The following is a 56436-nucleotide window of genomic DNA, read 5'->3' on the forward strand; positions in this document are numbered from 1 at the left end:
CTTGCGCAAATACGCGACGTCGCCGGCCAGCTCTTCGCTGGTCGCATCTTCCGCGATGGTGCGCACGATGTAGCCGCCTTTCTCGTCGGCGGGCAGCACGGCGGTCAGACGCGCGCGCACGGCTTCACGTTCGGCTTCGCTTTCGATCTTCTGCGAGATGCCGATGTGCGGCTCCTGCGGCAGATACACGAGCGTGCGCCCGGCAATGCTCACTTGCGTGGACAGGCGCGCACCCTTGGTGCCGATCGGATCCTTCACGACCTGCACCATCAGCGTCTGGCCTTCGAAGACGATTTTTTCGATTGGCTGATGCGGCGTCTGATGCTGCGGTTCGCCGGCAATGCGCGGATGCCAGATGTCGGCCACATGAAGGAACGCGGCGCGTTCGAGACCGATGTCGATGAACGCGGATTGCATGCCCGGCAACACGCGTACGACCTTGCCGAGATAGACGTTGCCGACGCGGCCACGCGACAGTGTTCGCTCGACGTGAAGTTCCTGGACGGCGCCTTGCTGGACCAGCGCGACGCGCGTTTCCTGCGGCGTGACATTGATCAGGATTTCTTCATTCATGGTGTTATTTTAGAAGTCGATGCGCGCTGCACGCAGGAGGGCAGCACATTCAAAAAGCGGCAAACCCATGATACCTGAATAGGACCCGTCGATATGCTCGATAAACTCCGCGGCGCGCCCCTGCACACCATACGCGCCCGCCTTGCCGAGAGGCTCGCCGCTCGCCGCATAGCGGCGGATGGCGTCTGCGTGCAGTGCAGCAAAACGCACCTTCGACACGGATAGCGCGGCCGGCAGCAACGCGCCCTCGGCATCGACCACGGCCACGGCCGTCAGCACTTCGTGGTCGCGGCCGGCGAGTCGCTCGAGCATTGCGACGGCGTCGTCGGCATCGACGGGCTTGCCGAGAATCGCGTCGTCGATCGTGACGGTTGTATCCGCAACCAGAATCGGCCGCGCGACGTGGCCGCCGGCGACGAGGCGCGCGCGTGCCGCATGCGCCTTGGCGACGCACACACGCTGCACATAGTCGTGCGCGCGCTCGCCGGGCAGCTCGGCTTCGAGCGCTTCGGCATCTTCATCAGGGCGCGGCAGCAGCAGCTCGAAACGCACGCCGAGCTGTTGCAGCAGTTCCTGGCGGCGCGGACTTTGCGAAGCGAGATAGACAAACGGATGCAGCGAAGCGGCAGACGTGGACATGTACAGGTCTCGATGAAGCGGATTGTATGAGGGTTCGGCGGGCGTCCCGGTCGAATGTCGATCAGTGCGGTTGGGGAAGCCTTGGACGTGAGCATCACAACGCGTACTACGCGCGTGCCGTTGTGCACGCCAACCTGCACGTCACACAGCGCCGGCAATGCGACCCAAAAAGCACGGCAACAGGGCGCGATTCAAGGCGCGACCACAAGGCGCAACATGAAGTCGCAACCGGCAACCGGCAACCGGCAACCGGCAACCGGCGCCGCAGTCGCGCTTCCAGCCACCGCCTCGCTCACTCACACGCGATGATAGGGATGATTTTGCGTGATGGTCCACGCGCGGTAAAGCTGTTCGGCAAGCAGCACGCGGACCATCGCGTGCGGCAAAGTGAGGCTGGAGACGCGCAGCAGCATATCGGCGCGCGCTTTCAGATCGGGGTCGAGCCCGTCGGCGCCGCCGATCAGGAATGCCACGTCGCGGCCGTCCTGCTGCCAGCCGGGCAGGGCGCCGGCGAGCTGCATGGTGGTCCAGTCCTTGCCGCGTTCATCGAGCGCGACAATGCGCGCGTTCTTCGGCAACGCGGCTTCAATTCTCAACCGCTCGGCGGCCATTACGCTTTCCGCCGGCCGTCCCGACGAACGCTGCTCGGGTTTGATTTCGCGCAACTCGATGCGCAGCTCGGGCGGCATGCGCTTCGCGTATTCGTCGAAGCCGATGGCGATCCAGTCCGGCATCTTGTGGCCGACGGCGAGAATATGCAGTTTCATGACGGATCGAATCGCGAATTTAATTGCGGACCAGGACAGTGTGCGTCGCCCAAAGGCCGCCTACTTACTTGCGACGTGCAGCCGTCTTGCGCGCGGGCTTCTTCACCACCGGCGCTGCTTCGTCTTCGTCCTCGTCTTCATCGGGTTCGCTCGAACGCGCGCCGCCGAACGGGTCCGGCGTGGACAGCTTGATGCGCACCGGCTTGTCGCCCCAGATTTCCTCGAGGTTGTAGTACTGGCGCAGGGCCGGTTGCAGGATGTGCACGATCGCGTCGCCGCAATCCACCAGCACCCATTCGCCGATGTCCTCGCCCTCGGTGCTGATGATGTCGCCGCCGGCTTCCTTGACGCTCTCGCGCACGCTCGAAGCGAGTGCCTTGGTCTGGCGGTTGGAGGTGCCGCTCGCGACGATCACGCGATCGAACAGCGCGGTCAGGTGGCTGGTGTTGAACACCTTGATGTCTTGCGCCTTGACGTCTTCGAGAGCGTCGACGATCACGCGTTGCAGTTTGCGAATATCCATGGATTTACCGGTGGTACAGATGATGTTGAAGAATATAGTCCCACACCGCAGTGGGGACATGGCTCGCCGCCTGGTCTTGCTGTTCACCGCCCGCGAGGGCGAGCCGCTGGCTCACCTGCTCGCGCAGATGCGCGCGAATGTCGGTGGCCGAAACGTTGAACGCAAGCGTCGTATCGATCAGCAAGTGGCCGCAGGGCGTGGCTTGCAGAACGTCGGCGCGGGCACGGCGCGCGTCGATTTCTTTTGCGACCACGGGAGGAATCGACGCGAGGTCGAAACCGGGCCGCGTGGCCGCGCAAATATGCGCAAAGTCGAACAGGCGCCGCCAGTCGCGCCATGTGTCGAGATGCACCAGTTGATCCGCGCCGATCAGGAGCGCAATCGAGGCGTCCTCACCTTCGCGTTCACGCCAGCGTTGCAGCGTGTCGATCGTGTAAGTCGGGCCGTCGTGATCGATTTCGTCGGTCGCGACGCGCACGGTCGCGCCCGGCAGCACCAGTTCGCTCGCCGCCGCGCGCGTCATGGCCAGGCGATGCACGGCCGGCGAGACGTCCGATTTCTGCCAAGGCTGGCCGGCCGGCAACAGCACGAGTTCGGTCAGTTGCAGCACGTGCGCGAAACGCCGCGCGAGCGCGAGGTGGCCGTCGTGGATCGGATCGAAAGTGCCGCCGAGCAGTCCGATCCGGCGAGGCAGGGCAACAGGATGAGCGTTCGGCTTCAGGTGAAGATCCTTTGTCGTGACGATGCGCGGCGCGGTGCGGGCCAGAGCCTCACACCCACTCGCGCGGCACGAGAAAATCGCTATAAAGACGCGCTTCCGGCGTGCCCGGCTCGGGCTGCCAGTTGTAGCGCCAGTTCACCACAGGCGGCATGGACATCAGGATCGATTCCGTGCGCCCGCCGCTCTGCAGCCCGAACAGTGTGCCACGGTCGAAGACCAGATTGAACTCGACGTAACGCCCGCGCCGGTACGCCTGGAAATCGCGCTCAGCTTGACCGTACGGAATGTTGCGGCGCTTTTCGATGATCGGCAGGTACGCTCTGAGGAACGCGTCGCCGACACTCCTGAGCATCGCGAACGATTGATCGAAGCCCGGCGCCGAGAAATCGTCGAAGAAAATCCCGCCGATGCCGCGCGCTTCGTTGCGGTGCTTGAGGAAGAAATACTCGTCGCACCAGCGCTTGAAACTCGGGTAGAGGTCCGCCCCATAAGGTTGCAGCGCGTCGCGGCAAGTGCGATGGAAATGCTGCGCGTCTTCCTCGTAACCGTAGTACGGCGTGAGATCCATGCCGCCGCCGAACCAGAACACCGGCTCTTCGCCGGCCTTGGTCGCGATCAGTAGACGCACGTTCATATGCACGGTCGGGCAATGCGGATTGTGCGGGTGCAGCACGAGCGACAGGCCCATCGCTTCGAAACCACGGCCGGCCAGTTGCGGACGCGCGGCACTCGCCGAACCCGGTAAAGCGTCGCCCGCGACGTCCGAGAAACCAATGCCGGCCCGTTCGAAAAAGTTGCCACCTTCGAGAATTCGCGTGCAGCCGCCACCGCGCAGCTTCTCGCCCGGCGCGCGCTGCCATGCGTCGGTGGCGAACGGCGTGCCGTCGAACGCGCCGAGCGTGTCCGCGATATGCGTTTGCAGGCCTTGCAGCCAGCTGCGCACGGCCTGTGCGTCGTAGCTCGAATCGGTCATGAATGCAGATGCTGAGGGCGGCACGCTCGTCGTGCCGCGGGTTCTTCGTGAAGGGCGATGGCCGGGCCCGCGTCAGGGCGGAACCTGCGAAGGCGCGGTCGTACAGTTTTTCGCGGCGGGGCGGGTACTGCCGCTCCGGTCAGGCCACGTCGGGCCTGCATCGGCCCACATGTGGCGGTGGGCGTGGTGACCGAGGTGAAACCGGCCGCGAAAACCCGCAGTGTAGCGCCGTTGACGCCGCACGCGGGCGAGTGGGGGTTATGGCTTAGTGCTTGCCTTCGGTCTTGGCGTCGTGCTTGCGGTTCAATGCACGGTAGCCGATGTCGCGGCGATACTGCATGCCGTCGAACGAGATCTGGTTGATCGTTTCGTACGCGACCGACTGCGCGCTGCGCACCGAATCCGCCAGGCCGACCACGCACAGCACGCGGCCACCCGAGGTGGTCAGCTTGCCGTCCGCCAACGTGGTGCCGGCGTGGAAAGTGACCGAATCCGCGGTTTCAGCCGGAATGTCGTTGATGCGGTCACCCTTGCGCGGCGTGTCCGGATAGTTGTAGGCGGCGAGCACGACGCCTAGCGCGGTGCGGCGATCCCACTCCAGTTCCACCGTATCGAGCGTGCCGGCGATGGCCTGCTCGACCACCTTCGAATAGTCGCCCTTCAGACGCGCCATGATCGGCTGCGTTTCGGGGTCGCCCATGCGGCAGTTGAATTCGAGCGTTTTCGGGTTGCCTTGCGCGTCGATCATCAGACCCGCGTACAGGAAACCGGTGTAGCGGATGCCTTCTTTCTCCATGCCGCGCACCGTCGGCAGGATGATTTCGCGCATCACGCGGGCATGCAGTTGCGGCGTGACGATCGGCGCGGGCGAGTAGGCGCCCATGCCGCCCGTGTTCGGGCCCTGGTCGCTGTCGAGCAGGCGCTTGTGGTCCTGGCTCGAAGCGAGCGGCAGCACATGCTTGCCGTCGACCATCACGATGAAGCTCGCTTCCTCGCCGGCGAGGAACTCCTCGATCACGACACGCGCGCCGGCATCGCCGAGCTTGTTGTCGGACAGCATCATATCGACCGCGGCGTGCGCTTCTTCCAGCGTTTGCGCGACCACCACGCCCTTGCCCGCGGCGAGGCCGTCGGCCTTGATGACGATCGGCGCGCCCTTGGCGTCGAGGTACGCGTGCGCGGCGGCGACGTCGGCGAAGGTTTCATATTCGGCCGTCGGGATCGCGTGGCGCTTCATGAACGCCTTGGCGAAGTCCTTCGAGCTTTCGAGCTGGGCGGCTTCCTTGGTCGGCCCGAAAATCTTCAGACCGCGCGAGCGGAACAGATTGACGATGCCGGCCGCGAGCGGCGCTTCCGGCCCGACCAGCGTGAAGGCGATCTGTTCTTTTTCGACGAAATCGGCGAGCGCAGCCGGCTCGGTGATGTCGACGTTGCGCAGACGCTCGTCCTGGGCGGTGCCGCCGTTGCCTGGAGCCACGTAGACGAGCTGAACCCGCGGCGATTGCGCGAGCTTCCATGCGAGCGCATGTTCGCGACCGCCGGAACCGACGACGAGTAACTTCATTTGAATCCCCGAGACTTAAAAACCATAAACGGCTGACGCAGCACGCTCAGCCGTGGAATGACAACAAGGTCTGCATTGAGCCCGCAGCAGCCGTTGGCGGCGCGCAGGGCACAGTGCGAACCCGGGTCGAAGCGCGGTGCGGAACCACACTCACGCCCGCTCAGCAGCAACGCGAGGGCCAACCGGCGGCGCGGGCGTGGTTCGATGCAAATGCACGCGCCACGCGCTGCCGGGGCACGCTCATTCGTCGGCGATCGCGGCGTTTGTATAGACTTCCTGCACGTCGTCCAGATTCTCCAGCGCGTCCAGCAGCTTCTGCATTTTGACCGCGTCGTCGCCGGTGAACTCGACTTCCGTCTGAGGTTTCATCGTCACCTCGGCCAGTTCGGCCTTGAAGCCCGCAGCTTCCAGCGCGGACTTCACCTTCGGAAAATCGTTCGGCGGGCACAGCACTTCGATACTGCCGTCTTCATTCGTGACGACGTCGTCGGCGCCGGCTTCGAGCGCGGCTTCCATCAGCTTGTCTTCCGGCGTGCCGGGCGCGAACAGGAACTGGCCGACGTGATCGAACATGAACGACACCGAGCCGTCCGTGCCCATGTTGCCGCCGTTCTTCGAGAACGCGTGACGCACTTCCGCCACCGTGCGCGTGCGGTTGTCGGTCATGGTGTCGACGATCACCGCCGCGCCGCCGATGCCGTAGCCTTCGTAGCGGATTTCTTCGTAGCTTGCGCCGTCCACGCCACCCACGCCACGCTGGATCGCGCGGTTGACGTTATCTTTCGGCATGTTGGCGTCGTACGCCTTTTCGACGGCGAGCCGCAGGCGCGGGTTCGAGTCGATGTCGCCGCCGCCCATGCGCGCCGCGACCTGAATTTCCTTGATGAGCCGCGTCCAGACCTTGCCGCGCTTGGCGTCGGCCGCTGCTTTCTTATGCTTGATGTTGGCCCATTTCGAATGACCCGCCATACCTTTCTCCATCGCGCGCGCCAGTGGGGCGCACGCATTGTGCAATTGTCGTTGCGATGCCGGGCGCTTGCGCGTGTTTGCGCGTGTTTGCGCGCGTTTGCGTATTGTGCGCCTCGATGTCAAACCGTCCGCTGCCTGACTGTCCAGCTCAACTGCTCGTGGCTACCGCCTGTGACCAACCGTCCGGAACCAGGCGTTTCGAGTCCGATCACGCCCAGCCGGGCCCGGCTAGCGGGACCGCGGATCGGCAGCGCGATTGGGACGGGGCGGTGCGGCTGGCACGCGGCAAATGCCGCGCCGGCCTGCCAGGCCCCGCGAAAGGCGCGGTGCGCCAGGCGGTGGTGCGAGTTGAGCCGCTCTTTGAGCGGATTCGAATTTTATCACGCCGCAGGGGTGCGGCAGAGGACGAGATAGCGGCAAACGCTGCGAAAAGTGCGCAACGGCGGCGTCTGATGCACGCCGTCACGCAGTTTTCAGGCCGCTTTCAGTTTTTCGTGCCGAACAGGCGGTCGCCGGCGTCGCCGAGACCCGGCACGATGTAGGCGTGCTCATTCAGATGCGAATCGAGCGAGGCGACATACAGCTTGACGTCCGGATGGGCGTCCTGGAACACCTGCACGCCTTCGGGCGCGGCGACCAGCGCGAGGAACATGATGTTCTCGCCGGCCACGTTGCGGCGCTTGAGCACGTCGACCGCGTGCACGGCGGAGTAGCCGGTCGCGACCATCGGATCGCACAGAATGAACACGCGGTCTTCGAGGTCGGGCAGGCGCACCAGATATTCGACCGGCCGGTGGTCCTCGGCGCGATACACGCCGATGTGGCCCACCCGCGCCGACGGCACCAGTTCCAGCAGGCCGTCCGACATGCCGATGCCGGCCCGCAGCACCGGCACGATCGCCAGCTTCTTGCCGGCGATCACCGGCGCGTCGATCTCGACGAGCGGCGTGGTGAGGCGGCGCGTGGTCATGGGCAGATTGCGGGTGATTTCGTAGCCCATCAGCAGCGTGATTTCACGCAGCAGTTCGCGGAACGTGCGAGTCGAGGTATCCCGGTCGCGCATATGCGACAGCTTGTGCTGGATCAGCGGGTGATCGAGGATGAAGAGATTGGGAAAACGGCTGTCCTGGGTCATGGCGGGTGCGCACGGGGCGGCTAGAGGGATCGGTTCGGCGCGCCGCGCGGCCGGTGAGCCGGCTGGCTGGCGGACGCGCCACGGCGCAAGTTTACCGAAAGAGTGCCGCCCGAAGATACCGGAGATTGCAGCGGGCCGGCGCAGTCCGGCACCGATTCTTCTAGAATCGGAGAAACTTTGCCGCGAGAGGGCATCCAGAGCCGTCGCTTCGCGCCGGACGCCCAGACGAAGAGAACCTGGGGCGGCCAGGCGTTTTCTCACGAGGCACACTTTCACGAGGAGAACACTGATGGACATGGGAATCGCAGGACGCACCGCGCTGGTCTGCGCGGCCAGCAAGGGATTGGGGCGCGGCTGCGCGGAAGCGCTTGCCGCCGAAGGCGTCAACCTGACGATCGTCGCGCGCACCGCCGAGGCGCTGGAGGCGACCGCGGCGGAGATTCGCAAGCAAAGCGGCGTCGAAGTGAAGACGGTGGCCTGCGACATCACCACGCCGGAAGGCCGAGCCGCGGCGCTCGCCGCCTGTCCGCAGCCGGACATTCTGGTCAACAACGCGGGCGGCCCGCCGCCGGGCGACTTCCGCGACTTCACGCATGAAGACTGGATCCGCGCGCTCGAAAGCAACATGCTCACGCCGATCGAGCTGATTCGCGCGACCATCGACTCGATGAGCGCGAACGGTTATGGGCGCATCGTCAACATCACGAGTTCGGCGGTGAAGGCGCCGATCGACGTGCTCGGGTTGTCCAACGGCGCGCGCTCGGGGCTGACCGGCTTCGTCGCGGGACTCGCGCGCAAGGTCGCGCCCACCGGTGTGACCATCAACAATCTGCTGCCGGGACTGTTCGACACCGACCGCATCGGCGTCACCTTCGCGGCGCAAGCCAAGGCGCAAAACATTTCCGTCGACGAAGCCCGCAAGCAGCGCACGAAGTCGATCCCCGCCGGCCGTTTCGGCACCCGCGAGGAATTCGGCGCTGCCTGCGCGTTCCTGTGCAGCGTGCACGCCGGCTATATCACCGGACAGAACTTGCTGATCGACGGCGGCACGTATCCCGGCACGTTCTGAACGGCACGTCCTAAAGCATCACCACAACAACGACAATCACAACGGTTTCAGGAGTCTTACGTCATGACCACCCGCATCGCGCTGATCGCGCACGATCATAAAAAGGACGATATCGTCAAACTGGCGGGCGAATACGTCGACACGCTCAGGCGCTGCGACATCGTGGCGACCGGCACGACCGGCGGCCGGATCGCCGACGCGCACGGCCTCACGGTCGAGCGGATGTTGTCCGGCCCGCACGGCGGCGACCTGCAGATCGGCGCGCAACTCGCGGAAGGGCGCGTGGACATGGTGATCTTTCTGCGCGACCCGATGACGCCGCAGCCGCACGAGCCGGACATCAACGCGCTGGTCCGCGCGTGCGACGTGCACAACATCCCATGCGCGACCAACATTTCGACGGCGCGCATGGTGCTCGACTCGCTGACCTTGCGCCTCACGCAACAGATTTGAGCTCGCGCTCCCGACCCGATCAAGCGACACCCAACCTCAAGGAGACATGATGGTCAAAGCAATCCGATTCGATAAAACCGGCGGCCCCGAAGTGATGAAGTGGGTCGACGTCGAAGTCGGTGAGCCGGGCGCGGGCGAGATCCGTGTCAGGCAGACGGCGGTCGGGCTGAACTATATCGACGTGTACTTCCGCAAGGGTCTGTATCCGTTGCCGTTGCCGGGCGGTCTCGGCATGGAGGCGGCCGGCGAAGTGACGGCGCTCGGCTCGGGCGTGACCGGCCTCAAGGTGGGCGATCGCATCGCCTACGTGGGGCGCCCGCCTGGCGCGTACGCGCAGGAGCGCGTGCTGCCGGCCGCGCAGGTCGTGAAGGTGCCCGACGCCCTGAGCGACGAGCAGGCCGCCTCGGTGATGCTGCAAGGCCTGACCGCGCAATATCTGCTGCGCCGCACGTACCCCGTGAAAGCCGGCGACACGATCCTGATTCAGGCCGCCGCGGGCGGCGTGGGTCTGCTGGTGTGCCAGTGGGCGAAGGCGCTCGGCGCGACGGTGATCGGCACGGTCGGCTCGGATGAAAAAGCGGAGATTGCCACGGCGCACGGCTGCGATCACGCGATCGTCTACACGCGCGAGAACTTCACCAAGCGCGTGCGCGAGATCACCAACGGCGCGGGCGTGCCGGTGGTGTACGACTCGATCGGCAAAGACACGTTTACGGCCTCGCTCGATTGCCTGGCGCCGCTCGGCATGTTCGTGAGCTTCGGCAATGCGTCGGGGCCGTTGCCGCCGATCGATTCGTCGGAATTCGCCGGACGTGGTTCGCTGTACTTCACGCGCCCGACGCTCTTTACCTACATCGCCAAACGCAGCGACTACGAGGCGATGTCCACCGAATTGTTCGACGTGCTGGTGTCGGGCAAGGTCAAGACGAGCATTAATCAGCGTTATGCGCTGGCGGATGTCGGGAAAGCGCACGCGGACCTCGAAGGGCGGCGCACGACGGGCTCGACGGTGCTGCTGCCGTAACGCCCATGACATGAGCGCGACGGCAGCCGTCGTATAAAAACCGCGCTTGTTCGAGGCCGCGCCAAGGCCCTGGCCGAACCGGCGCGGCATGCCGCAAAACCACGCCCAGCAAGCACAAGGCCGTTCCATCGCAGGATGGAACGGCCTTGTCCGTTTACGCGATTTTTATATACGCCACCCCATCTTTGACCAGCCCTTTACACGGTTCGGCATAACGTTGCGGCTATCCAAAGTCCGTGAATGGAGACCAAAAATGGATGTGCTGTATGTCGGGGGGCTGGTGCTGTTTTCCGCGCTGACCTTCGCTTTGATTATCGGCTGCGAGAAGTTGATGCAGTTTCGCCGTGGGCAGGGAGCGCGCTCATGAACTGGATTCTCTGGTTGTCCGGCGCGGCGACCGCGCTGCTGTTTGTGTATCTGGTCTATGCGCTGTTGCGCGCGGAGGACATTGAATGAACTCGAACAATGTCCTGCAAGCGGGCCTCTTCATCGTCGTGCTGCTGGCAGCCGCGGTGCCGATGTCCCGCTATCTGAGCGCCGTGATGGACGGCAGCTCGCGCGTGGTCCGCTTCGGCGGTCCCGTCGAACGTTTTCTGTATCGCATCGCGGGCGTCGATTCGTCGACGGAAATGAGCTGGAAGCACTACGCGATCGCCACGATCGCGTTCAACGTGCTCGGCGTGGCGTTCCTTTACGTGTTGTTGCGCGTGCAAGGCTGGCTGCCGGCCAATCCGCAGCAGTTCGGCCCGATGACGGTCGACGGCGCGTTCAACACGGCCGTCAGTTTCGTGTCGAACACGAACTGGCAAGACTACTCGCCTGAGCAAACCGTCAGCTATCTGACGCAGATGCTCGGCTTCACCGTGCAGAACTTCCTTTCGGCGGCCACCGGCATCGTGGTGGTGATCGCGCTGATTCGCGGCTTCGCGCGTCACACCGCGCAAACCATCGGCAACTTCTGGGTCGATATCACGCGCGTGACGCTCTATGTCTTGCTGCCGATGTCGGTCATCGTCGCGGCTCTGTTGATGAGCCAGGGCGTGGTGCAGAACTTCAAGGCCTATGAGGATGTGCCGACGCTGCAAACCACCACGTACGCCGCGCCGAAGCTCGACGCGCAAGGCAATCCGGTGAAGGACGCCAAGGGCAACCCGGTCACGGTCGATACGCCGGTGAAAACGCAGACGCTCGCGATGGGCCCGGTTGCTTCGCAGGAAGCGATCAAGATGCTCGGCACCAATGGTGGCGGCTTCTTTAACGGCAACTCTGCGCATCCGTATGAAAACCCGACGCCGTTCTCGAACTTCCTGCAGTTGCTCTCGATCTTGATCATCCCCGCGGCGCTGGCGCTGGTGTTCGGCCGCATGATCGCCGACCGCAAGCAGGGCGTGGCCGTGCTCGCCACCATGACGATCGCGTTTGCGGTCTGCGTGTTCGGCGAGATCAGCTCGGAGCAGGGCGGCAATCCGGCCATCGCCGCATTGCATGTCGACCAGTCGGCCAATTCGCTGCAGTCGGGCGGCAATGCGGAAGGCAAGGAAACGCGCTTCGGCATCGCGCAGTCGGGCATCTTCACGGTTGCGACCACCGCGGCTTCGTGCGGCGCGGTCGCCAACACGCATGACTCGCTGACGCCGATCGGCGGGCTCTATCCGATGCTGCTGATGCAACTCGGCGAAGTGATCTTCGGCGGCGTGGGTTCCGGTATGTACGGGATGCTCGTGTTCGCGATGCTGGCCGTGTTCGTGGCGGGGCTGATGATTGGCCGCACGCCGGAATACGTCGGCAAGAAGATCGAAGCGTACGAGATGAAGATGGTGTCGATCGTCGTGCTGCTTACGCCGCTGCTGGTGCTGGTCGGCACGTCGATCGCGGTGTTGAGCGACGCGGGCAAGGCGGGCATCGCCAACCCCGGCGCGCATGGTTTCTCCGAAATCCTCTACGCGTTCAGTTCAGCCGCCAATAACAACGGCAGCGCGTTCGCGGGCCTCACCGTGAGCACGCCGTTCTACAACTGGCTCACGGCGATCGCGATGTGGTTCGGCCGCTTCGGCACGATCATTCCGGTGCTCGCGATTGCCGGTTCGCTGGCCGCGAAAAAGCGCATCGGCGTGACGGGCGGCACGCTGCCCACGCACGGACCGCTGTTCGTCGTGCTGTTGCTCGGCACGGTGCTGCTGGTCGGCGCGCTGACTTATGTGCCTGCGCTCGCGCTCGGTCCTGGTGTCGAACATCTGATCATGATGGGCGCCCATTAAGGCGGCCCTTGCGAACCCATGACTGAACAGGCGCAAACGGGAAATTCGAGGATTCAATGACTGAACATAATGCAACCCGGTCCATGTTCGACCCGGCGCTAGTGCGTCCGGCGATCGTGGACTCCTTCAAGAAGCTCACGCCGCGCACGCAGTTCCGCAATCCGGTGATGTTCTGCGTGTACGTGGGCAGCATTCTCACGACCATTCTCTGGATCGCCGCGCTCGGCGGCCAGGCCGAGGCGCCCGCGGGCTTCATTCTCGCGGTCACCTTGTGGCTGTGGTTCACGGTGCTGTTCGCCAACTTCGCGGAAGCGCTCGCCGAGGGCCGTTCGAAGGCCCAGGCGGCGTCGCTGCGCAGCGCGAAGAAAGACGTGATGGCCAAGAAGCTCAATGAGCCGCATCCGAAGTCGCCGATCCGCATTCTGACGGCTTCCGATCTGCGCAAGGGCGACGTGGTGCTGGTCGAAACCGGCGACGTAATCCCGGCCGACGGCGAAGTGATCGACGGTGTCGCGTCGGTCGACGAATCGGCGATCACGGGCGAATCCGCGCCGGTGATCCGCGAGTCGGGCGGCGACTTTTCGTCGGTGACGGGCGGCACGCGCGTGCTGTCGGACTGGATCGTGGTGCGCGTCACGGCGAATCCGGGCGAAGCGTTCCTCGACCGCATGATCGCGATGGTCGAAGGCGCGAAGCGTCAGAAGACACCGAATGAAATCGCGCTGACGATTCTGCTGGTCGCCTTGACGATTGTGATGCTGCTCGCCACCGCCACGCTGCTGCCGTTCTCGATGTTTTCAGTCGAAGCTGCGAAATCTGGGCACGTGGTGGCGATCACCGCGTTGGTCGCGCTGCTGGTGTGTCTGATTCCGACCACGATCGGCGGCCTGTTGTCGGCAATCGGCGTGGCGGGTATGAGCCGCATGATGCAGGCGAACGTGATCGCCACGTCGGGCCGTGCCGTGGAAGCCGCCGGCGACGTCGACGTGCTGTTGCTCGACAAGACCGGCACCATCACACTCGGCAATCGCCAGGCTTCGCAATTCGTGCCGGCGCCGGGCTTGACGGAAGAAGCGCTCGCGGATGCCGCGCAACTGTCGTCGCTTGCCGACGAAACGCCGGAAGGCCGCAGTATCGTCGTGCTGGCGAAGCAGCGCTTCAACATCCGTCAACGCGATATGGCCTCACTGCATGCGACGTTCCTCGCGTTCACCGCGCAAACGCGCATGAGCGGCGTCGATCTGCCGGGCCGTGAGATTCGCAAGGGCGCGGCCGATGCGGTCAAGAACTACGTCGAGGCCAACGGCGGCCGTTTCCCCAACGAAGTCAGCAACGCCGTCGCCGAAGTCGCCCGGCGCGGCAGCACGCCGCTGGTGGTCGCCGAGAAGGGCGAGCAGGGCGCGCGCGTGCTCGGCGTGATCGAGTTGAAGGACGTCGTGAAGGGCGGCATCAAGGAACGTTTCGCCGAACTGCGCAAGATGGGTATCAAGACCATCATGGTGACGGGCGACAACCGCCTGACCGCGGCGGCGATTGCCGCCGAAGCCGGCGTCGACGATTTCCTCGCCGAAGCCACGCCGGAAGCAAAGTTGGCCACGATCCGCGCGCACCAGGCCGAAGGGCGCCTCGTGGCGATGACCGGCGACGGCACCAACGACGCCCCGGCGCTCGCGCAGGCCGACGTCGCGGTGGCGATGAACACCGGCACGCAAGCCGCGAAGGAAGCGGGCAACATGGTCGACCTCGATTCGAATCCGACCAAGCTGATCGAGATCGTCGAGATCGGCAAGCAGATGCTGATGACGCGCGGTTCGCTCACCACGTTCTCGATTGCCAACGACGTCGCCAAATACTTCGCGATCATTCCGGCCGCGTTCGCCACGACCTATCCGGCACTGAACGCGCTGAACGTGATGCATCTGGCCACGCCGGCCTCGGCCATCATGTCGGCGGTGATTTTCAACGCGCTGATCATCGTTTTGCTGATTCCGCTGGCGCTCAAGGGCGTGCGTTATCGCGCGCTGGGCGCGGCGATCCTGCTGCGCCGCAATCTGCTGATCTACGGTTTGGGCGGGATCATCGTGCCGTTCATCGGCATCAAGCTGATCGATATGGTGCTGGCCGCATTCGGTTGGGTCTAAGCGCTAGTTCAAGAGGAATTATTCATCATGAAAAATCTGTTCCGTCCGTTGATCGTGATCTTCGCGGTGCTCACCGCCGTCACCGGACTTGCCTATCCCGCGGTGATGACCGCCGTCGGTCAGGCGGCCTTCAACGATCAGGCCAACGGCAGCATGCTCGAGCAGGACGGCAAGGTGGTCGGTTCTAAGCTGATCGGCCAGCAGTTCGATGCGCCGCAATACTTCTGGGGCCGCCTGTCGGCCACCAGCCCGATGCCGTACAACGCACAGGGTTCGAGCGGTTCGAATCTCGGCCCGACCAACCCGGCGTTGCTCGACGAAATCAAAGGCCGTATCGACGCGCTGAAGGCAGCCGGCACGGATATGTCGAAGCCGGTGCCGGTCGATCTGGTGACGTCGTCGGGCAGCGGTCTCGATCCCGAGATCAGCCCGGCGGCTGCGGCTTATCAGATCGAGCGCGTCGCCAAGGCACGCAAGCTCGCAGCGAACGACGTGCAGGCGCTGGTGGATCGCTATACGAGCGGCCGTCAGTTCGGCATTCTGGGTGAGCCGCGTGTGAACGTGCTGGAACTGAATCTGGCGCTGGACGAGATGAAGCACGGTTGATCGACGAAACGCGGCAGCGCTTCGCTTCGCAAAGGCGGCGTCCGCGCGACTCCGCCTTTGCCTTTTGACGGCGCGACGATAGGTGCAGCGAGCGCCATTTGCGGTGGCCGCCATTTGCGGTGGCCGCCATTTGCGGCCGGCCCGCCGCCGTGCCACCATGCATACACCGACGCTCGCCCAACGATGAAAACCATTGAGCATGAACCGCCCCGATCCCGATGAGTTGCTCGACAAGCTGCAACGCGACGAAGAAAAACGTCAGCGAGGCAGGCTGAAGATTTTTTTCGGCGCGTCGGCGGGCGTCGGCAAAACCTATGCGATGTTGCAGGCCGCGCGCCGGCGTCACGATGAAGGCGCGGACGTGGTGGTCGGCATCGCCGAAACGCATGGCCGCACTGAAACCGCGGCATTGCTCGACGGTCTCGACGTGCTGCCGCTCGCGCATATCGAGTATCGCGGCCGCAAGCTCGGCGAGTTCGATCTCGACGCCGCGCTCGCGCGCAAGCCGCAACTGATTCTCGTCGACGAACTCGCGCATTCGAACGTGCAGGGCGCGCGGCATCTGAAGCGCTGGCAGGACGTGTATGAGCTGCTCGACGCGGGCATCGACGTCTATACGACGGTCAACGTCCAGCACCTCGAAAGCCTGAACGACGTGGTCGGCCAGATCACCGGCATTCGCGTCTGGGAGACGGTGCCGGACCGTGTGTTCGACCGCGCCGACGAAGTCACGCTGGTCGATTTGCCCGCTGAGGAACTGCTCGACCGGATGCGCGACGGCAAGGTGTATATGCCGCAGCAAGCCGAGCGCGCGGTGCGCAACTTCTTTCGCAAAGGCAATCTGATCGCGCTGCGCGAGCTGGCGCTGCGCCGCACCGCGGATCGCGTCGATGCGCAGATGCGCGAGTATCGCGCCGACCGTTCGATCCAGCGCATCTGGCAGGCGCGCGAGCGCTTGCTGGTGTGCGTCGGCCCCGGCCCGGAAGCGCCGATGCTGGTGCGCGCGGCGGCGCGTCTCGCCGCCAGCCTGAAGGCCGACTGGATCGCCGTCTATGTGGAGACGCCGGCGCTGCAGCGTTTGCCGGATGAGCGCCGCGAACGCACGCTGAACGCGTTGAAGCTCGCCGCGGAACTCGGCGCCGAAACCGCCACGCTGGCGGCCACCGACGCGGCCGTCGCGTTGATCGGCTACGCGCAGGCGCGCAACGTGTCGAAGCTGGTGGCCGGCGCGTCGGCACGCACGGGCGTGAAGCGCTGGCTGCGCCGGCCGCTCGGCGAACGTATAGCCGAGAAGGCGGTCGATCTCGATCTCACGCTGATACGCGCTTCGTCCGAGCGCGATGGCGGCGAGCATCGCCATCTGTTGAACACTACCGCGAACGCATGGCGCGAGGCGCTGAGCGCGGCGCGCGAACGCCGCTCGCCGCCGCGCGCCTATGGCTTCGCGCTGTTGATCTGCGCGGCCATCACGCTGCTGGCGAGCCAGTTGATCGACCATATCGATCTGACCAATCTCGTCATGCTGTACCTGCTCGGCGTGATCTTCGCCGCGGTGAAGCTGGGACGCGGACCCGGCGTGGTGCTCTCGTTCATGAGTGTGGCCGCGTTCGATTTCTTCTTCGTGCCGCCGCGCATGTCGCTGTCGGTCTCCGATACGCAGTATCTGCTGACCTTCCTGGGCATGCTGCTGACCTCGCTCGTGATCAGCCATCTGACTTCGAGCCTGCGGCGCGAGGCGAGTGTCGCGCGGCGCCGCGAGCAGCGCACCGGCGCGATGTACGCGATGGCGCGCGAACTGGCGGCGGCGCTGACCACGGAACAGATTGTCGGCATCGGCAGCCGTCATGTGAGCGAGGTGTTTGGCGCGCGCGTCGCGATTCTGTTGCCGGACAGCGTCGATCAGGTGAAGCAGAAGATCGAGGATCCCGACGCGGCGATCACGCTCGAAGGCGAGATGCTCGATAGCGACGTCGGCCAATGGGTTTACGATCAGCAGAAGCCGGCCGGCCACGGCACCGACACGCTGCCGGCCGCCGCGGCGCTCTACCTGCCGCTCAAGGCGCCGATGCGCACGCGCGGCGTGCTCGCGGTCGTGATGCGCGATGAGGGCGAGCTCGACGTGCCCGAGCAGCAGCGCATGCTCGACGCGTTCGCCGCGCAGATCGCGCTCGCGCTGGAGCGGGTGCATTACGTCGACATCGCGCGCGATGCGCTCGTCAATATGGAGTCGGAGCGCCTGCGCAACTCGTTGTTGTCGGCGATTTCGCACGATCTGCGCACACCGCTGACGACCATCGTCGGCTTCTCGTCGATGCTGGCGCAAGCGCCTGACGCGCAGCCCAACAGCGAACTGGTCGAAGCGATTCACGAGGAAGCGCTGCGCATGACCGGCATCGTGACGAATCTGCTCGACATGGCGCGTCTGCAGGCGGGCAGTCTGCAACTGAACCAGCAATGGACGCTGCTCGAAGAGACGGTAGGCGCCGCGCTGCGTGCGTGCAAACGCGTGCTGGCGAATCATCCGGTGCAGGTGAAACTGCCCGCCGATTTGCCGCTGCTGCACCTCGACGCCGTGCTGATGGAGCGCCTCTTCTCCAACCTGTTCGAGAACGCGGCCAAATACACCGCGCCGGCTACGCCTCTGACGATCGGCGCTCAGCGTCTCGACGCGGACGGCAAGTCGTTCGTGCGCGTGACCGTCGACGATAGCGGTCCGGGTCTGCCCGCCGGCATGGAAGCGCGTGTGTTCGAGAAATTCACGCGCGGCGAGAAGGAGTCGGCCAAGCCGGGCATCGGCCTCGGGCTGGCGATCTGCCGCGCGATCGTGGAAGCGCATGGCGGTACAATCGGCGCGCTCAATCGCGTGTCGCCGGACGGTCGTGTCGAAGGCGCGCGCTTCTGGTTCACGCTGCCGGTGGAGACGCCGCCCGACGCACCGGATGCGCTGGAAAACGAAGGCGCCGATTCCTTGACTCACGCCGACACCGGCAGCGATTCAACTCTTAACCCGCTTTCCAAGCCTAGCCATGAGTGACCCCAGCATCACCGTCGTCCTGATCGAAGACGAAAAGCAGATTCGCCGCTTTGTGCGAACGGCGCTGGAAGGCGAAGGCATCGTCGTGCACGACGCCGAAACCGGCAAGCAGGGTCTCGTCGAAGCCGCGACGCGCAAGCCCGATCTGGTGATCGTCGATCTCGGCCTGCCCGACACCGACGGTCTCGACGTCATCCGCGAACTGCGCGGCTGGAGCGAGCTGCCGGTGATCGTGCTGTCGGCGCGCACCCAGGAGAGCGAAAAAGTCGCCGCGCTCGATGCCGGCGCGGACGATTACCTCACCAAGCCGTTCGGCGTGTCCGAACTGCTGGCGCGGATTCGCGCGCATATGCGGCGGCGCAATCAAGGCGGCGCCAACGAATCGCCGCAGGTGCGCTTCGGCACGGTGACCGTCGATCTGGCCCTGCGGCAGGTGAGCCGCGACAGCGTCGTCGTCCATCTGACGCCGATCGAATACCGGCTGCTCGCGACGCTGGTGCGCCATGCCGGCCGCGTGCTGACGCACCGCCAGTTGCTGCGCGACGTGTGGGGGCCGTCGCATGTCGAGAGCCATCACTATTTGCGCATCTATATGGCGCATCTGCGCGGCAAGCTGGAGCGCGACCCGGCGCAGCCGGAGCACATCATCACGGAAACGGGTGTCGGATACCGGCTGGTGGGGGCGGTTTGATGCTGTGCGGTGCGTAAATCGCCATGGCGAGGGCGCGCTCGCTCGCAGCGGCCGCTACCGGCGGCGCCTGGGCGGTTTTGGTATAATTACAGTTCGTAAGGACGACCTTGCGGTTTCACAAACGGGGACGGCCCCATCTGACCATGGAGCTGTCTCATGTCCTGGATTCTTCTGTTGATTGCCGGTTTGCTCGAAGTCGCGTGGGCGGCCGGTCTCAAAACCTCCGACGGTTTTACCCGTCTCTGGCCGTCCGTGTTCACGGTCGTGACCGCGCTCGGCAGCTTTGTGCTGCTCGCCATGGCCATGCGCCAATTGCCGCTCGGCACCGCCTACGCGGTGTGGACGGGGATCGGCGCGGTCGGCGCGTTCATCTTCGGGATCGTGATGATGGGCGAGGCGTTGACCGTCGCGCGGGTCGCCAGCGCGGCGCTGATCGTGATCGGACTGATCGGATTGAAGCTGTCTTCCGGGCATTGAGCCCCGCATTTCAACCCGCTGCCGGGTCCATTCGCCGGGTCCGGCGATGCCCGGCGCGCGCCCCCATCGAACTCGCCATTTATTCTCCGCTCTGCGTTCTGCGAATTAACGTGGCTATAATGAGATCGAATCCAACCTGAAATTGTCCGCGGCCCATTTGGCGCGACCGGCTTGGCGCGGGTCTGACGACTTCGATGTGGCGCCCCCATTGGTGGCCCGTCGAAGCGCCCGGCACGCACAGCGCGCCTGGAGGCGGCCATGCTTGAATCACTTTCGCTCGCGGCGGGCCTCTCATGGGGCAGCGGCCTGCGCCTCTATCTGACAGTCCTGCTGGCCGGCGTGTTCGCCCGGCTCGGCTTCATCCATCTTCCCGATACGCTGTCCGCGTTGTCCTCGCCGTGGGTGATCGGCGTGGCCGGCGTGCTGACCGTCACCGAATTCCTCGCCGACAAGATCCCCGCGTTCGATTCGCTGTGGGACGCGGTCCATACCTTCATCCGCATTCCGGCGGGCGCCGTGCTGGCAGCCGGCGCGCTCGGCCATGCCGATCCGGCGCTGCTGACCGTGGCCGCGCTCGCGGGCGGCACGTTGGCTGGCACGGCGCACCTTGCTAAAGCGGGCACGCGCGCGCTGATCAATCTGTCGCCGGAACCGGTGTCGAATGTCGTGACCTCGACCGCTGAAGACGGACTCGTGTTCGGCGGCATGCTGCTCGCGCTGTTCGTGCCGCTCGTCTTTCTGGTGTCGATGGTGGGCTTCCTGATGCTGGCCGGCTGGGCGCTGCCGCGGCTCTGGCGTGGGGTGCAGGGCGGTTTTCGCGGCATGGCGACGCACATGGTGTCGCGCTTTGCCAGGAGCAGGCACGATTGAGCGATACGGTACGGGGTTCCACGGCGCGCACGGCCTTACCGACGACGTCGCGCCGGTTCGGCGGCATGGATCTGGTGCGCCAGGCCATTCGCATGACGTCGCGCGACTGGCGCGCGGGCGAGTTGACGATGCTGCTGCTGGCGCTGGTGCTGGCCGTGGCGGCTTTGTCGAGTGTCGGCTTTCTGGCTGACCGTCTGCACCAGGGGCTCGAACGCGACGCGCGGCGCATGATCGCCGCCGATTTCATCGTGCGGGCCGATCATCCGGTCGATCCGCAATTCGCCGGGCAAGCCAAAGCGCTCGGTCTGAATACCGCCAGCACGGCGATCTTTCCCAGCATGATCAATTCGACCGGCGCGCAGCCGGTCTCGCGGCTCGCCGCCATCAAGGCCGTGTCGCCCGGTTATCCGCTGCGCGGCGCGTTGCGCATCGCGTCGGCGCCGGGCGCGGCGGATCATCCCGCGCAGTCGATTCCGCCGCCGGGCACCGTCTGGGTCGATCAGGCGCTGCTCGACGCGTTGAAGGTCCGAGTTGGCGACGCGGTGAAAGTCGGCGGTCGCAACTTCACGATCGGCGCGGTGATCACGCGCGAGCTCGACCGCGGTTTCTCGTTCGTGAACTTCTCGCCGCGCCTGATGCTGCGCGCCGATGACGTGCCGTCCACCGGTCTCGTCACCTACGGCAGCCGCGTGACGTACCGCTTGCTGGTCGCGGGCACGGACGAGTCGGTGGCGCGCTTCGCGCAGTTCGCGCATGAACGGGTGGACGGCGGCAAGATGCGCGGCGTCGCGCTCGAATCGCTGCAGGACGGCCAGCCGCAAGTGCGCCAGACGCTCGACCGCGCGAGCCACTTCCTCACGCTCGTCTCGCTGCTCACCGCGTTACTGGCGGCCGTGGCGATTGCGATGGCCGCGCATCGGTATATGCGCCGTCATCTGGACGGCTGCGCGGCGATGCGTTGCCTCGGCGTCAGCCAGTCGACTTTGCGCGCGCTCTTCACGCTCGAATTCGTCGGGCTCGGTTTGATTGGCGGCGCGCTGGGCGTGGCGCTCGGTTATCTCGGGCATCTCGCGCTGCTCACGTGGCTCGGCAGTCTGATCGACGTCGCGCTGCCGTACCCGACGGCATGGCCGGCGCTCGAAGGCATCGCAGCCGGTCTCGTGCTGCTGCTGGGCTTCGCGTTGCCGCCGCTGTTGCCACTCACGCGCGTGCCGCCGGTGCGCGTGCTGCGCCGCGAATGGGGCGAAGCGGGGCGCACGGCGTGGGCGGCCTACGCGCTCGGCATCGCGCTGTTCGCCGCGCTGCTGATCATCGCGGCGGGCGAGTTGAAGCTCGGCGGAATCGTCGCGGGCGGCTTCGCGGGCGGGATGCTGGTGTTCGCGTGCATCGCGCGGCTGGCGCTGTGGGGCGCGGCGAGCGTCGTGCGCAGCGAGCGCGTGAATGCGAGCATCGGCTGGCGTTATGCGCTGGCGTCGCTCGAACGGCGCAGCAGCGCGAGCGCATTGCAGATCACCGCGCTCGGCATCGGCCTGATGTGTCTGTTGCTGATTGCGATGACGCGCAACGACCTCGTGGCCGGCTGGCGCAAATCGACGCCGCCCGATGCGCCGAACGAATTCATCATCGACATCCAGCCTGACCAGCGTGACGCCGTCACGCAATATCTGAGCACGCATGGCGTGCCGGGCACGGTGCTCGCGCCGATGGTGCGCGGACGGCTGACGGCGATCAACGGCAAGCCGGTCAATCCGGACGCTTTCAAGGGCGACGACGCCAAGCGTCTCGTGGATCGCGAATTCAATCTGTCTTACACGACCGAGCTGCCCGACGATAACCGCCTCGCCGCCGGCACGTGGTACGGCGACACGAAAACGCCGCAGATTTCGATCGAGCAAGGACTCGCCAAACTGATCAACGTGAAACCAGGCGACTTCCTGCGTTTCGACGTGACCGGCTTGCAGATCGACGCGCCGGTCACGAGCGTGCGCAAGCTCGACTGGGGTTCGTTCAAGGTCAACTTTTTCGTGCTGATGCCGCCTGCGGCATTGCAGGATTTCCCGGCGACGTTCATCACGAGCTTCCATTTGCCGCAGGAAAAACAGTCGACCATCGACGGCCTGATCTCCGCCTATCCGAACCTCACGGCCATCGACACCGGTCCGATTCTCGCGCAGGTGCAGCGTGTCTTGCAGCAGGTGATCGGCGCGGTGCAGTTCCTGTTTGCGTTCACGCTCGCGGCGGGCGTGCTCGTGCTGTACGCGGCGCTCGCCGGCACGCGCGATGAGCGTATGCGAGAGTCCGCGCTGCTGCGCGCGCTGGGCGCGTCGCATCGTCAGGTGCGGGCGGTGCAGATCGCCGAGTTCGTCGCGGTGGGCGCGCTGGCGGGCTTGATGGCGGCGGCCGGCGCGCAAGCCATTGGCTACGTGCTGGCGACGCGCGTGTTCGAGTTCTATCTGAGTTTCAATCCCTGGTTGTTGCCGGCGGGCATTGCCGCCGGCATCGCGTGTGCCGGCGTGGGCGGCTGGCTGAGCTTGCGGCATGTGCTGGCGCGGCCCGCGTTGCAATCGCTGCGGGACGCGTGATTTTTCTTATCGGTTAGTGAGCAGGTATGAGTGATTTGAACGACGAAGTGTCCGCGGCGCAGCCGACGGCCTTCGAACTGGTCGGCGGCGAAGCGCGTGTGCGCGAACTGGTCGACCGCTTTTACGACTTGATGGATCTCGAAGCAGATTTCGCCGGGATCCGCGCGTTGCATCCGGAATCGCTCGACGGTTCGCGCGACAAGTTCTTCTGGTTTTTGTGCGGCTGGATGGGCGGCCCTGATCACTACATCAGCCGCTTCGGGCATCCGCGTTTGCGCGCGCGGCATCTGCCGTTCGCGATCGCCTCGAGCGAGCGCGATCAGTGGCTCAGATGCATGGCGTGGGCCATGGAAGATGTCGGTCTTGATGAGCCGCTGAGGGAGCGTCTGCTCGGCTCGTTCTTCGAAACAGCTGACTGGATGCGCAACCGGAATGGCTAATGGGTTGGGGTTGGACCAGACATCCGGCGCGGCATCTGCGGACTATGCTGACTTGCCTCAGGAAGCACGCGAAGTGCTCGACTGCTGGTTCGGCGCACCAGGCGCGCCGGAGTTCGGCACGGAGCGCAAAGTCTGGTTTTCACGCAATGCGGCTTTCGACGCGATGCTGCGGGAACGCTTCGGTGCCCTGATCGACCCGGCCCGCACGTCCGCGCTCGATAGCTGGACGGACACACCGCTCGGCGCGCTGGCGCTCGTCGTCGTGCTGGATCAGTTCTCGCGCAATTGTCATCGCAATACAGCGCGCGCGTTCGCCGCCGATCAGAAGGCCTTGCTCACCGCGCAGCAGATGATCGCCAGTGGCGCGGACCGCCGGTTGCCTACCGTGCATCATCGCGCGTTCGCCTATCTGCCGTTCGAGCACGACGAAACGCTCGCCAGTCAGCGCGAGTCATTGCGTCTGTTCAAGCAGTTGGAAGCGGAGCGGGGCGGCAAGTCGTATCACCGGTCCGCGGTGCGGCACGCGGAAATCGTCGAGCGTTTCGGACGCTTTCCGCATCGAAATGTGCTGCTCGGGCGTCCCTCGACGGCTGCAGAAATCGCTTTCCTGCGTACACCCGGTTCATCGTTCTAGGCCGCCCGGGCACGCGCCGCCCGGCTGACGTGCATGCGGCGCGTAACGAGCAGGAAAGCGAGATCTAGCGCCCGCCGGACACATCGAGCAGCGCGCCCGTCACATACGAGGCAGCGTCGCTCAACAACCAGACGATGGTTTCCGCCACTTCGTCGGCCGTGCCGGGGCGGCCCAGCGGTGTGGTCGCGCCGAGTTGCGCGGCGCGCTCGGGCTTGCCGCCGCTCGCGTGGATTTCGGTGTCGATGAGGCCGGGGCGCACCGCGTTCACGCGCACACCTCGCGGGCCGAGTTCCTTGGCGAGGCCGAGCGTCATCGTATCGACGGCGCCTTTCGAGCCGGCGTAGTCGACGTATTCGTTCGGCGAACCAAGACGCGATGCCGCCGACGACACGTTGACGATCACGCCGCCCGCGCCGCCACGATCCGTCGACATGCGCCGCGCAGCTTCGCGCGCGCACAGATACGCGCCCAGCACGTTGACGTCGAACATGCGCTTCAGACGCGTGAGGTCCATGTCGGCGAGTTGGCTGGACGGCGCGACGATCCCGGCGTTATTGACGAGCGCATCGATCCGGCCGAACTTCTGCTGAAGCGCATCGAACATCGCGAGCACGTCGGCTTCATTCGCGACGTCGCCCGCAATCGTCAACGCGCGGCCGCCGGCGCGTTCGACTTCGGCGGCGGTGTCCTGCGCCGCGGCGAGATTGCGCGCGTAATTCACGCCGACGGACCAGCCCCGCGCACCCAGCAAACGTGCGGTCGCGCGGCCAATGCCGCGGCTGCCACCGGTGATCAGAACGGCTTTCGTCATCGCAACCTCATCGTTCGGGAAAAGTCAGACCGCGTCGCGCTTGATCGCCCACTTGTCGCTGATGGGCGGCTGATAACGTTGCAGCTTGCCGATCAGTGCGGCCGGATCGGCGTCGATCTGCAGGATGTCGAAATAGGTCTGGCGCATGAAGCCTTCGTCGACCGTGTGCTGAAGCATGTTGACCAACGGATCGTAGAAGCCGTCGATATTCAGCAGTGCCACCGCTTTCTGGTGGTAGCCGAGTTGCGCCCACGTGTAGACCTCGAACAGCTCTTCGAGCGTGCCCGCGCCGCCCGGCATCGCGACGAACGCGTCGGACAGGTCGGCCATCATCTTCTTGCGATGATGCATGTCGGGCACGACATGCAGTTCGGTCAGGCCGTTATGGCCGACTTCCTTATTGACCAGCAGCTCGGGAATCACGCCGATCGCGCGGCCGCCTTCGGCCATCACCGTGTCGGCGATCACGCCCATCAGGCCGACCTTGCCGCCGCCGTACACCAGCGCGAGATCGGCTTGCACCAGCGCGCGGCCGAAGGCGCGCGCCGCTTCCGCATACAACGGTTTGGCTCCGTTGGAAGAGCCGCAATACACACACACCGACTTCATGCTCAAACGTCCTTCGGTTCGTTGCGGGGCGCGGCGCCTTCCTTGGGCGGCAGGTAGTCGTAAAACTCGCGCTTGGGCAGCTTGCCCGACACGAGGTCGTCGAAAATCTGCCGTGAGCGGCCGCGCAGATAAGGCGCCATCAGCGACACGATCTGTACGCTCACCTGATGCAGCTCCGCGCGAATCGCTTCCTGCTCGTTGTATTTGCGCGGGTTCATCACGAACTGGTACGACAGCCAGTACGTGCCGATCACGCCGACGTTGGTGGCGATCACCTGCAGTTCTTCCGGCGTGACGACCATTTCGCCGTCGGCGACGAGCTGTTCGCAGAACTGGCTCGCAAAACGCACCTTGTGGCTGATGATCTGCTTGAAGTGCGTTTCGAGCGTGCGATTGCGCGCCAGCAGATCGTTCAGATCACGATACAGGAAACGATAACGCCACGTGAAATCGACCATGTACTGCAGATACGACCACATTTCGTCGATGGTCGCGCGATGGTCGTCGGGAAAACGCAGACGCTTTTCGATCTCCTGCTCGAACTGGCTGAAGATGCTGTTGATGATGTCGTCTTTGTTGCGGAAGTGGTAGTACAGGTTGCCTGGACTGATTTCCATTTCCTCGGCGATCGTCGTCGTCGTGACGTTCGGCTCGCCGATTTCGTTGAACAGCTTCAACGACAGCTCGAGAATCCGTTCGCGCGTGCGGCGGGGAGGTTTGGCTTCCATGTCGTCCGGCCCTGGTTACGCCGGGCTGGGGCACACGGCGGCGTGCCGCTCTTTGCGTGATCCACCCGGACGCGGTTGGTGTATCGGACGATTATAAACCGAGCGTTCTTATATCAAGCGGATAGCCAGGGTTTTCATTGCTCAAGGCGATTTCGCGCGCCGTTCGACGGCGGCTCGAGCGCGTTGAAACGCGGTGACACGTGACTTCACAGCCATGCCTTGGCCCAATGCACGACCAGTGGCCCGACGATCAGCAGCCATGTCATCAGGCACATGCCGAGCGCGACCATCACGGCCGCGCTACCGAGATCCTTCGCGCGACGCGAGAGTTCGTGGCGTTCGAGTGAAATCCGGTCGATGGCCGCTTCCACGCTCGAATTCAGCAACTCGACGATCAGCACGAGCAGCACTGAACCGAGCAGCAACACGCGCGACACCGGCTCGACCGGCACCAGCACGCCGCAGGGAATCAGGATCGCGGCGAGCGTGAGCTCCTGGCGAAACGCGCTTTCCTCGCGAATCGCCACGCGAAAGCCCGCGAGCGAATTTTTCATCGCGTGCCAGGCACGCGTGAGGCCACGATTGCCTTTGTAGGGATTGAAAGGCAGCGGCGCGAGCGGATCGTCGGGACTGAGGGGTTCGTTCTGCGCGTCGTGTTGCGTGCCGTTCTGTTGCGTGCCGTTCGCAGCGCTCGCGCCGGTCATGCCGTTCAAACCATGCGCGTGATCCGCATGATTCGGCGTGTCTGGCTCGCCTACGTCGTCGAACGGCTCGATGCTCGCGTTGTCGTTGTCGGCATCGACGGCACGCAGCGCGCCGTTCGGCGCGCGCCCCACGGTGGATGGTCTGGTTCGCATGGACAACTCGGCACGCCGCGTCACGCGGCGGCGCTTTCCTCGCGATACGAGGCGCGCGGCAACGGCTTCAGATGCGCGGCGAATTGCTCGGAGGCCGCCGCCCACGAGAAGCGTTCGGCCCACGCGCGCGCATGATTGCGATCGATCTTCAAGGCTTCGAGGCAGGCTTCGCGCAGGTCCTCGTGCATGGCGCCGGCGCCACCGTCGCCGAGCACGTCGATCGGACCGGTGACGGGATACGCCGCAACCGGCGTGCCGCAGGCGAGCGCTTCGAGCAGCACGAGCCCGAACGTGTCGGTGCGGCTCGGAAACACGAAGACGTCGGCCGCCGCATAGACCTTCGCCAGTTCGGCCTGCGTCAGCACGCCCAGGTAATTCGCTTGCGGATAGCGCGACTTCAGTTCGGCGAGTGCCGGGCCTTCACCGGCGACCCATTTCGAACCGGGCAGATCCAGCTTCAGAAATGCCTCGACGTTCTTCTCGACGGCCACACGTCCCACGTACAGAAAGATTGGCCGGGCGCTGTTGAGCACCTTCGAGTCCATCTGGTGAAAGATCTCCAGGTCGACGCCGCGCGTCCACAACACGACGTTGGTGAAGCCGAATTTCTCGAGGTCGCTCTTGACGACCGGCGTCGGCGCCATCACAGCCAGCGACGGCTTGTGAAACCAGTGCAGGAACTTGTAGGTCGCGGCGAGCGGAATGCCGAAGCGCGCCTGCACGTACTCCGGAAAACGCGTGTGATAAGCGGTCGTGAACGGCAGCTTGTGCTGGATCGCGTAGGCGCGCGCGGCCATGCCGAGCGGACCCTCGGTGGCGATGTGCAACGCGTCGGGCGAGAAGGCGTCGATACGCTCGCGCAGCTTGCGGCGCGGCAGCAGCGAGAGGCGGATCTCCGGATAAGTCGGGCAAGGGATCGTTTTGAATTCGAGCGGCGTCAGCAGATCGACGTGATGGCCGAGCGCACTGAGTTCGCGCGTGGTGTTTTTCAGCGTGCGCACGACGCCATTGACCTGCGGTTCCCATGCGTCGGTGACGATCATGATCTTCATCGGTTTTGGCCCAATAGAAGTTAAGAGGGACTACGCGGTCGCCCGGGCCTTTTGCACGCCCACTTCCGGAGAGCGCATCACGGTCCAGTAGATCACCTTCAGTTCGCCTTCATACGTCTCGACGAGTGCGGACAGGCTTTCGACCCAGTCGCCGTCGTTGCAATACAGGACGCCGTCGATATCGCGTATCTCGGCTTTATGGATGTGCCCGCAGACCACGCCGTCGCAGCCGCGTCGGCGTGCTTCGTCGGTCATCACGCGTTCGAACGAGGAGATGAAATTCACCGCGTTCTTCACCTGATGCTTCAGGTACTGCGACAGCGACCAGTACGGAAAACCGAGCCGGCTGCGGATCCGGTTGAACCAGCGGTTCAGGATCAGGATCATGGTGTAGAGCGTGTCGCCGAGATAGGCGAGCCACTTGGCGTGCTGGATCACGCCGTCGAACAGATCGCCGTGCACGATCCACAGACGCTTGCCGGCGAGCGTGGTGTGAAACGCCTCGCCGCGCACGTGGATGTCGCCGAACGCGAGGTCGCAGAACTGGCGCGCGGCTTCGTCGTGATTGCCGGGCACGTAGATCACCTGGGTGCCTTTGCGCGCCTTGCGCAGCACCTTCTGCACGACGTCGTTGTGCGCCTGCGGCCAGTACCAGCCTTTCCTCAACTGCCAGCCGTCGATGATGTCGCCCACGAGGTACAGGTACTCCGATTCGTTGTGGCGCAGGAAGTCGAGCAGATAGGGCGCCTGGCAGCCGCTCGAGCCGAGATGGATGTCGGACAGCCAGATGGTGCGGTAGCGGTGCGGCTCGGCGTGGTCGTCGTCGTGATGACTGGCGTTGGCGTCGAGCGGCACGGGCGCCACGGGCAGCGGCAAGCCGTGACTATGGTTGGGTTCCGGGCGGAACGCGACAGGGTCGACGCTCGGGCCGGTCTGGCGGAACAGGGAAGTCGCGGACGTTTTGGGGTCCATGGCTCACGCGTCGAGTTGCGGTGCCCGTATTGGGCCAACTGTGCGTGACTGTGCCGTGACAGTCATGAGAAGTTCTTATTACTGGGGAGCGCGGGGGGTTAGGTGGTGGGGTGTGAAGGGCGGCGTTCAGAAGGCTGATGGCCTGCGGCAGGCGTGGCTCGCGCGGGTGGTGGCGGACCGACGGTAGGGCGAAATGATTGAGAGGTCGGCACGGCCGCGGCCTGCGTGGGGCGCGTCGTGTGGTAGCGGCCCGACAGCAGCGCGAAATAATCGGGCGGTGAGTGCGGCAGCGTCTGGCGAGGCGCGCGCGGGGCGATAGCGACTCGACAGGACGGCGAAATAATCGACCGACTGACCCGCGACGGCTTAGCGCGAAACGCTGATAACCCGTGTACCGGCGAGGCGGTCGTGCAGGAATTGACGCTGCGGATCGAAACGGCCGGTGGCCGCCCACAGCACGAACCAGATGCCGGCGGTCAGCAGCGTCTGCGGCAGCTTGAGTCCGAGCAGAGGATGCAGCGCGAGCGGCGGCAGAAACCACAGCCACGCGAGCACATAACGAGCGACCGCGCGACCGGTAGAGAGGGGCGCGCCGTCCGCGGCGACCACGCGCAGACGCCAGGTTTTCATCGGCAGGGTCTGGCCGCTGTGGGTCCAGAACCAGACGAAATACACGCCGACCACGAGGCCGATCCAGGTCGCCAGCAGGTTGTGATGGGTCAGGCCGTTGCGTTGCTGCGTCAGCGTGCTGAACAGGTAGCCGGCGACGAACACCACGCCGAACAGGATCAGCGCTTCATAGAGCAGCGCCGCGAGGCGCCGCCGGACGGTGGGTGCGTTGCCGTTGTTGCTATCGGCAGCGATTGCCTGGGTCGCGAGCGGTTGGGACACGGCGGCGCCTGGGTCAGGAGCCGTTGAAAATTGACGGCGCTTCTGCCGGCGAAACCGGCAGCGGCGTGGCGGGCACGAAGCTCCCGGCGGCGGGAATCGGCGGCGCGGCAGCTGGGCTCGGCAACGAGGCGGCTGCGGCCGCGCTCACCGCTGCGGCGCCGCTGGCGCCGTGGTCGCGTGCATTCACCAGACGATCGAGCCCCTTGATTTCACTGCGACCCGACGGCGGGGCGCTAACCACGCTGGGCCGCCGCTTGCGCTCGCTGGCAGCGAGCCGTTCCTTCTGCTCTTCGGGCAGTTGCTGATACGCCTTCCACGCGTTCTGACGGGTTTCGCGCGGCAATTCCTTCGACACCTGGTAATTTTCACGTGCGACGCGCCGCTGGTCGGGCGTCATACGGGTCCATTCAGTCATGCGCTCATGCAGGCGTTTTTGCGCATCAGGCGACATCTTCGGGTAACGTGACGCGATCTTGAGCCATTTTCGCTTGCGCTCATCGCTGAAGGAATCCCATTGAGCTTCGAACGGCGCCAGCGCGGTATGCTCGGCCGACGTCAGACGCGACCACGCCGTCGGGCTGTTGCTGCCGGGCAGGCTGGGCAATTCGACGGCAAGCGCGGGTGCGGGCGCCTTGGCGGTCGCGTTGCCGCCCGCGACAGGCGCGCTGACGGGCGACGGGCTCGGATAAAAGCGCGGATAAGTGGCGGCAAACGACACCAGGGCCGCGATCGTGCATCCGAAAACAACGGCCAGGCCGCGCTTGTAACTCACCCGAAGAATCTCCCGCTCAGTGGGCGCGTGAAAGGTACGCGTTGAAACCGTGGTCGAGATAGGCATTGAGCGGCAGGTCGTCGCTTAGCATGGCGGCATCGATATCGGCGAGTTCGGCGGTGCGTTGCTGGTCTTCCCAGTAGGCAATGCCCACGAGGCTGATGACCAGCGCGGCGAGCGGCCACGCGAGCGCGAAGCGGCGCAGCGGCGAACGGCGGCGCTGCGGCAGTTCGACCGGCGGCATGCCCGAGGCCATGCCCGCGCCGGCGAAGGCCGGCACGAACACCGGCGCGCTCACGGTTTCGGGCTTCTTGCGGGCGAGCGCGGCACGGCGCGCCGCGGCGAGTCGATCGACGGTGGCGGACGGAATGCTGGCGGCGTTTTCGTCGAGCGCGCGACGCACCTGGCGGGCGAACTCGAGTTCTTTAGTTTCGAGGGAGCTCATAGCGTGATTCCTTTGGCCTTGAGCGCTTGCGCCAGCGTGTGGGTGGCCCGCGAGCAGTGCGTTTTCACACTGCCTTCGGAGCAGCCCATTGCGGCGGCAGTCTCGGCGACATCCATATCTTCCCAATAACGCATGAGAAACGCCTCCCGTTGACGTGCCGGTAACTTTTGGATCTCGTCGTCGATTAACTGCAGAACCTGTTCGCGTTCGAGTTTCTGTTCGTTGCTCTCGGAGCCCGCCGAACCTTGCTGGGCCTCGAAGGTTTCGAGGGGGTCGAAATCCTCGTCGTCGGCGTTGCCGAGCGACGAGAAGAGACTAACCCAAGTATTGCGCACTTTGGCACGACGGAAATAGTCGTGCATCGCATTCTGCAGAATACGCTGAAACAGCAGCGGAAGTTCGGCGGGCGGACGGTCGCCATATTTTTCGGCGAGCTTGATCATCGCGTCCTGCACGATATCCAGCGAGGCGTCGTCGTCCCGCACGGCGTAGACCGTCTGCTTGAATGCGCGCCTTTCGACGCCCGCCAGAAAATCGGCGAGTTCCTTGTCTGATGCCATCCGTTGGGGGTCGGCGCAGCGAGCGTGCGCGTAATCGGTCGAAAAATGTCGTAAAACTCGCGGATGCTAACAAACTTTTGCGCCGCTGGGGCGAAACGTGATTCACCTTGCATCTCTATAACAGGCTTTCGGTCAATTTCGAGATTTGGCTGATGGCGCCACGGCAATATTTGCTTGACCGCGCGGGCGTCTGCAGATATCGTCGCTGGTTCGCAACATAAGTGACTTGTCTCAATTGAGGTGTGGCCCAAGAAGCTCACCTGTCAACTGGACGCGCCGCTTGAACCCGAGCCACAAGCCCGGCAGAGAGCACCCGATCAAATTTTTGCCGAAATTTCGAAAGGTGAATCAATGAATATGCCCAGCGCGGAATTCTCCACGTCGGATACGACTCCCCATCCCGAAGCTGACTCTATCGGCGCCACCGTGCTCATGAAGGCACTGGCCGACGAAGACGTCGAGTTTGTGTGGGGCTATCCCGGCGGCTCGGTACTCTACATTTACGACGAGCTGTACAAGCAGGACAAGTTCCAGCATATCCTCGTGCGCCACGAGCAGGCCGCGGTCCACGCCGCCGACGCTTACTCGCGTTCCACGGGCAAGGTCGGTGTGTGCCTCGTGACCTCCGGCCCCGGCGTCACCAATGCGGTGACCGGCATCGCCACCGCGTACATGGATTCGATTCCGATGGTCGTGATCAGCGGCCAGGTGCCGACTGCCGCGATCGGCCAGGATGCGTTCCAGGAATGCGACACGGTCGGCATCACGCGTCCTTGCGTGAAGCACAACTTCCTAGTGAAGGACGTGCGCGACCTTGCCGCCACCGTCAAGAAAGCCTTCTATATCGCCCGTACCGGCCGTCCCGGCCCGGTGCTGATCGACATTCCGAAAGACGTGTCGAAGGCGCCTTGCCAGTACGAACCGCTCAAGACAGTTTCGCTGCGCTCGTACAACCCGGTCACGAAAGGTCACTCCGGTCAGATTCGCAAGGCCGTGGCCTTGTTGTTGTCGGCCAAGCGTCCGTATATCTATACCGGCGGCGGCATCATTCTCGCGGACGCCTCGCGTGAGCTGAACCAGTTCGCCGATCTGCTCGGCTATCCCGTCACCAACACGTTGATGGGTCTGGGCGGCTACCGCGCGAGCGACAAGAAATTCCTCGGCATGCTCGGCATGCACGGCACGTACGAAGCCAACATGGCGATGCAGCACTGCGACGTGCTGATCGCGATCGGCGCGCGTTTCGACGACCGTGTGATCGGCGACCCGGCGCACTTCTCGTCGCGTCCGCGCAAGATCATCCATATCGACATCGATCCTTCCTCCATCTCCAAGCGCGTCAAGGTCGACATTCCGATCGTCGGCGACGTGAAGGAAGTGCTGAAGGAGTTGATCGAACAGTTGCAAACGGCCGAGCATGGCCCGGACACCGCGGCGCTCGCCGACTGGTGGAAGGACATCGAAGCCTGGCGTGCGAAAGACTGCCTGAAGTTCGACCGCAAGAGCGAGATCATCAAGCCGCAGTACGTGGTGGAAAAGGCGTGGGAACTGACCGACGGCAATGCCTTCGTGTGTTCCGACGTCGGCCAGCACCAGATGTGGGCGGCGCAGTTCTATCGCTTCAACAAGCCGCGTCGCTGGATCAACTCCGGTGGTCTCGGCACGATGGGCTTCGGCCTGCCGGCGGCGATGGGCGTGAAGATGGCGCACCCGGACGACGACGTGCTGTGTATCACGGGCGAAGGCTCGATCCAGATGTGCATTCAGGAGCTCTCGACCTGCAAGCAGTACGAGACTCCGGTGAAGATCATTTCGCTGAACAACCGCTATCTGGGCATGGTGCGCCAGTGGCAGCAGATCGAATACAGCAAGCGCTATTCGCATTCGTACATGGATGCGCTGCCGGATTTCGTGAAGCTCGCCGAAGCGTACGGCCATGTCGGCATGCGTATCGAACGCACGGCCGATGTCGAGCCGGCGCTCAAGGAAGCGCTGCGCCTGAAAGATCGCACGGTGTTTCTCGATTTCCAGACCGATCCGACCGAAAACGTCTGGCCGATGGTTCAGGCCGGCAAGGGCATCACCGAGATGCTCATGGGTTCGGAAGATCTATAACGACGGAATTTGCGGCGGCTTCGTCATGCGCGCCTTCATGAAAGGCGAGGGCGGACGAAGCGGCGCGACTCCGCTCGCAGACATCGACAAAACATCTGGAAGAAGCGAATCATGAGACACATCATTTCCGTCCTGCTGGAAAACGAACCGGGCGCGTTATCACGCGTGGTTGGTCTCTTCTCGGCACGCGGCTACAACATTGAAACCTTGACGGTGGCTCCGACCGAAGACCGTTCGCTGTCGCGCATGACCATCGTCTCCATTGGCTCGGACGACGTGATCGAACAGATCACGAAGCATCTGAACCGCCTGATCGAGGTGGTGAAAGTGGTCGACCTTACCGAGGGCGCCCACATCGAACGCGAGCTGATGTTGATCAAGGTGAGGGCGGTCGGCAAGGAACGTGAGGAGATGAAACGGATGTCGGATATTTTCCGCGGCCGCATCATCGACGTCACCGAAAAGACCTACACGATCGAACTGACGGGCGCGAGCGACAAGCTCGACGCCTTTATCGAAGGGATCGACGCCACCGCGATTCTCGAAACGGTCCGCACGGGCAGCTCGGGAATTGGTCGCGGCGAGCGCATTCTGAAGGTGTGACGCGCAAGCATTCAGATCGTCTCGATCCGGGCCGGGCAGTGCATTTAAAAACCCGGTCAAGCAATACACAATTCGCAGCATTTGAATTTCACTGAATCATCGAATTTAGCCAAGGAACCGACATGAAAGTTTTCTACGACAAGGACGCTGACCTCTCCCTCATCAAGGGCAAGCAAGTCACCATCATCGGCTATGGCTCGCAAGGCCATGCGCACGCGCTGAACCTGAAGGAAAGCGGCGTGAACATCACGGTCGGTCTGCGCAAGGGCGGCGCATCGTGGAGCAAGGCTGAGAACGCCGGCCTGCAAGTCAAGGAAGTGGCGGAAGCCGTCAAGGGCGCGGACGTCGTCATGATGCTGCTGCCGGACGAGCAGATCGCCGAAGTCTATGCCAAGGAAGTGCACGCCAACGCCAAGCAAGGCGCGGCGCTCGCCTTCGCGCACGGCTTCAACGTGCACTACGGCCAGGTGATTCCGCGTGCCGACCTCGACGTGATCATGATCGCGCCGAAGGCGCCGGGCCACACGGTTCGCGGCACCTACTCGCAAGGTGGCGGCGTGCCGCACCTGATCGCTGTCGCGCAAGACAAGTCGGGCGCAGCACGTGACATCGCTTTGTCGTACGCTGCGGCGAACGGCGGCGGCCGTGCCGGCATCATCGAAACGAACTTCCGTGAAGAAACGGAAACCGACCTGTTCGGCGAACAAGCCGTGCTGTGCGGCGGTACGGTCGACCTGATCAAGGCTGGCTTCGAAACACTGGTGGAAGCGGGTTATGCGCCGGAAATGGCGTACTTCGAATGCCTGCACGAACTGAAGCTGATCGTCGACCTGATCTATGAAGGCGGCATCGCGAACATGAACTACTCGATCTCGAACAACGCCGAATACGGCGAGTACGTGACGGGTCCGCGTATCGTGACGGCTGAAACGAAGAAGGCGATGAAGGCCGTGCTGACCGACATTCAGACGGGCGAGTACGCAAAGAGCTTCATCATCGAAAACAAGGCCGGCGCACCGACGCTGCAATCGCGCCGCCGTCTGACGGCCGAGCACCAGATCGAAACGGTCGGTGCAAAGCTGCGTTCGATGATGCCGTGGATCGCTGCGAACAAGCTGGTCGACCAGTCGAAGAACTAAGCTGAATCCAGCTTATGTCCGGTGCGGCGTTATGCCGTAAGAGCCGGGCAAATCAAAAAGCCGTCCAAGGGTGCTGAACCCTGGGCGGCTTTTGCTATCCTACGGTTTTACAAAAACACAGAAGCCATTCATGAATTACCCTCATCCGATCATCGCGCGAGAAGGCTGGCCGTTCATCGCCATCGCGGCCGTCGTTGCACTCCTGGTTCACTTCATCGCGGGGTTCGGCTTTTCATGGCTGTTCTGGCTCCTCCTGATCTTCGTCGTGCAGTTCTTCCGCGATCCGGCGCGCCCGATCCCCACGCAGGCGAATGCCGTGCTGTGCCCGGCCGACGGCCGTATCGTCGCGGTCGAAACCGCGCATGACCCATATGCCAATCGTGAAGCGCTGAAGATCAGCGTGTTCATGAACGTCTTCAACGTCCACTCGCAACGTTCGCCGGTGGATGGCGCGATCTCCAAGGTCGAATATTTCCCGGGCGCGTATCTGAATGCCGCGGTGGACAAGGCTTCCACCGAAAACGAGCGCAATGCGGTGGTGATCGAAATGGCCGGCGGCCAGACGGTGACCTCGGTGCAGATCGCCGGCCTGATCGCGCGGCGCATTCTTTGCTACGTACGGGCAGGTGAGCCGCTCACCCGTGGTCAACGTTACGGTTTTATCCGCTTCGGTTCGCGCGTCGACGTGTATCTGCCGGTGGGCAGCCGTCCGCGTGTGTCGATCGGCGAGAAGGTTTCGGCGTCGTCCACGATCCTCGCTGAACTATAAAGCGGCACCAAGGAGGTTTTCCGAATGGCCGCATTCAAACCGCGTCGACCCCGTAACAGCGGACCGCTTCCGCGTCCGTTCCGCCGTAACAAGCCGATGGTGACGGAGGCGGCGGTCGACAGCCGGCGCGCCCAGCGTCAGCAGTTCCTGAGAAAGCGCGGCATTTATCTGCTGCCGAACGCCTTCACCACGGCGGCGCTGTTTTGCGGCTTCTTTGCCGTGGTGCAGGCCATGAATGTGCGCTTCGAGGTCGCGGCCATCGCGATCTTCGTGGCCATGGTGCTCGACGGTATGGACGGCCGCGTCGCCCGCATGACGCATACGCAAAGCGCATTCGGCGAGCAGTTCGACAGCCTGTCGGACATGGTGTCGTTCGGCGTGGCGCCGGCGCTCGTGATGTACGAGTGGATTCTGAAGGACCTCGGCCGCTGGGGCTGGCTCGCGGCGTTCGTCTACTGTTCGGGCGCGGCGTTGCGTCTCGCGCGGTTCAACACGAACATCGGCGTGGTCGACAAGCGTTTCTTCCAGGGCATGCCGAGCCCGGCCGCGGCGGCGCTGATCGCCGGTTTCGTGTGGCTCGCTACCGACAACCGCGTGCCGCTCAAGCTGGTCTGGCTGCCGTGGGTAGCTTTCGTGCTGACCATCTATGCCGGCGTGACGATGGTGTCGAACGCGCCGTTCTATAGCGGCAAGGCGCTCGACGTGCGGCATCGCGTGCCGTTCGGCGTGATTCTGCTGGTGGTGGTCGCGTTCGTGCTGGTGTCCTCCGACCCGCCGCTGATGCTGTTCGGCCTGTTCGTGCTGTACGGCCTGTCCGGTTATGTGTTCTGGGGTTATCAGGCGGTGCGGGGCAGGGCGAATCCGGCTCGGTCGGTGTCGGTAGACAGGTAGCGGTTCGTTTGCGTGCGCTGCCAGGCACGGCATGAAAAAACGGCGGCCTTCGGGCCGCCGTTTTTCGTTCGGCGAGCGCCTCCAGCGGCGCCCCGCGGCCCGTTGCAGGCAGGTCCGGCGCTAATTGCATGGCGGCGGGAATGTCGCTATAGTCAATGGATCAATGCGTTCACGTTCCTTGTCGAACCGCGCAACGAGCCTCGACAGGCGGCGCGCCGCTGAGCGTGCCCATGCTGAGCGTCCGCCGCGCTGATTGTCAGGCTTTGGGTCACGCTGCTCGTTTTTACCCTCCGTCCGCCTTCTCCGTGATCGAGTGTCGCCAGCGGTGGCGCAGACAGCCGAATTCCAATATCCCATCCCCACAATTGAACGACTCCGCAGGAGACTCGACATGTCCGACAAACTGATCATATTCGACACCACGTTGCGAGACGGCGAACAATCGCCCGGCGCGTCGATGACGAAAGAAGAGAAAATCCGTATCGCCAAGCAACTCGAGCGGATGAAAGTGGACGTGATCGAAGCAGGCTTCGCGGCAAGCTCGAACGGCGACTTCGATTCGATTCAGACAATCGCGGGCCTGATCAAGGACAGCACGGTCTGTTCGCTCGCCCGCGCCAACGACAAAGACATTCAGCGCGCGGCCGACGCGCTCAAACCCGCCGATCACTTCCGCATCCACACGTTCATTGCAACCTCGCCGTTGCACATGGAAAAGAAGCTGCGCATGACGCCTGACCAGGTGTTCGAGCAGGCGAAGCTGGCCGTGCGTTTCGCCCGCAAATTCACCGACGACGTCGAGTTCTCGCCGGAAGACGGCAGCCGCTCGGATATGGATTTTCTGTGCCGCGTGCTGGAAGCGGTGATCGCCGAAGGCGCGACCACCATCAACATCGCGGATACGGTCGGTTATGGCGTGCCGGAGTTGTACGGTCAGCTCGTCAAAACGCTGCGCGAGCGCATTCCGAACTCGCATAAAGCGGTGTTCTCGGTGCATTGCCATAACGACCTCGGCATGGCGGTGGCGAATTCGCTGGCCGGCGTGCAGATCGGCGGCGCGCGTCAGGTCGAGTGCACGATCAATGGTCTCGGCGAGCGCGCGGGTAACACGTCGCTCGAAGAAATCGTGATGGCGGTGAAGACTCGCAAGGATTACTTCGGCCTCGATATCGGTCTCGATACCACGCAGATCGTGCCGGCTTCGAAGCTGGTGTCGCAGATCACGGGTTTCGTCGTGCAGCCGAACAAGGCGGTGGTCGGCGCGAACGCGTTTGCGCATGCTTCCGGCATCCATCAGGACGGCGTACTGAAGGCGCGCGACACCTACGAAATCATGCGCGCGGAAGACGTGGGCTGGAGCGCCAACAAGATCGTGCTTGGCAAGCTGTCGGGCCGCAACGCGTTCAAGCAACGTTTGCAGGAACTGGGCATCGCGCTGGATAGTGAAGCCGAATTGAACACGGCGTTCGCGCGCTTCAAGGAACTGGCCGACCGCAAGTCGGAAATCTTCGACGAAGACATCATCGCGATCGTCACGGAAGAGTCGGCCGAGGCGCAGCAGAAGGAGCACTACAAGTTCCTGTCGCTGTCGCAACATTCGGAAACCGGCGAGCAGCCGCACGCGAAGATCGTGTTTTCGGTCGAGGGCAAGGAAGTGACCGGCGAGGCGCGCGGCAACGGCCCGGTCGACGCTACGCTGAACGCGATCGAAACGGAAGTGGGCAGCGGTTCGGAACTGCTGTTGTACTCGGTGAACGCGATCACCACCGGCACTCAGGCGCAAGGCGAAGTGACCGTGCGTCTGTCGAAAAGCGGACGTATCGTCAACGGCGTGGGCACCGATCCGGATATCGTCGCGGCTTCGGCGAAGGCGTATATCTCGGCGCTCAACAAGCTGTATTCGAACGCGGACAAGTTGAACCCGCAACGTTCGGAGTGAGTGACGCAGTAGCAGCGCGCTGACGGCGCGGCTGCGTGGCCACCGTTGTCGTATGAGTTAACAAAGCCCCATGCCTTGATTGGCACGGGGCTTTGTTCATTGCGAGCGGCGTTATTCCGTCGCCGCGCGTCGCATCGACCATCCGCGTGACGCGCGCGCCTGTGCCTGCACCTGGTGCCGTACTTCGACAGCGATGCCGCGGCGCGGCGCATCGGCCACGAACGTGTCAAGCAGTTCGCGCACGTCGTGGTCGACGAAATCGGCGCGCGTCGCATCGACGATCAAGGTGGCGCCGTCGGGAACCTGCTGCAGGTAGTGCTTGAGCGCCACTTTGCCGAGAAACGACACGTCCTTGCGAAACGACAGCAGATAGTGATCGCCGTGTTGCGCGAGCACGATCGGGCTGCGCAGATTCGCATACAGCGCGAGCAGCACGCTGCACAGAATGCCGAGCACGATGCCGATCAGCAGGTCGGTCGCGAGCACGCCGACGAGGGTGACGATAAACGGCGCGAACGGCGCAAAGCCCTGTTTCGCGACGGCGACGAACAGCGACGGCTTGGCGAGCTTCAGCCCCGTGAAGATCAGGATCGCCGCGAGACAGGCGAGCGGAATCAGGTTGATAACGCTAGTGAGCGCAAACACGCTGACGAGCAGCAGCACGCCGTGAATGATCGCCGAGAGCCGGCTTTGCGCGCCCGCATGCACATTGGCCGAACTGCGCACGATCACCGACGTGATCGGCAATCCGCCGATCGCGCCGGCAATCAGATTGCCGACGCCTTGCGCCTTCAGTTCGCGATCCGGTGGCGCGGCGCGCCGTTCGGGATCGATCTGCTCGACGGCTTCGAGACTCAGCAGCGTTTCCAGGCTCGCGACGATCGCCAGCGTGATGGCAACGCGCCAGACATCTGGATTGACGAGCTGTGCGAAGTGCGGACCGAAGTCGGCCCATTCCAGTGCGAGTTGCAATGCCGCGAACGATTCCAGCGGCGGCAGGGCGACCCGATGCTCGGCGGGCGGCGCAAGTGACGGCGCCAGCACGCTGAGCAGCAACGTCGCGCCGATCCCCAGCAGAACGACGGCGAGCGGCGCCGGTACACGGCGCACCATTGCAAAACGTCGAAATGCGCGCGTTTCCCAGCCGATCAGAATTGCTAGCGATAGCAAGGTGATCACGCAAGCCGCCAGCGAGATCGAACCGAACGGCGTGGCAATCGTGCCTGCTGTCTGCGCAGTGGCTCGCGCACCGGACGCCGCATCCACGCCGGATAACCCGAGCGCGAGCGGAAACTGTTTGACGATCAGCAGCACACCGATGGCCGCGAGCATGCCCTTGATCACCGGCGACGGCACATAGGCCGCAAAACGGCCGGCCTTGAGCATGCCAAAACCGAACTGGATCGCGCCAGACAACAGCACGGCCAGCAGGAACGCGGAGAAGCTGCCAAGCTGCGCGATCCCGTCGACGACGATCACGACGAGGCCCGCCGCCGGCCCGCTCACGCTCAAGCTTGAGCCGCTCAGCACGGCCACCACCAGTCCGCCGACAATGCCCGAGACGAGCCCGGCAAATGGCTCGACGCCCGAGGCATTGGCAATGCCCAGACAGAGCGGCAGGGCCACCAGAAAAACGACCGTGCCCGCAAGCAGGTCGCGCTGAAACGTGGAGAAGAAAGCTCGAAGGTTCATGGTGTCGGTGCAGTGAGGAGTGGGGCCTGGTATGCGGCGAAAGCTGAACCGGACCGGATTCGCATGAGGTGTCGCGTGGGTGTCGCGCTAGGCGGCGGCGCTGTGGGCGGCGGTCGTGCAGGTCATGGCGTCGTCGGCTTCGTAGCCGGACGTGAGGACCTTGATGCGCCCGTCTTCGAGCGCGAAGATCCAGCCGTGTACGAGCGGCGCCGGATCGGCGTCCCGCACGATGGGGTGCGCGCGCAACCCACGCACCTGTTCGAGCACGTTCAGTTCGGCCAGTCGGTCGATGCGCTCACGCTCGCTCGCGCGGCCATGCAGTTCTTCGTTGTGCGCTTTGGCGAGTGTGCAGAGCGGCGCGATCCGCCGATTCACATGCGGTAGGCTCGGCTCGGGTGGCAGCAGCGCGGCGCGCACGCCGCCGCATCCATAGTGGCCGCAGACGATCACATGCCCGACCTTCAGCACCTTCACCGCGTATTCGAGGACGCTCGCCGAATTGTCGTCGTCGGGCTGAAAGAGGTTGGCGATGTTGCGGTGGACGAACAGGTCGCCCGGCTCGCAATGCGTGATGGTCTCGGCGGGCACGCGGCTGTCCGAGCAGCCGATCCACAGCACGTGAGGATTCTGGCCGCGCACCAGATCGCGGAAAAACTCGGGGTTGCGCACGGCGGTTTCATGCGCCCAAGCGACGTTGGCAACGAGTAGGCGTTTGGGACGATTCATCGATAGTGGCTCCGTAAGTGGGGCGCATTCATTCGGCACGGAATTCACGGCTGCGCTCGTGCGGCCTCATGGGAGGCCTACGCCGAACCAATTCTTACGAAAGCCTTTCTATCAAAAAATAAATCTGCTGTGCGCGAAATAAAATTCGCCGCCATGCGTAATAAATAAAAAAAAGCCGCCCGGGAAGGCGGCTTCGTAGATCCATGTGGATCGGCTTGCGAGGCGCTCAGAACAGGCTGCGGCGATCCGGATCGTGCAACGGATCGGGCGTTTTCTGCGTAAGGCGCACGATGCCCTGTTCGTCGAAATAAAAGCTGTACATCATGTACCAGACGTTGTCTTCCAGATAGCGATAGGTCCAGACTTCGCGCTTCATCAACGGGAAGTACGACGTTTCGACCGGGCGGCCGAAATTCACCAGCACGTCGCTCTTGGTCCATTTGCCGATCTCGGCGCGATAGAACTCATTGGGCTGCAGCACCTGGCGTACGTTGACGATCTTGCCGGACGCGTCGATGTCGGCCGCGGTGGTGGTCTCGCCCATCGGCTGGGTCGGCCACATCAGCCGCTTGCCGCCGTTCGGCAGGTCGTAGCTTTCGCGCGGCGGGCCGAGGCGCGCGACGATGGTCGATTCGTCCGCGCCTTGGGTGTATTGCTGCCACGGCTGCACGCAGCCGGCGAGCGCCAGTGCGCTCAGACAGACGAGCGCCGCGCGGCGCAGGCGCCCTGCGGCCGGCGCTCCGATCGAGGCCGCCGTGCTGTGGTGGCGGTTGAACATGTATTCCTCCGATGGCGTTTGAGTAGCGGTTTTTATCATCGAGACGCATTATTTTGACACGCGCTGTGGCAAAAGATTTGCGCTTCGTGAAGAGCCGGCCGGGCAATACGATAACGCTTGCGCCGGCTTGCTTATTCCGTCCCGAACGACCTATGATCCGCGCTTTCACCAATCACGCGGGGCGATGACGATGGCGAAGTGGCAACGGACGGCGGCAGCGGCGCTGGCGGCGATGTCGATGACCTCGGTGGCGTATGCGGCGAGCGAGCCGGGCGCGACTGCGACTAACCCGGTGGCCGGCCCCGCAGCTAGCCCGGCGGCTAATCTGGCGGCTAACCTGGCGGCTAACCTGGTAGCTAACGCGGCGGCGAAGCCCGCGAGCAAACCCACCGGCGCGCCGATCCAGTTGGCGCTGATCGAAGGCATGTCCGGCCCGTTCGCCAACGCGGGCGCGGCGGTGGAGCGCAACCTGCGCTTCGGCGTCGAGCAGGTCAATGCGCACGGCGGCGTGAAGCTCGCCGACGGCGCGCATCCGTTCGAGCTGGTCGTGCTCGACAGCAAGGGCGGCACCGAAGAGGCGCTCACGCAATTGCGCGCGGCCGCCGACCGCCATATCGGCTACATCATGCAGGGCAACAGCTCGGCGGTCGCCGCCGCGCTGATCGGCGCGATCGACAAGCAGAACAGCCGCGAACCGGGCAATCGCGAACTGTTCCTCAACTATTCCGCCGATGACCCGGCCCTGACCAACGCCAACTGCAGCTTCTGGCACTTCCGCTTCGACGCGCATGCAGGTATGCGTATGGATGCGCTGGCCGACGTGATCCAGCGCGACAAGGCGGTGAACAAGGTCTATCTGCTGAACCAGGATTACAGCTTCGGCCACGACGTCAGCAGCCTCGCGCGTTCGACGCTGGCGACGAAGCGTCCGGATATCGCGGTGGTCGGCGACGAGTTTCACCCGATCGGCCGCGTGAAGGACTTCGCGCCGTACATCGCGAAGATCCGCGCGAGCGGGGCGGATGCCGTGATCACGGGCAATTGGGGCAACGACCTGACACTGCTCGTCAAGGCCGCGCGCGAGCAGGGGCTGGACACGAAGTTCTACACGTTCTACGGCAACAGCCTCGGCGCGCCAGCCGCCTTGGGCGACGCCGGCGTGGGCCACGTGATCGCGGTGGCAGACTGGCATCCGAACGCCGGCGGCGCGGCTTCCGACGCCTGGTACGCCGCTTTCCGGGCGCGCTTCCCGGCCGCGCAGGACGATTACCCGGTACTGCGTATGCCGCTCATGATCGAAACCCTGGCCGCCGCGATGACCCGCGCCGGCAGCGCCGACCCGACGGCCGTGGCGAAAGCCCTCGAAGGGATCAAGTTCGACAATGGCTTCCACGCCTCGTGGATGCGCGCCGACGATCATCAACTGATCCAGCCCCTTTACGTGATGCAGATGGACAAAGCCGGCACGCCGGGCGTGCATTTCGATAACGAAGGCTCCGGTTACGGGTTTCGCACGGTGCTGGCGTTGCCGCCCGAGCGCACCGTCTTGCCGACCGTCTGCAGAATGAAGCGGCCGTGACGCGGGCGAGGCGCGCTCCATCGCCCGGCACAGCAGGGTTCGCGGCCGGAATCGGCTGTGCTACAATACGCGTCCCGTTGTGAGGCAAGCCTTTATCCAAGGCCTGTCAAATACACGGGTAACCCACGGCACGGCCTTTCTTCCGTGACCGCCTGTCTAGTTCTTAAGGAAATCGACATGTCCGCAGTTGAAACAAGCAAGAAGTCCGAAGTCGTTGCGCAATTCGCACGCGCAGCTAACGACACCGGCTCCCCCGAAGTTCAGGTCGCGCTGCTCACGACCCGCATCAACGAACTGACCGTTCACTTCAAGGCACACACGAAAGATCACCACAGCCGCCGCGGTCTGCTGCGCATGGTGAGCCGCCGTCGTAAGCTGCTCGACTACCTGAAGGGTAAGGACGCGGATCGTTACCGCGCACTGATCGAGAAGCTGGGTCTGCGTAAGTAATCGGCCAGTCGTTCAGCAAGATGCCTGTGTCAGTTCCACTGATACAGGCATTTTGTTTTTGCACGGTGCGCTTCATGTGATGCGTGCCGGCTGTTCTCCGCAGTGGCGTGCCGGTTCATGCGGCGGGAGCAGGCAGCAGTAATCAAGCAGTAGAGCAAGCAGTAAAGAAGAGATTCATGGCCGGGCTTCAGGGGCGGAGCTTTGTGTCATTCCAGCGGTTCGCGCGCGTACTCGACGTAAGGCGTGGTTCTCTGGAATGGCATAACACTACTCTTCCCATGCGGCGCCGGTCCTGGCGTTGCCGCGCCGCTTCTGGTCCGCGCGGCATTACGAAGAGGAAAAGCAATGACTATGTTCAATAAGATCGTCAAAGAATTTCAGTGGGGACAGCATAAGGTTCGCCTCGAAACCGGCGAAGTCGCTCGCCAGGCGAGCGGTGCCGTGATCGTCGACGTCGAAGATACCGTGGTGCTGGCCACCGTGGTCGGCGCCAAGACGGCCAAGCCGGGTCAGGACTTCTTCCCGCTGACCGTCGACTACCTCGAAAAGACCTATGCCGCCGGCAAGATCCCGGGCGGCTTCTTCCGCCGCGAAGGCCGTCCGTCGGAAGGCGAAACGCTGACTTCGCGCCTGATCGACCGGCCGTTGCGTCCGCTGTTCCCGGAAGGCTTCTACAACGAAGTCCAGGTCGTGATCCACGTCCTGTCGCTGAACCCGGAAATTCCCGCTGACATCCCCGCGCTGATCGGCGCGTCGGCGGCGCTCGCTGTTTCCGGTCTGCCGTTCAACGGCCCGGTCGGCGCTGCACGTGTGGCCTACATCAACAACGAATACGTGTTGAACCCGACGCGTCCGCAAATGAAGGAATCGGCGCTCGACCTGATCGTCGCCGGTACGGAGCGCGCGGTGCTGATGGTGGAATCGGAAGCGCAGCAACTGAGCGAAGAAGTGATGCTCGGCGGCGTGGTGTTCGGCCATGAGCAAATGCAGATCGCGATCGACGCGATCCATGAACTGGTCCGCGAAGGCGGCAAGCCGGAATGGGACTGGAAACCGGCCGCGAAGAACGAGCCGCTGATCGCGCGCGTGACGGAACTGGCGCAAGCCGACCTGCTCGCCGCTTACCAACTGCGCGACAAGCAAGCCCGTTCGACCAAGCTGAAGGAAGTCTACGCAGCGACGTCGGCGAAACTGGAAGAAGACGCTGCAGCAGGCGGCACGGTGGCAGCCGACAAGGCAACCGTCGGCAACGTGCTGTTCGACATCGAAGCGAAGATCGTCCGTACGCAGATCCTGAACGGCGAACCGCGCATCGACGGCCGCGACACGCGCACCGTGCGCCCGATCGAAATCCGTACCGGCGTGCTGCCGCGTACTCACGGTTCGGCACTGTTCACGCGCGGCGAAACGCAAGCGCTGGTAGTGGCCACGCTGGGCACGAAGGGCGACGAGCAGAACATCGACGCGCTCGAAGGCGAGTACCGCGAACGCTTCATGCTTCACTACAACATGCCTCCGTTCGCGACCGGCGAAACGGGCCGCGTCGGTTCGCCGAAGCGCCGTGAAATCGGTCACGGCCGTCTGGCCAAGCGCGCGCTGGCTGCCTGCCTGCCGAGCGCCGACGAATTCGGCTACTCGATCCGCGTCGTGTCGGAAATCACGGAATCGAACGGCTCCTCGTCGATGGCTTCGGTGTGCGGCGGCTGCCTCGCGCTGATGGACGCCGGCGTGCCGATGAAGGCGCACGTCGCCGGCATCGCCATGGGCCTGATCCTGGAAGGCAACAAGTTTGCCGTGCTGACCGACATCCTCGGCGACGAAGATCACCTCGGCGACATGGACTTCAAGGTGGCGGGTACGGAACAAGGCGTGACCGCGCTGCAGATGGACATCAAGATCCAGGGCATCACCAAGGAAATCATGCAGGTCGCCCTCGCGCAAGCGAAGGAAGGCCGTCTGCATATCCTCGGCAAGATGACCTCGGCGGTGTCGGGCGCGAACACTGTGCTGTCGGACTACGCACCGCGCATGATCACCATCAAGATCAATCCGGAAAAGATCCGCGACGTGATCGGCAAGGGCGGCTCGGTGATCCGCGCGCTGACCGAAGAAACCGGCACGACGATCGATATTTCGGACGACGGCGTCGTCACCATCGCCAGCACGAGCAGCGAAGGGATGGCCGAAGCGAAGAAGCGTATCGAGAACATCACGCTGGAAGTCGAAGTGGGCCAGGTGTACGAAGGCACCGTGCTCAAGCTGCTCGATTTCGGCGCGATCGTGAACATCCTGCCGGGCAAGGACGGTCTGCTGCACATCTCCGAAATCGCCAACGAGCGTATCAAGGACATCAACGACTATCTGAAGGACGGCCAGCAGGTGAAGGTCAAGGTCATCCAGACGGACGAAAAGGGCCGCGTGCGTTTGTCGGCCAAGGCGTTGCTGAACGAAGGTGCAAACGGCGCGCCGCAAGGCGAACCGACGCCGCAGTAATGCGGTAGCAGGACAACGGCCGGCAGCGCGAATGCGCGCCGGCCGTTTTTTATGAAGGGCGCAGGGTGGATTGCGTTGCAGGTAATTAGAAACGGGTACTCTACTTGTTCATCCCGGCATGCAACGCAATCCAATCTTGGAGTTGACGCAGATGAAAGCGATCGAAATCACCGAATTCGGAGCGCCGGAAGTCCTGAAGCTGGCTGAGCGGCCGACGCCGCAGCCCAAGGCAGGCGAGGTGCTGATCAAGGTGGCCGCATCCGGCATCAACCGTCCGGACGTGTTCCAGCGCAAGGGCGGCTATGCGCCGCCGCCGGGCGCGTCGGATCTGCCGGGGCTGGAAGTGGCGGGTGAAATCGTCGAAGGGTCGATCGACGAGAAGAACAACCCGTTCGGTCTGAAGGTAGGCGATCGCGTGTGCGCGTTGCTGGCCGGCGGCGGCTACGCGGAATACGCGGTCGCGCCGCTGCTGCAATGCCTGCCGGTGCCGGCTGGTTTGTCGGATGTCGAAGCGGCTTCGCTGCCGGAAACGTTCTTCACGGTGTGGAGCAATGTGTTTGACCGTGCGCAACTCGGCAAAGGCGAAGGCGCGCCGAACGAAACGCTGCTGGTGCAGGGCGGTTCGAGCGGCATCGGCGTGACGGCGATCCAGATTGCGCATGCGCTCGGCTTTCGCGTGTTCGCGACGGCTGGCTCGGACGAGAAGTGCCGCGCGTGTGAAGCGCTCGGCGCCGAGCGGGCGATCAACTACAAGACTGAAGATTTCGTCGAAGTGATCAAGTCGCTGACCAACGATCGCGGCGTCGACGTGGTCCTCGACATGGTGGCGGGCAGTTACGTGTCGCGCGAGCTGACGGCGTTGGCAGATGGAGGCCGCATCGTGCTGATCGCATTGCTGGGCGGCGCGAAAGCGGAACTGAATCTGAATGAAGTGTTGCGCCGCCGTTTGACGGTGACGGGTTCGACGCTGCGTCCGCGGCCGATCGAATTCAAGGCGAAGATTGCCGCGCAGTTGAAGGAGCACGTGTGGCCGCATCTCGAAGATGGCCGCATCAAGCCCGTGGTGCATCGCGTGTTCCCGGCCGCACAAGCCGCCGACGCGCACACGCTGATGGAAAGCAGCACGCACGTCGGCAAGATCGTACTGTCTTGGGGTCAGGACGCTTGACACGGTCGGTTTGACCCGATCCACCCCACGCAGTAAAATTGCGCGTTTTGCGCACGCCGCATGAAACCGAAAGGCGGACTGTAAGCGCAAACGAAGTCCGCCGCCAAGACAAGACGAGACGATGTCGAAACAACGAGCCAAGCTGGTAGTCGGTAACTGGAAGATGCACGGGCGCCTCGCCGAGAATGCCGCGTTGTTGCAAGCGGTGGCACAAGGCGCGGGCGAATTGCCGGCCGACGTGCGCGTCGGGGTTTGCGTGCCGAGTCCGTATCTCGCGCAGTCTCAATCGTTGCTGGAAGGCAGCCGGGTCGTGTGGGGCGTGCAGGACGTGTCAGCGTTCACGCATGGCGCCTATACCGGCGAAGTGGCCGCGCCGATGGTGGTGGATTTCGGCGCCACGCTGGCGATCGTCGGGCACTCGGAGCGCCGTGCCTATCATCGCGAAAGCGCTGAACTGGTCGCCGTGAAAACCCAGCGCGCGCTGGAAGCGGGTTTGACGCCGATCGTCTGTGTCGGCGAAACGCTTGAAGAGCGCGAAGCCGGTTCGACCGAGCAGGTGGTCGGTACGCAACTGGACGAAGTGCTGGCGAAATTGTCGGTGCAAGAGGCGGCGCGGCTTGTCGTCGCGTATGAGCCGGTTTGGGCGATTGGCACCGGCAAGAGCGCGAGCTCGGAGCAGGCGCAGGCAGTTCATGCGTTCCTGCGGGCGCGTCTGGCGGCAAAGGGCGCGGCAGTGGCGGATGTGCCGCTGTTGTACGGCGGCAGTGTGAAACCGGAAAACGCGGAAGAATTGTTCCGCCAGCCGGATATCGACGGTGGCCTGATCGGCGGCGCGTCGTTGAAAGACCAGGATTTCCTGGCGATCTGCAAGGCGGCGGCCGCAACGAGCATCGCCGGTTAAGCAGGGCGCCTTGGCGAGGATGACCCCATCCCGCGCAACACGCAATGTGTGGCGCGGTTAAATAAAGACTCAGGTGAGTGTGATGCTGTATTTGAAAACATTGATTATCGTCGTTCAGCTGTTGTCGGCACTCGGGGTTATCGGCCTCGTCTTGCTGCAACACGGCAAAGGCGCCGATATGGGCGCGGCTTTTGGTAGCGGCGCGTCGGGCAGCCTGTTCGGCGCGACCGGTTCGGCGAACTTTTTGTCGCGTACAACGGCGGTGCTCGCAGCGGTGTTTTTTGTCACCACGTTGACGCTCACTTACCTCGGCGCGTATCGCGCGAAACCTTCCGCAGGCGTGCTGGGCGCGGCTGTGACTTCACCGGTCGCGGGTTCGGCTGCTTCGGCACCGGCAGGTGGCTCGGCTGTTTTGCCGGCATCGGCTGCGTCCGTCCCGGCGACCGACGTGCCGAAATAAATTTTCGTTCAAACGTGCTTTTGTGCGTTGAACAATCTGTTTAGACCAGTTACAATCTAAGTCTTGAAGCGATTCGCGGGTTTTATAAGTTGTTTTCCCGGATTGCATGCAGTGCCGACGTGGTGAAATTGGTAGACACGCTATCTTGAGGGGGTAGTGGCGAAAGCTGTGCGAGTTCGAGTCTCGCCGTCGGCACCAAAATGTTATCTAAATGCCAGCCGCTTGCTTCGCTTCGGCTGGCATTTTCACTTCTGGCGTGCGGCTTGCGTTGGACTTGCGGCATGTGCGTTTCGGAAGTGATTTCGCGTCAGGAGTGCTATGCTCCTGACGGCACTCAGAACCAACCGATTGAGGATAGTCTTGAACCTCGCAGCCTATTTCCCCGTCTTGTTGTTCCTCGTTGTGGGCACTGGTTTAGGCGTAGCACTGGTCAGTATCGGCAAGATCCTCGGTCCCAACAAGCCCGATACCGAGAAAAACGCACCGTACGAGTGCGGCTTCGAAGCATTCGAAGATGCGCGCATGAAGTTTGACGTGCGCTATTACCTCGTCGCCATTCTCTTCATCATTTTCGATCTTGAAACCGCGTTCCTGTTCCCGTGGGGTGTTGCCCTGCGCGACATCGGCTGGCCCGGCTTCATGGCAATGATGATTTTCCTGCTCGAATTCCTGCTGGGCTTCGCCTATATCTGGAAGAAGGGTGGCCTCGACTGGGAATGATGGATTAATCGCCGGTTTGCGTGGGTGGCCAAGGCTTGCCGCCCCGTCTGGAGTGGAAAGCAAATGAGTATCGAAGGGGTCTTGAAGGAAGGGTTTGTCACCACCACGGCTGACAAACTGATCAACTGGACGCGCACCGGCTCGCTGTGGCCGATGACGTTCGGTCTTGCGTGCTGCGCGGTCGAGATGATGCATGCGGGCGCTGCCCGTTATGACCTCGACCGTTTCGGCGTGGTGTTTCGTCCGAGTCCGCGTCAGTCGGACGTGATGATCGTCGCCGGCACGCTGTGCAACAAGATGGCGCCGGCTCTGCGCAAGGTCTACGACCAGATGGCCGAGCCGCGCTGGGTGATCTCGATGGGCTCGTGCGCGAACGGCGGCGGCTATTACCACTACTCGTATTCGGTGGTGCGTGGCTGTGACCGGATCGTGCCGGTCGACGTCTATGTGCCGGGTTGTCCGCCCACGGCGGAAGCGCTGGTGTACGGCGTGATCCAGTTACAGGCCAAGATTCGCCGCACCAACACAATCGCCCGTCAATAAGGCCAACGCCTCCCCCACAATATGGCAAGCAAACTCGAGACCCTGAAAGCGAACCTCGAGGCGGCCTTTGGCGGCCTCCTGCTGAACCTCAGCGAAGCAATCGGTGAGTTGACGATCGTCGTGAAGGCTGGCGACTACCTCAACGTGGCAACGCGTCTGCGCGACGACCGCTCGCTCGGTTTCGAGCAATGCGTGGATCTGTGCGGCGTCGACTATCAGACCTACGCCGAAGGCGCTTACGACGGTCCGCGCTTCGCGGCCGTTCTGCATTTGTTGTCGGTGCAGAACAACTGGCGTCTGCGCCTGCGCGTGTTCGCACCGGACGACGAAGTGCCGATCCTGCCGTCTGTCGTCGAAATCTGGAATTCGGTCAACTGGTACGAGCGCGAAGCATTCGACCTGTACGGCATCGTCTTCGAAGGCCATCCGGACCTGCGCCGCATCCTGACCGACTACGGTTTCATTGGTCACCCGTTCCGTAAAGATTTCCCTGTCTCCGGCTACGTCGAAATGCGTTACGACCCGGAAGAGAAGCGCGTCGTCTATCAGCCTGTGACGATCGAGCCGCGGGAAATCACGCCGCGCGTGATCCGCGAAGATCGCTATGGCGGTCTGAAACACTAAGAGAACGCCATGGCAGAGATCAAGAACTACACGCTCAACTTCGGCCCTCAGCATCCGGCAGCGCACGGTGTGCTGCGCCTCGTGCTCGAACTCGACGGCGAAGTCATCCAGCGCGCCGATCCGCACATCGGCCTGCTGCATCGCGCGACTGAAAAGCTCGCCGAAACCAAAACATTCATCCAGTCGGTGCCGTACATGGACCGTCTCGACTACGTGTCGATGATGGTCAACGAGCACGGCTATGTGATGGCGATCGAAAAGCTGCTCGGCATCGAGGTGCCGGTGCGCGCGCAATACATTCGCGTGATGTTCGACGAAGTCACGCGCGTGCTGAACCACCTGATGTGGATCGGTGCGCACGCGCTCGACGTCGGCGCGATGGCTGTGTTTCTGTATGCGTTCCGCGAACGCGAAGACCTGATGGACGTGTACGAAGCGGTGTCCGGCGCACGGATGCACGCGGCTTACTATCGTCCGGGCGGCGTCTATCGCGATCTGCCTGACGCAATGCCGCAATACAAGGCATCGAAAATTCGCAATGCGAAGGCATTGTCGAGGATGAACGAAAACCGCCAGGGTTCGCTGCTCGACTTCATCGACGATTTTTTCACGCGTTTTCCGAAGTGCGTCGACGAATACGAAACGCTGCTCACCGATAACCGGATCTGGAAGCAACGTCTGGTCGGTATCGGCGTGGTCAGCCCGGAACGCGCGCTGAACCTCGGTATGACCGGCGCGATGTTGCGCGGCTCGGGTATCGAATGGGACTTGCGTAAAAAGCAGCCGTACGAAGTCTACGACAAGCTCGATTTCGACATTCCGGTCGGCGTGAATGGCGATTGCTATGACCGCTATCTGGTGCGTGTCGAAGAAATGCGCCAGTCCACACGGATCGTGAAACAGTGCATTGAGTGGCTGCGCAAGAATCCCGGCCCCGTCATGGTCGACAATCACAAGGTTGCGCCGCCGTCGCGCGTGGGCATGAAGTCGAACATGGAAGAGCTGATTCACCACTTCAAGCTCTTCACGGAAGGCTTCCACGTGCCGGAAGGCGAGGCGTATGCCGCGGTCGAGCATCCGAAGGGCGAGTTCGGCATCTATCTGATCTCCGACGGCGCCAACAAGCCGTATCGCCTGAAGATCCGCGCACCGGGCTACGCACACCTGTCCACGCTCGATGAAATGGCGCGCGGTCACATGATCGCCGACGCCGTGACGATCATCGGCACGCAGGACATCGTGTTCGGCGAAGTGGATCGCTAGGACGTATTCATCAGAGCGCGCCTTCAGATTGCACGAAGCGCGCGTCAAGCAAAGGAACGCCGGGTCTGTCGCATCATGCAGCGCGCGACAGGTTTTCGTTCGGTAGGAATTGAAAGAGTCGTGTCTGAAAATGATCTCAGCTGAAGGCCTGAAAGAAATCGATCGCGCGATCGCGAAGTATCCCGCCGATCAGAAACAGTCCGCCGTGATGTCGGCGTTGGCCACTGCTCAGGAAGAGCATGGCTGGCTGACGCCCGAACTCATGCAGTTCGTCGCGGACTATCTCGGCATGCCGGCAGTCGCCGTGCAGGAGGTGGCTACCTTCTACACGATGTACGAGACCTCGCCGGTCGGCAAGTACAAGATCACGCTCTGCACCAACCTGCCGTGCCAGCTCGGCCCGGACGGCGGCTCGGACAGTGCTGCTGAATATCTGAAGCAGAAGCTCGGCATCGACTTCGGCGAAACCACGCCCGACGGCAAGTTCACCCTCAAAGAAGGTGAGTGCATGGGTTCGTGCGGCGACGCGCCGGTGATGCTGGTGAACAACCATCGCATGTGCAGCTTCATGAGCCGCGCGAAGATCGACCAGCTGCTCGAGGAACTTTCGAAATGACGTCTTTACACGATCGTCACATCAAACCGCTGATTCTCGCCGGCCTGAACGGCGACAACTGGCATCTCGAAGATTATGTGGCGCGCGGCGGTTACGCCCAGCTGCGCCGTATTCTGGAAGAGAAGATTCCGCCCGAGCAGGTGATCGCCGACGTCAAGGCGTCGGGTCTGCGTGGCCGCGGCGGTGCAGGCTTCCCGACCGGCCTGAAGTGGAGCTTCATGCCGCGTCAGTTCCCCGGCCAGAAGTACCTCGTCTGCAATTCGGACGAGGGCGAACCGGGCACGTTCAAAGACCGCGACATCCTGCGCTTCAATCCGCATTCGCTGATCGAAGGCATGGCCATCGGCGCATACGCGATGGGCATCACGGTCGGCTACAACTATATCCACGGCGAAATCTGGGAAGTCTACAAACGCTTTGAACAAGCGTTGGACGAAGCTCGCCGCGCCGGGTTCCTCGGCGAAAACATCATGGGTTCGGGCTTCTCGTTCGAACTGCATGCGCACCACGGTTACGGCGCCTATATCTGCGGCGAAGAAACCGCGCTGCTCGAATCGCTGGAAGGCAAGAAAGGCCAGCCGCGCTTCAAGCCGCCGTTCCCGGCGAGCTTCGGCGTGTACGGCAAGCCGACCACGATCAACAACACCGAGACGTTCGCTGCGGTGCCGTTCCTGCTCGCGATCGGTCCGCAGAATTACCTCGAGATCGGCAAGCCGAATAACGGCGGCACGAAGATTTTCTCCGTCGCAGGCGACGTCGAGCGTCCGGGCAATTATGAAGTTCCGCTCGGCACGCCATTCGCCACGTTGATGGACCTCGCCGGCGGCATGCGCGGCGGCAAGAAGATCAAGGCTGTGATTCCTGGCGGCTCGTCGGCACCGGTGATTCCGGGCGACATCATGATGCAGACCGACATGGACTACGACTCGATCGCCAAGGCCGGCTCGATGCTCGGTTCGGGCGCGGTCATCGTCATGGACGAGACGCGTTGCATGGTGCGCTCGTTGTTGCGTCTGTCGTATTTCTATTACGAAGAATCGTGTGGTCAATGCACGCCTTGCCGCGAAGGCACGGGCTGGCTGTACCGTGTCGTGCATCGTATCGAGCATGGGCTCGGCCGTCCGGAAGATCTGGATCTGCTGAATTCGGTCGCTGAAAACATCATGGGCCGCACGATTTGTGCGCTCGGCGATGCAGCGGCTATGCCGGTTCGCGGCATGCTCAAGCACTACTGGGACGAATTCGAATACCACGTCGCCCACAAGCATTGCCTCGTCGGCGGTCATGCCGGCGCAGCAGCGGCGTCGGAAACCGTAGCGGCTTGAGTCTGCGGATCAATAAGCAGATAAGCACGCAGAAGAACATGCCATCCGCGGGGTTCATCGCCTGAGACAGGCGCTGAACAGGCGAACGATTGAGCGGTAACAGGTTAAGGAAGATTGACCATCATGGTTGAACTTGAAATAGACGGCAAGAAAGTAGAGGTGCCTGAAGGCAGCATGGTGATCCAGGCTGCGCATAAGGTCGACACGTACATTCCTCACTTCTGCTATCACAAGAAGCTGTCGATCGCGGCCAACTGCCGGATGTGTCTGGTCGATGTCGAAAAGATGCCGAAGGCGGTGCCCGCATGCGCCACGCCGGTGTCGGCCGGCATGATCGTGCGCACCAAGTCGGACAAGGCGGTGAAGGGCCAGCAAGCCGTGATGGAATTCCTGCTGATCAACCACCCGCTGGATTGCCCGATCTGCGACCAGGGCGGCGAGTGCCAGTTGCAGGATCTAGCCGTGGGTTACGGCAAGTCGGCCTCGCGCTATAGCGAAGAAAAGCGCGTGGTGTTCCACAAGAACGTCGGCCCGCTGATCTCCATGGAAGAAATGTCGCGTTGCATCCACTGCACGCGTTGCGTCCGTTTCGGCCAGGAAGTGGCCGGCGTGATGGAACTCGGCATGCTGGGCCGCGGTGAACATTCGGAAATCACGTCGTTCGTCGGCAAGACGGTGGATTCGGAACTGTCGGGCAACATGATCGATCTGTGCCCGGTCGGCGCGCTGACCAGCAAGCCTTTCCGTTACAGCGCCCGTACGTGGGAACTGTCGCGCCGCAAGTCGGTGAGCCCGCACGATTCCGTCGGCGCGAACCTCGTGGTGCAAGTGAAGAACAATCGCGTGATGCGTGTTCTGCCGTTCGAAAACGAATCCATCAACGAATGCTGGATTTCGGACAAGGACCGTTTCTCGTACGAAGGCCTGAACAGCCCCGAGCGTCTGACTCAGCCGATGCTCAAGCAAGGCGGCAAGTGGGTCGAGACCGACTGGCAAACCGCGCTTGAATACGTGGTGAAGGGTTTGAAGGGCATCAAGGGCGACCACGGCGCGAACGCGCTGGCCGCACTCGGCAGCGCCCACAGCACGGTCGAAGAACTGTTCCTGTTGAAACAACTGGCGCAAGCGGTCGGCACGCCTAACGTCGACTTCCGTCTGCGTCAGTCGGATTTCTCCGCACCGGTCAACGGTGCGCCGTGGCTCGGCACGGCTATTGCCGATCTGTCGAACGTCGACGCCGCACTGGTGATCGGCTCGGATCTTCGCCGCGATCATCCGCTGTTCGCCGCGCGTCTGCGTCAAGCCGCGAAGGGCGGCGCGAAGCTCACGCTCGTGCAGTCCACCAACGACGACGCGCTGATTCCGCAAGCGGAGCGCGTGGTGGCAGCGCCGTCGGCATGGCTCGACGCACTCGCTGGTATCGCGGGCGCGGTGTCGGAAGCCAACGGTGTGGCACTGCCGGAAGTTTTCGCCGGCACGCAGCCTACGGATGCGAACAAGAAAGTCGCGAAGTCGCTCGCCACGGGCGAACGCCGCCTCGTGTTGCTGGGCAACAGCGCGGTTCGTCATCCGGACTTCGCGGTCATCCACGCCGCGGCGCAATGGATTGCAGACGCCACCGGCGCGACGCTGGGCTTCCTCTCGGAAGCGGCCAACACGGTCGGCGCGCATCTCGTGAACGCGTTGCCGGGCGAGGGCGGTCTGAACGCTCGCGAAGTGTTCGAGCAACCGCGCAAGGGTTATGTGCTGCTGAACGTCGAACCGGAGTTCGACACGGCCAATCCGGCGCAGGCTTTGGCCGC

56 protein-coding genes and 1 tRNA gene (2 of these 57 running past the window's edge) are annotated in these 56436 nt (G+C 63.5%); 35 read left to right on the plus strand and 22 right to left on the minus strand.

Going from position 1 to position 56436, the window contains the following annotated elements; all coding sequences use genetic code 11:
• From rng to upp, 9 genes are all read right to left on the minus strand, one after another.
• Nucleotides 1–573 carry the 5' portion of a ribonuclease G gene (gene rng, locus PQR32_RS21365; RefSeq protein ID WP_012432329.1) on the minus strand. It extends 897 nt beyond the left edge of the window, so only the first 573 of its 1470 coding nucleotides appear in the window; the start codon lies at nt 571–573; its stop codon lies beyond the left edge, outside the window.
• 9 nt (nt 574–582) lie between these two features.
• The gene (locus tag PQR32_RS21370) at nt 583–1212 is read right to left on the minus strand and encodes a Maf family protein (RefSeq protein WP_408231314.1); all 630 of its coding nucleotides are present in this window, start codon (nt 1210–1212) and stop codon (nt 583–585) included.
• 296 nt (nt 1213–1508) lie between these two features.
• Nucleotides 1509–1979 carry a 23S rRNA (pseudouridine(1915)-N(3))-methyltransferase RlmH gene (gene rlmH / locus PQR32_RS21375; RefSeq protein ID WP_408231317.1) on the minus strand — a complete coding sequence of 157 codons (471 nt, stop codon included), beginning with the start codon at nt 1977–1979 and terminating at the stop codon, nt 1509–1511.
• A 64-nt stretch (nt 1980–2043) separates the two neighbouring features.
• Nucleotides 2044–2502, minus strand: a complete 459-nt coding sequence (gene rsfS, locus PQR32_RS21380) for a ribosome silencing factor (protein ID WP_408231320.1) — start codon at nt 2500–2502, stop codon at nt 2044–2046.
• 4 nt (nt 2503–2506) lie between these two features.
• A complete protein-coding gene (locus PQR32_RS21385) occupies nt 2507–3223 on the minus strand; it encodes a nicotinate-nucleotide adenylyltransferase (protein WP_408231444.1) in 717 nt (238 codons plus the stop codon).
• Nucleotides 3224–3272: 49 nt separating this feature from the next.
• On the minus strand, nt 3273–4196 hold the full coding sequence (gene hemF / locus PQR32_RS21390; protein ID WP_408231323.1) for an oxygen-dependent coproporphyrinogen oxidase: 924 nt from the start codon (nt 4194–4196) through the stop codon (nt 3273–3275).
• 265 nt (nt 4197–4461) lie between these two features.
• Nucleotides 4462–5760, minus strand: a complete 1299-nt coding sequence (gene purD, locus PQR32_RS21395; RefSeq protein ID WP_408231326.1) for a phosphoribosylamine--glycine ligase — start codon at nt 5758–5760, stop codon at nt 4462–4464.
• 240 nt (nt 5761–6000) lie between these two features.
• Nucleotides 6001–6729 carry a YebC/PmpR family DNA-binding transcriptional regulator gene (locus tag PQR32_RS21400; RefSeq protein ID WP_408178029.1) on the minus strand — a complete coding sequence of 243 codons (729 nt, stop codon included), beginning with the start codon at nt 6727–6729 and terminating at the stop codon, nt 6001–6003.
• Between the two features lie 484 nt (nt 6730–7213).
• Nucleotides 7214–7864: a uracil phosphoribosyltransferase gene (gene upp, locus PQR32_RS21405; RefSeq protein ID WP_012432337.1), complete on the minus strand. Its 651-nt coding sequence runs from the start codon at nt 7862–7864 to the stop codon at nt 7214–7216.
• Nucleotides 7865–8153: 289 nt separating this feature from the next.
• Between upp and PQR32_RS21410 the strand changes: the two genes are divergently transcribed.
• From PQR32_RS21410 to PQR32_RS21480, 15 genes are all read left to right on the plus strand, one after another.
• The gene (locus PQR32_RS21410; RefSeq protein ID WP_408231329.1) at nt 8154–8933 is read left to right on the plus strand and encodes an SDR family oxidoreductase; all 780 of its coding nucleotides are present in this window, start codon (nt 8154–8156) and stop codon (nt 8931–8933) included.
• A 63-nt stretch (nt 8934–8996) separates the two neighbouring features.
• Complete coding sequence (locus tag PQR32_RS21415; RefSeq protein WP_408214467.1) at nt 8997–9386, plus strand: methylglyoxal synthase; 390 nt, start codon at nt 8997–8999, stop codon at nt 9384–9386.
• A 49-nt stretch (nt 9387–9435) separates the two neighbouring features.
• Nucleotides 9436–10410 (plus strand): quinone oxidoreductase family protein, encoded by a 975-nt coding sequence (locus tag PQR32_RS21420; RefSeq protein ID WP_408231332.1) that lies wholly within the window; start codon nt 9436–9438, stop codon nt 10408–10410.
• Nucleotides 10411–10663: 253 nt separating this feature from the next.
• A complete protein-coding gene (locus tag PQR32_RS21425) occupies nt 10664–10777 on the plus strand; it encodes a potassium ABC transporter ATPase (RefSeq protein ID WP_132375289.1) in 114 nt (37 codons plus the stop codon).
• Entirely contained in the window at nt 10774–10866 is a 93-nt protein-coding gene (kdpF, locus tag PQR32_RS21430) for a K(+)-transporting ATPase subunit F (RefSeq protein WP_011487462.1), read from the plus strand. Before PQR32_RS21425 ends, kdpF begins: the two co-directional genes overlap by 4 nt.
• On the plus strand, nt 10863–12668 hold the full coding sequence (gene kdpA, locus PQR32_RS21435; RefSeq protein WP_408231335.1) for a potassium-transporting ATPase subunit KdpA: 1806 nt from the start codon (nt 10863–10865) through the stop codon (nt 12666–12668). Before kdpF ends, kdpA begins: the two co-directional genes overlap by 4 nt.
• 56 nt (nt 12669–12724) lie before the next feature.
• Nucleotides 12725–14809: a potassium-transporting ATPase subunit KdpB gene (kdpB, locus tag PQR32_RS21440; protein ID WP_408231338.1), complete on the plus strand. Its 2085-nt coding sequence runs from the start codon at nt 12725–12727 to the stop codon at nt 14807–14809.
• Nucleotides 14810–14836: 27 nt separating this feature from the next.
• Nucleotides 14837–15415, plus strand: a complete 579-nt coding sequence (gene kdpC, locus PQR32_RS21445; RefSeq protein ID WP_408231341.1) for a potassium-transporting ATPase subunit KdpC — start codon at nt 14837–14839, stop codon at nt 15413–15415.
• A 199-nt stretch (nt 15416–15614) separates the two neighbouring features.
• The gene (locus tag PQR32_RS21450; RefSeq protein ID WP_408231344.1) at nt 15615–18449 is read left to right on the plus strand and encodes a DUF4118 domain-containing protein; all 2835 of its coding nucleotides are present in this window, start codon (nt 15615–15617) and stop codon (nt 18447–18449) included.
• Nucleotides 18442–19140, plus strand: a complete 699-nt coding sequence (gene kdpE, locus PQR32_RS21455; RefSeq protein WP_408231347.1) for a two-component system response regulator KdpE — start codon at nt 18442–18444, stop codon at nt 19138–19140. The genes PQR32_RS21450 and kdpE overlap by 8 nt, the downstream gene beginning before the upstream one ends.
• A gap of 156 nt (nt 19141–19296) precedes the next feature.
• Complete coding sequence (sugE, locus tag PQR32_RS21460) at nt 19297–19617, plus strand: quaternary ammonium compound efflux SMR transporter SugE (protein ID WP_408231350.1); 321 nt, start codon at nt 19297–19299, stop codon at nt 19615–19617.
• A gap of 258 nt (nt 19618–19875) precedes the next feature.
• Entirely contained in the window at nt 19876–20487 is a 612-nt protein-coding gene (locus PQR32_RS21465) for a DUF4126 domain-containing protein (RefSeq protein WP_408231353.1), read from the plus strand.
• A complete protein-coding gene (locus PQR32_RS21470) occupies nt 20484–23069 on the plus strand; it encodes an ABC transporter permease (protein WP_408231356.1) in 2586 nt (861 codons plus the stop codon). The genes PQR32_RS21465 and PQR32_RS21470 overlap by 4 nt, the downstream gene beginning before the upstream one ends.
• Before the next feature lie 26 nt (nt 23070–23095).
• The gene (locus tag PQR32_RS21475; RefSeq protein WP_012432350.1) at nt 23096–23509 is read left to right on the plus strand and encodes a group II truncated hemoglobin; all 414 of its coding nucleotides are present in this window, start codon (nt 23096–23098) and stop codon (nt 23507–23509) included.
• Nucleotides 23502–24143 (plus strand): DUF924 family protein, encoded by a 642-nt coding sequence (locus PQR32_RS21480; protein WP_408231359.1) that lies wholly within the window; start codon nt 23502–23504, stop codon nt 24141–24143. The genes PQR32_RS21475 and PQR32_RS21480 overlap by 8 nt, the downstream gene beginning before the upstream one ends.
• A 64-nt stretch (nt 24144–24207) precedes the next feature.
• Here PQR32_RS21480 and PQR32_RS21485 read toward each other — a convergent pair whose 3' ends face one another.
• The 10 genes from PQR32_RS21485 to PQR32_RS21530 all read right to left on the minus strand — a co-directional run bounded on the left by PQR32_RS21485 (nt 24208) and on the right by PQR32_RS21530 (nt 31840).
• A complete protein-coding gene (locus PQR32_RS21485; RefSeq protein WP_408231362.1) occupies nt 24208–24954 on the minus strand; it encodes an SDR family oxidoreductase in 747 nt (248 codons plus the stop codon).
• A 24-nt stretch (nt 24955–24978) separates the two neighbouring features.
• A complete protein-coding gene (locus PQR32_RS21490; protein ID WP_408231365.1) occupies nt 24979–25563 on the minus strand; it encodes an LOG family protein in 585 nt (194 codons plus the stop codon).
• 2 nt (nt 25564–25565) lie between these two features.
• Nucleotides 25566–26291, minus strand: a complete 726-nt coding sequence (locus tag PQR32_RS21495) for a TetR/AcrR family transcriptional regulator (RefSeq protein ID WP_408231368.1) — start codon at nt 26289–26291, stop codon at nt 25566–25568.
• A gap of 206 nt (nt 26292–26497) precedes the next feature.
• Nucleotides 26498–27148 (minus strand): diacylglycerol kinase, encoded by a 651-nt coding sequence (locus PQR32_RS21500; RefSeq protein ID WP_408231371.1) that lies wholly within the window; start codon nt 27146–27148, stop codon nt 26498–26500.
• Nucleotides 27149–27168: 20 nt separating this feature from the next.
• A complete protein-coding gene (locus PQR32_RS21505; RefSeq protein ID WP_408231374.1) occupies nt 27169–28200 on the minus strand; it encodes a glycosyltransferase family 4 protein in 1032 nt (343 codons plus the stop codon).
• 30 nt (nt 28201–28230) lie between these two features.
• Nucleotides 28231–29172, minus strand: coding sequence for a UDP-2,3-diacylglucosamine diphosphatase (locus tag PQR32_RS21510; RefSeq protein ID WP_408231377.1), 942 nt, complete (start codon nt 29170–29172; stop codon nt 28231–28233).
• A gap of 366 nt (nt 29173–29538) precedes the next feature.
• A complete protein-coding gene (locus tag PQR32_RS21515; protein WP_408231380.1) occupies nt 29539–30063 on the minus strand; it encodes an RDD family protein in 525 nt (174 codons plus the stop codon).
• Between the two features lie 13 nt (nt 30064–30076).
• A complete protein-coding gene (locus tag PQR32_RS21520; RefSeq protein WP_408231383.1) occupies nt 30077–30835 on the minus strand; it encodes a DUF3106 domain-containing protein in 759 nt (252 codons plus the stop codon).
• 16 nt (nt 30836–30851) lie between these two features.
• The gene (locus tag PQR32_RS21525; RefSeq protein WP_408231385.1) at nt 30852–31280 is read right to left on the minus strand and encodes a DUF3619 family protein; all 429 of its coding nucleotides are present in this window, start codon (nt 31278–31280) and stop codon (nt 30852–30854) included.
• On the minus strand, nt 31277–31840 hold the full coding sequence (locus PQR32_RS21530) for an RNA polymerase sigma factor (protein WP_168793144.1): 564 nt from the start codon (nt 31838–31840) through the stop codon (nt 31277–31279). The genes PQR32_RS21525 and PQR32_RS21530 overlap by 4 nt, the downstream gene beginning before the upstream one ends.
• A 351-nt stretch (nt 31841–32191) precedes the next feature.
• On the opposite strand from PQR32_RS21530, the gene PQR32_RS21535 reads away from it, so the two are divergent.
• The 6 genes from PQR32_RS21535 (at nt 32192) to PQR32_RS21560 (ending at nt 39296) form a co-directional block, all read left to right on the plus strand.
• Entirely contained in the window at nt 32192–33955 is a 1764-nt protein-coding gene (locus PQR32_RS21535) for an acetolactate synthase 3 catalytic subunit (RefSeq protein ID WP_408231388.1), read from the plus strand.
• Nucleotides 33956–34066: 111 nt separating this feature from the next.
• Entirely contained in the window at nt 34067–34558 is a 492-nt protein-coding gene (gene ilvN / locus PQR32_RS21540) for an acetolactate synthase small subunit (protein ID WP_011487482.1), read from the plus strand.
• Between the two features lie 122 nt (nt 34559–34680).
• Nucleotides 34681–35697 carry a ketol-acid reductoisomerase gene (ilvC, locus tag PQR32_RS21545; protein WP_074763518.1) on the plus strand — a complete coding sequence of 339 codons (1017 nt, stop codon included), beginning with the start codon at nt 34681–34683 and terminating at the stop codon, nt 35695–35697.
• A gap of 130 nt (nt 35698–35827) precedes the next feature.
• Nucleotides 35828–36466 carry a phosphatidylserine decarboxylase gene (locus PQR32_RS21550; RefSeq protein WP_012432365.1) on the plus strand — a complete coding sequence of 213 codons (639 nt, stop codon included), beginning with the start codon at nt 35828–35830 and terminating at the stop codon, nt 36464–36466.
• Nucleotides 36467–36490: 24 nt separating this feature from the next.
• The gene (gene pssA / locus PQR32_RS21555) at nt 36491–37357 is read left to right on the plus strand and encodes a CDP-diacylglycerol--serine O-phosphatidyltransferase (protein WP_012432366.1); all 867 of its coding nucleotides are present in this window, start codon (nt 36491–36493) and stop codon (nt 37355–37357) included.
• 391 nt (nt 37358–37748) lie between these two features.
• Nucleotides 37749–39296, plus strand: coding sequence for a 2-isopropylmalate synthase (locus tag PQR32_RS21560; RefSeq protein WP_408231393.1), 1548 nt, complete (start codon nt 37749–37751; stop codon nt 39294–39296).
• A gap of 111 nt (nt 39297–39407) precedes the next feature.
• Here the strand turns inward: PQR32_RS21560 and PQR32_RS21565 are convergent, their stop codons facing one another.
• The 3 genes from PQR32_RS21565 to PQR32_RS21575 form a co-directional block, all read right to left on the minus strand.
• Nucleotides 39408–40988, minus strand: a complete 1581-nt coding sequence (locus PQR32_RS21565) for a SulP family inorganic anion transporter (RefSeq protein WP_408231396.1) — start codon at nt 40986–40988, stop codon at nt 39408–39410.
• A gap of 87 nt (nt 40989–41075) precedes the next feature.
• Nucleotides 41076–41714: a carbonic anhydrase gene (locus PQR32_RS21570; protein WP_408231399.1), complete on the minus strand. Its 639-nt coding sequence runs from the start codon at nt 41712–41714 to the stop codon at nt 41076–41078.
• A 226-nt stretch (nt 41715–41940) separates the two neighbouring features.
• Entirely contained in the window at nt 41941–42492 is a 552-nt protein-coding gene (locus tag PQR32_RS21575) for a hypothetical protein (protein WP_408231401.1), read from the minus strand.
• A 184-nt stretch (nt 42493–42676) separates the two neighbouring features.
• On the opposite strand from PQR32_RS21575, the gene PQR32_RS21580 reads away from it, so the two are divergent.
• The 14 genes from PQR32_RS21580 to nuoG form a co-directional block, all read left to right on the plus strand.
• The gene (locus tag PQR32_RS21580; protein ID WP_408231404.1) at nt 42677–44071 is read left to right on the plus strand and encodes a branched-chain amino acid ABC transporter substrate-binding protein; all 1395 of its coding nucleotides are present in this window, start codon (nt 42677–42679) and stop codon (nt 44069–44071) included.
• A 177-nt stretch (nt 44072–44248) separates the two neighbouring features.
• Entirely contained in the window at nt 44249–44521 is a 273-nt protein-coding gene (gene rpsO, locus PQR32_RS21585) for a 30S ribosomal protein S15 (protein ID WP_011487489.1), read from the plus strand.
• 345 nt (nt 44522–44866) lie between these two features.
• A complete protein-coding gene (gene pnp / locus PQR32_RS21590) occupies nt 44867–47014 on the plus strand; it encodes a polyribonucleotide nucleotidyltransferase (protein WP_408231407.1) in 2148 nt (715 codons plus the stop codon).
• 151 nt (nt 47015–47165) lie between these two features.
• The gene (locus PQR32_RS21595) at nt 47166–48182 is read left to right on the plus strand and encodes an NAD(P)H-quinone oxidoreductase (protein WP_408231410.1); all 1017 of its coding nucleotides are present in this window, start codon (nt 47166–47168) and stop codon (nt 48180–48182) included.
• 121 nt (nt 48183–48303) lie between these two features.
• Complete coding sequence (gene tpiA / locus PQR32_RS21600; RefSeq protein WP_408231413.1) at nt 48304–49083, plus strand: triose-phosphate isomerase; 780 nt, start codon at nt 48304–48306, stop codon at nt 49081–49083.
• An 82-nt stretch (nt 49084–49165) separates the two neighbouring features.
• Nucleotides 49166–49543 (plus strand): preprotein translocase subunit SecG, encoded by a 378-nt coding sequence (gene secG / locus PQR32_RS21605; RefSeq protein WP_408231416.1) that lies wholly within the window; start codon nt 49166–49168, stop codon nt 49541–49543.
• 113 nt (nt 49544–49656) lie between these two features.
• A tRNA-Leu gene (locus PQR32_RS21610) sits at nt 49657–49741 on the plus strand.
• Nucleotides 49742–49903: 162 nt separating this feature from the next.
• Nucleotides 49904–50263 (plus strand): NADH-quinone oxidoreductase subunit A, encoded by a 360-nt coding sequence (locus PQR32_RS21615; RefSeq protein ID WP_013339872.1) that lies wholly within the window; start codon nt 49904–49906, stop codon nt 50261–50263.
• Between the two features lie 63 nt (nt 50264–50326).
• Nucleotides 50327–50806, plus strand: a complete 480-nt coding sequence (locus tag PQR32_RS21620) for a NuoB/complex I 20 kDa subunit family protein (RefSeq protein ID WP_006052903.1) — start codon at nt 50327–50329, stop codon at nt 50804–50806.
• Between the two features lie 21 nt (nt 50807–50827).
• The gene (locus PQR32_RS21625; protein WP_106280363.1) at nt 50828–51430 is read left to right on the plus strand and encodes an NADH-quinone oxidoreductase subunit C; all 603 of its coding nucleotides are present in this window, start codon (nt 50828–50830) and stop codon (nt 51428–51430) included.
• A gap of 9 nt (nt 51431–51439) precedes the next feature.
• Complete coding sequence (locus PQR32_RS21630; RefSeq protein WP_132375254.1) at nt 51440–52693, plus strand: NADH-quinone oxidoreductase subunit D; 1254 nt, start codon at nt 51440–51442, stop codon at nt 52691–52693.
• Between the two features lie 130 nt (nt 52694–52823).
• The gene (nuoE, locus tag PQR32_RS21635; RefSeq protein WP_106280364.1) at nt 52824–53309 is read left to right on the plus strand and encodes an NADH-quinone oxidoreductase subunit NuoE; all 486 of its coding nucleotides are present in this window, start codon (nt 52824–52826) and stop codon (nt 53307–53309) included.
• A complete protein-coding gene (nuoF, locus tag PQR32_RS21640; protein ID WP_408231419.1) occupies nt 53306–54634 on the plus strand; it encodes an NADH-quinone oxidoreductase subunit NuoF in 1329 nt (442 codons plus the stop codon). Before nuoE ends, nuoF begins: the two co-directional genes overlap by 4 nt.
• A 123-nt stretch (nt 54635–54757) precedes the next feature.
• Nucleotides 54758–56436, plus strand: the 5' portion of a protein-coding gene (nuoG, locus tag PQR32_RS21645; RefSeq protein ID WP_408231422.1) for an NADH-quinone oxidoreductase subunit NuoG. It continues 655 nt past the right edge of the window; the window shows 1679 of its 2334 coding nt (coding positions 1–1679); the start codon lies at nt 54758–54760; the stop codon falls past the right edge of the window.

The organism is Paraburkholderia dipogonis, assembly GCF_046027395.1.
In the GTDB taxonomy this organism is placed as follows: Bacteria; Pseudomonadota; Gammaproteobacteria; order Burkholderiales; family Burkholderiaceae; genus Paraburkholderia; species Paraburkholderia dipogonis_A.

Excerpts from the sequence above, each read along its gene's own strand:
- PQR32_RS21485 (WP_408231362.1), bottom strand. The coding sequence starts at position 24,954 with ATGACGAAAGCCGTTCTGATCACCGGTGGCAGCCGCGGCATTGGCCGC.
- PQR32_RS21595 (WP_408231410.1), top strand. The coding sequence starts at position 47,166 with ATGAAAGCGATCGAAATCACCGAATTCGGAGCGCCGGAAGTCCTGAAG.
- kdpC (WP_408231341.1), top strand. The coding sequence starts at position 14,837 with ATGAAAAATCTGTTCCGTCCGTTGATCGTGATCTTCGCGGTGCTCACC.
- sugE (WP_408231350.1), top strand. The coding sequence starts at position 19,297 with ATGTCCTGGATTCTTCTGTTGATTGCCGGTTTGCTCGAAGTCGCGTGG.
- PQR32_RS21475 (WP_012432350.1), top strand. The coding sequence starts at position 23,096 with ATGAGTGATTTGAACGACGAAGTGTCCGCGGCGCAGCCGACGGCCTTC.
- kdpF (WP_011487462.1), top strand. The coding sequence starts at position 10,774 with ATGAACTGGATTCTCTGGTTGTCCGGCGCGGCGACCGCGCTGCTGTTT.
- PQR32_RS21575 (WP_408231401.1), bottom strand. The coding sequence starts at position 42,492 with ATGTTCAACCGCCACCACAGCACGGCGGCCTCGATCGGAGCGCCGGCC.
- kdpE (WP_408231347.1), top strand. The coding sequence starts at position 18,442 with ATGAGTGACCCCAGCATCACCGTCGTCCTGATCGAAGACGAAAAGCAG.
- PQR32_RS21410 (WP_408231329.1), top strand. The coding sequence starts at position 8,154 with ATGGACATGGGAATCGCAGGACGCACCGCGCTGGTCTGCGCGGCCAGC.
- PQR32_RS21570 (WP_408231399.1), bottom strand. The coding sequence starts at position 41,714 with ATGAATCGTCCCAAACGCCTACTCGTTGCCAACGTCGCTTGGGCGCAT.
- pssA (WP_012432366.1), top strand. The coding sequence starts at position 36,491 with ATGGCCGCATTCAAACCGCGTCGACCCCGTAACAGCGGACCGCTTCCG.
- PQR32_RS21420 (WP_408231332.1), top strand. The coding sequence starts at position 9,436 with ATGGTCAAAGCAATCCGATTCGATAAAACCGGCGGCCCCGAAGTGATG.
- PQR32_RS21630 (WP_132375254.1), top strand. The coding sequence starts at position 51,440 with ATGGCAGAGATCAAGAACTACACGCTCAACTTCGGCCCTCAGCATCCG.
- PQR32_RS21580 (WP_408231404.1), top strand. The coding sequence starts at position 42,677 with ATGACGATGGCGAAGTGGCAACGGACGGCGGCAGCGGCGCTGGCGGCG.
- rsfS (WP_408231320.1), bottom strand. The coding sequence starts at position 2,502 with ATGGATATTCGCAAACTGCAACGCGTGATCGTCGACGCTCTCGAAGAC.
- PQR32_RS21560 (WP_408231393.1), top strand. The coding sequence starts at position 37,749 with ATGTCCGACAAACTGATCATATTCGACACCACGTTGCGAGACGGCGAA.
- PQR32_RS21450 (WP_408231344.1), top strand. The coding sequence starts at position 15,615 with ATGAACCGCCCCGATCCCGATGAGTTGCTCGACAAGCTGCAACGCGAC.
- PQR32_RS21620 (WP_006052903.1), top strand. The coding sequence starts at position 50,327 with ATGAGTATCGAAGGGGTCTTGAAGGAAGGGTTTGTCACCACCACGGCT.
- PQR32_RS21565 (WP_408231396.1), bottom strand. The coding sequence starts at position 40,988 with ATGAACCTTCGAGCTTTCTTCTCCACGTTTCAGCGCGACCTGCTTGCG.
- PQR32_RS21530 (WP_168793144.1), bottom strand. The coding sequence starts at position 31,840 with ATGGCATCAGACAAGGAACTCGCCGATTTTCTGGCGGGCGTCGAAAGG.
- tpiA (WP_408231413.1), top strand. The coding sequence starts at position 48,304 with ATGTCGAAACAACGAGCCAAGCTGGTAGTCGGTAACTGGAAGATGCAC.
- PQR32_RS21480 (WP_408231359.1), top strand. The coding sequence starts at position 23,502 with ATGGCTAATGGGTTGGGGTTGGACCAGACATCCGGCGCGGCATCTGCG.
- upp (WP_012432337.1), bottom strand. The coding sequence starts at position 7,864 with ATGACCCAGGACAGCCGTTTTCCCAATCTCTTCATCCTCGATCACCCG.
- nuoE (WP_106280364.1), top strand. The coding sequence starts at position 52,824 with ATGATCTCAGCTGAAGGCCTGAAAGAAATCGATCGCGCGATCGCGAAG.
- ilvC (WP_074763518.1), top strand. The coding sequence starts at position 34,681 with ATGAAAGTTTTCTACGACAAGGACGCTGACCTCTCCCTCATCAAGGGC.
- PQR32_RS21370 (WP_408231314.1), bottom strand. The coding sequence starts at position 1,212 with ATGTCCACGTCTGCCGCTTCGCTGCATCCGTTTGTCTATCTCGCTTCG.
- secG (WP_408231416.1), top strand. The coding sequence starts at position 49,166 with ATGCTGTATTTGAAAACATTGATTATCGTCGTTCAGCTGTTGTCGGCA.
- PQR32_RS21415 (WP_408214467.1), top strand. The coding sequence starts at position 8,997 with ATGACCACCCGCATCGCGCTGATCGCGCACGATCATAAAAAGGACGAT.
- PQR32_RS21425 (WP_132375289.1), top strand. The coding sequence starts at position 10,664 with ATGGATGTGCTGTATGTCGGGGGGCTGGTGCTGTTTTCCGCGCTGACC.
- PQR32_RS21510 (WP_408231377.1), bottom strand. The coding sequence starts at position 29,172 with ATGGACCCCAAAACGTCCGCGACTTCCCTGTTCCGCCAGACCGGCCCG.
- PQR32_RS21505 (WP_408231374.1), bottom strand. The coding sequence starts at position 28,200 with ATGAAGATCATGATCGTCACCGACGCATGGGAACCGCAGGTCAATGGC.
- purD (WP_408231326.1), bottom strand. The coding sequence starts at position 5,760 with ATGAAGTTACTCGTCGTCGGTTCCGGCGGTCGCGAACATGCGCTCGCA.
- kdpB (WP_408231338.1), top strand. The coding sequence starts at position 12,725 with ATGACTGAACATAATGCAACCCGGTCCATGTTCGACCCGGCGCTAGTG.
- rlmH (WP_408231317.1), bottom strand. The coding sequence starts at position 1,979 with ATGAAACTGCATATTCTCGCCGTCGGCCACAAGATGCCGGACTGGATC.
- PQR32_RS21400 (WP_408178029.1), bottom strand. The coding sequence starts at position 6,729 with ATGGCGGGTCATTCGAAATGGGCCAACATCAAGCATAAGAAAGCAGCG.
- PQR32_RS21625 (WP_106280363.1), top strand. The coding sequence starts at position 50,828 with ATGGCAAGCAAACTCGAGACCCTGAAAGCGAACCTCGAGGCGGCCTTT.
- kdpA (WP_408231335.1), top strand. The coding sequence starts at position 10,863 with ATGAACTCGAACAATGTCCTGCAAGCGGGCCTCTTCATCGTCGTGCTG.
- PQR32_RS21490 (WP_408231365.1), bottom strand. The coding sequence starts at position 25,563 with ATGAAGTCGGTGTGTGTGTATTGCGGCTCTTCCAACGGAGCCAAACCG.
- nuoF (WP_408231419.1), top strand. The coding sequence starts at position 53,306 with ATGACGTCTTTACACGATCGTCACATCAAACCGCTGATTCTCGCCGGC.
- ilvN (WP_011487482.1), top strand. The coding sequence starts at position 34,067 with ATGAGACACATCATTTCCGTCCTGCTGGAAAACGAACCGGGCGCGTTA.
- PQR32_RS21500 (WP_408231371.1), bottom strand. The coding sequence starts at position 27,148 with ATGCGAACCAGACCATCCACCGTGGGGCGCGCGCCGAACGGCGCGCTG.
- PQR32_RS21550 (WP_012432365.1), top strand. The coding sequence starts at position 35,828 with ATGAATTACCCTCATCCGATCATCGCGCGAGAAGGCTGGCCGTTCATC.
- hemF (WP_408231323.1), bottom strand. The coding sequence starts at position 4,196 with ATGACCGATTCGAGCTACGACGCACAGGCCGTGCGCAGCTGGCTGCAA.
- pnp (WP_408231407.1), top strand. The coding sequence starts at position 44,867 with ATGACTATGTTCAATAAGATCGTCAAAGAATTTCAGTGGGGACAGCAT.
- PQR32_RS21535 (WP_408231388.1), top strand. The coding sequence starts at position 32,192 with ATGAATATGCCCAGCGCGGAATTCTCCACGTCGGATACGACTCCCCAT.
- rpsO (WP_011487489.1), top strand. The coding sequence starts at position 44,249 with ATGTCCGCAGTTGAAACAAGCAAGAAGTCCGAAGTCGTTGCGCAATTC.
- PQR32_RS21525 (WP_408231385.1), bottom strand. The coding sequence starts at position 31,280 with ATGAGCTCCCTCGAAACTAAAGAACTCGAGTTCGCCCGCCAGGTGCGT.
- PQR32_RS21465 (WP_408231353.1), top strand. The coding sequence starts at position 19,876 with ATGCTTGAATCACTTTCGCTCGCGGCGGGCCTCTCATGGGGCAGCGGC.
- PQR32_RS21495 (WP_408231368.1), bottom strand. The coding sequence starts at position 26,291 with ATGGAAGCCAAACCTCCCCGCCGCACGCGCGAACGGATTCTCGAGCTG.